Below are 56346 nucleotides of genomic sequence, written 5' to 3' on the forward strand. Positions count from 1 at the left end.
ACTCCTCGATCGCGTCGAGGAAGCGGTCGTCCATCACCGTCGGCATGGTGCGCGAGAGGTTCACGCACTCGACCATGCACGGACCTCTTGCGTTGGCCGCGGCGACGATCGCCAGCAGCGCCGCCTCGAAGCGGTCGAGCACGGCTTTGTCGGCATCGCGGAATTGCAGGATCATCTCGGCCTTGCCGGGAATGATCGCGGGCGCCCCGGGTTCGACCGACATCTTGCCGACGGTCCAGACGCTGCGCGGCCCGCTGAGCTTCGGGAAGGTCTCCATCACCTCGTTGTAGAGCCGCATCATGGCGACGCCGGCATCCTTGCGGATCGGCATCGGCGTGGTGCCGGCATGGTTCTGGATGCCGCTGAAGCTGAGGCGATAGGCGTAGATACCGACGATGGCGGTGACGATGCCGATGCGACGGTCGGTCTGCTCCAGCACGCCGCCCTGCTCGATATGCGCCTCGAGATAGCCGCGATAGCGGCCCTCCTCCAGATGCTCGCGCGGCGTGCTCTCCAGCCCGGCGGCCTTCAGTGCATCGCGCATCTTCGTGCCTTCGTCGCGATGACGCGCCTTGTCGATGTCCTCCTCGGAGAACATGCCGACGAACGATCGGCTGCCGGTCATCTGGCCCCAATGGCCCTCCTCGTCGGCCCACGACGCGACGTCGACGGCGAGATGCGCGGTCTCGGGATCCTCGGAAAGGGCGCGCGCCACCTCCAGCCCGTAGATCACGCCCATCACGCCGTCGAGCCAGCCACCGCGCGGCTGGGTGTCGGAATGCGAGCCGATCAGGATGCGCGGGCCCGTCTTGGCGCTCTTGCCCAGCACGGTGCCGATGCCGTCGATCACCGGCTCCAGCCCCGCCTCCTTCATGCGGGCCGCCAGCCAATGGCGGCTCTCGACGTCCTGCGGCGACAGGTGCGGGCGATGCACGCCGGTTTCGTAGCGGCCGAAATCGGCGATGCGCCGCAGGTCCGCAAGGAGTCGTTCACCGTTGATCTTAGGCATGGCAGAGCACCCAGTGGGCCGTGGAGAGCAGCTTGTCATCGGCATGGCGCAAGCCGACCAGCTGAACCCCGAGCGGCAGGCCCATATCGCCCGTGCCGATCGGCAGCGTGACGCACGGCGTGCCCGCCAGGGTCCAGATCGAGTTGAAGCGCGGATCGCCGGTGAACTCCCGCCCCTTCGGCGCCTCGCCCGGCGCGCTGGGGCAGATCAGCACGTCGAAGTCGTCGAACAGCGAATCGATGAAGGCCTTGAACGCCACCGTCCTGCGCTGCGCGGCGACATAACGGTCGAGCGTGATGCCGTCGCTCTTCTTCATGATCGCCATCAGCTCGGCGCTGACCTTGCCGGGATTGCGCAACCGCTCGTCGGCATAGTTGCGCATGCTCTCCCAGCCGGTGATCGCGCCGTGGTCGTCGAGGATGTCCTCGAACGCCGGCGCGAAAGCCACGTCCTTCGCGCCGAGCTTGCGCGCCGTCTTCTCCAGCAGGTCCTTGGTGTCGGCTTCCGACTCGTCCCAGATCGGCGTGCGGCAGAAGCCGATGCGCGGCGCGCTCACGTCGCGCTCGACCGGCGCCGGCGGCAGCGCGAGCACGGCGCCGCGGAACAGCGCGATGTCGTCGAGCGTGCGCGCCATCAGGCCGAGCGTGTCGACCGAATGGCACTGCATCTTGATGCCGACCCGCGAGAAGTCGCCGAAGGTCGGCTTGTAGCCGATCACGCCGCAATAGGCCGCCGGCCGGATCACCGAACCGCCGGTCTGCGTCCCGAAAGCGAGCGGCACGTGCCCGTCGGCGACCGCGGCCGCCGATCCGGAGGACGAGCCGCCAGGCGTGTGGGCGGCATTGTGCGGATTGGTGGTCGGGCCGGGATGGCGATTGGCGAACTCGGTCGTCACCGTCTTGCCCAGGATCACGCCGTTGGCGGCCCGGCTCAGCGCGACGCAGGCCGCGTCGCCGAACGGCTGCGTGCCCGCGAAGATCGGCGAGTTGTGGCCGGTCGGCATGTCGTAGGTGTCGATGATGTCCTTCACCCCGATCGGCACGCCGCGCAGCAGCCCGCCCTCGGCCTGGTCCGCCGCGCGCGCTTGGACGAGCGCCAGCGTCGGGTCGAGATGGACCCACGCCTTCACGACCGGATCGCGCTCGGCGATGCGGTCGAGGCAGGCTTGTACGAGCGTCTCCGAGGTGAGCGTGCCCGCTTCGATCGCCTTGACGGCTTCGGTGGCGCTGAGCGGTTTCATCGCAGCGCTCCCTGCACCCAACCGGCAATGTCGAGCAATCGCGCATCCTCGTGCTGTTGGCCGACGAGTTGGATACCGACCGGCAGACCCTGGGGCCCGCGGCCATATGGCAGGGTCACGCACGGCATCCAGAGATAGGTCCACAACAGGTTGAAGGTGGCGTTGCCGGTCCGCTCCAGACCGAGCGGCGCCTCGCCCGGCGCCGGGGCGGTCAGGATGGCGTCGATGTCGGTGAACGTCGCATCGACCGCGGCGCGGCCACGCTCGCCGAGCTTGCGGGCCTCGACCCAGGCCGCGTAGTCGAGCTTCCGCCCGGCGGCGATCTTGTCTTCCTGGAAGCTCTTCGACAGCAGGTCGAAGAAGCGATGCGCCTCGTCGGCCGCGGCGCGCGGTCCCTCGAAGGCGGAGAGCAGGCGCTGGCCGTCGCGCATCTCGAACATCTCGCGCGGCATCTCGAACTCGGTGACCTTGGCGCCCGCCTTGGCGAGCTTCGTTGCCGCCTCCTCGATCGCGGCGATGCCTTCGGGCTGCATCTCGTCCTTGTGCGGCGTGAAGCAGACGGCGATGCGCGGCAAATCGACCTTCTCGATCGGCCGATGCGGGATCGCCATCAGGGCGGCGCGGAACAGCGCGAGATCCTCGAGGCTGCGGGCATAGGCACCGATCGTGTCCAGCCATTCGGTGTTGGCCTTCATGCCGGCGACCGGGAAATGGCCGAAGCTCGGCTTGTAGCCGTAGACGCCGCAGAACGCCGCCGGCCGGATCACCGAGCCGCCGGTCTGCGTGCCGGTCGCCAGCACGACCTGCCAGTCGGCCACCGCCGCGGCCGAGCCGGACGACGAGCCGCCCGGCGTGTGCGCCGGATTGTGCGGATTGCGCGTCTTGCCGGGATGGCGGTTGGCGAACTCGGTGGTCACCGTCTTGCCGAGCAGGATGGCGCCGGCATGCTTGGCGAGCGCGACGGTCGCAGCATCGGCCAGCGGCTGGTGCGTCCCGTAGATCGGCGAGCCGTAGCCGGTCGGCTGGTCGTAGCTGTCGATGATGTCCTTCACGCCCATCGGCACGCCGTGCAGCAAACCCTGGCGCGGCCCGCGATCGAGCACTCTGGCGCGTTCGAGGGCAGCGTCGCGGGCAAGATGGGTCCAGGCGAGCACGTCTGAATCTCGCTTGTCGATGCGTTCGAGATGGGCGCGTACGACGGCTTCGGCCGTGAGCTTTCCGGAATCGATCCGCCGCGCGATTTCCGTCGCGGTCAACGTGTTGGGCGCAGACATGATCGTGGATATGAGCAGCAAAAGCTGTGCCGCGCCAATGAGCTTTCCTCCCCTTCGCGGATTCCGCGAAGGGGAGGAAGCGGATACGTGGCGCACTTCCTGCTTCGCAATCCGGAACCCCGGAGGCCCCGAATGCTCACCCGTCGTGCCGCAATAGCCGCCAGCGCCGCATTGCCGTTCGTGCGTTCAGCGCACGCCCAGCAGCCCTCGACCTTGCGCATCGCCATGACGCTCGCCGACATCCCGGTCACCGACGGCGCGCCCGACCAGGGCACCGAGGGCATCCGCTTCATGGGCTACACGATGTACGACCCGCTGGTGATGTGGGACCTCTCCTCGGCGAGCGAGCCCGCGAAGCTCGTGCCCGGCCTGGCGACCAAGTGGTATCAGGACCCGTCCGACCCGACGAAATGGATCTTCGAGCTGCGCCAGGGCGTGAAGTTCCATCACGGCGCGCCCTTCACCGCCGACGACGTGATCTTCTCGATCGAGCGCACGCTCAACGACAAGTCGCCGGCCTTCGACCGGCTCGGCCGCTCGGTGCTGATCGCCGCCCTGTGGCCGCTGGTCGCCTGGCGCAAGATCGACGACCATAAGGTCGAGCTGCAGACCAACGGCGTCGACACGGTCATGCCCTCGCTGCTCAACCGCTTCCCCATCGCCAGCGCCGACAACTTCGAGAAGGTCGGCAAGGACTGGCAGGGCTACCGCAAATCGCCGTCCGGCACCGGCCCGTGGAAGATGAAGAGCTGGACGCCGCGCGAGCGCGCCGAGCTCGAGCGCAACACCGACTACTGGAACAAGGACCGCATCCCCAGGAGCGAGCGCATGGTGCTGCTGCCGATCCCCGACGTCTCGACGCGCACCGCGGCGCTGCTGTCGGGCCGCGTCGACTGGATCGAGGCGCCGGCGCCGGACTCGCTGGAAAAACTGAAGGCGAGCGGCGTGAAGATCGAGACCAACGCCATCCCGCACATGTGGCCGTACACGCTGTCGATGCTGCCCGGAGCGCCGACCGCCGACATTCGCGTGCGCAAGGCGATGAATCTGGCGATCGACCGCGACGCGATCGTGAAGGTGCTGAACGGACTCGCCGTGCCCGCCGTCGGCTGCGTGCCGCCCGACCATCCGTGGTTCGGCACGCCCTCCTTCAAGATCAAGTATGACCCCGCAGAAGCCAAGCGGCTGCTCGCCGAGGCAGGCTACGGCCCGGCCAAGAAGCTCAAGACCAAGATCGCGATCTCGACCTCGGGCTCGGGCCAGATGTACCCGCTGATCATGAACGAGGCGGTGCAGCAGCAATGGGCCGAGGTCGGCATCGATGTCGAGTTCCAGGTGATGGACTGGAACGCGCTGCTGAACTTCATGCGCCAGGGCGCGAAAGCGCCGGAGGCGGCGGCGTTCGGCGCGATCAACGTGTCGTGGAACACCATGGACCCGCACAACGCCTTCATGCGCTTCGTCGACAGCCAGCAGGTGCCGCCCAAGGGCTCGAACTGGGGCTATATCAACGATCCCGGGTTCGACGCGCTGGCCAAGGAAGCGCGCAGCACGTCGGACCCGAAGGAACTCGACAAGGTGCTGGCGAAGATCAACACCAAGATGGTCGACGATTCGGTGTTCGTCTGGGTCGTCCACGACGTCTGGCCGAATGCCATCTCGTCCAAGGTCAAGGGCTACGTCCATCCCAAGAGCTGGTACGTCGACTTCTCGCCGGTGACGGTGGGCTAGCGGAATCGGTCTCAGATCTGGCACACGAATCGCCTACTGCCCATCGCGCTGGGAGCGCGGCACTCCAGTGCCGCTCGTCGTCTCGATCGAACGCGGCAAATGCCGAAGAATAGACCTTTTGCTCACGATCGATTTTCGGAAGGCACAAAAGAAAAATGAGCAGCACTGGAGTGCCGCGCTCCCAGCGCCAGGGCGTGTGTGGTAACTCCGTTCTCGTCCGCCACGAAACCCAAGAGCGAAGCAAATGCCTCGTGCCCGCCTGCGCGATCTCGGCCTCAAGGTCGGAACTCTGCCGCCCGGACCCTTCAACGCCATTACCGACGTGGCGGGCGTCAAAGTGGGCTACTCGACCGTCATCCAGGACCGGCCGCGGATTGCCCGGACGGGGATCACCGCCATCTGGCCGCGCGGACCGGAAATCTGGACCGACTACGTCTTCGCGGGAACGTTCTCCTTCAACGGCAACGGAGAGATGACCGGCCTTCCGTGGCTCGCCGAACAGGGTCTGCTCGGCGCGCCGATCGGGATCACCAACACCTATCAGGTTGGAATCGTCCGTGACGCCATCACGGCCATTGCGGTTCGCGACGGCGCTTCCCAGGCCTTCCATCTGCCGGTCGTCGCCGAGACCTACGATGGCTGGCTGAGCGACATCCAGGCTTTCACGCTGACGCAGGAGCACGCGTTCGCCGCGTTCGACAGCGCAGTCGGCGGCTGCGCCATTGCCGAAGGCAATGTCGGCGGCGGCACCGGCATGATCTGCCACGAGTTCAAGGGCGGGACCGGCACGGCATCGCGCCTGGTCGAGAATGGCGAGCGTTATACCGTCGGTGTGCTGGTGCAGGCGAACTATGGCGCGCGCGATCTGTTGCGCATCGATGGCGTGCCTGTCGGCCGCGAGATCGGACCGGACGTGGTGCCGGCCCATCGCTCGGGCAAACGCGCAGTCCCACCCCGGACGACGACGGAAGGGTCCATCATCGTCGTCCTCGCGACCGACGCGCCGCTCCTTCCGATCCAATGCCAGCGGCTGGCCCGCCGGGCCACGACCGGGCTGTCCTGGGTCGGCGGCATCGGCGCAAACGGAAGTGGCGATATCTTCATCGCGTTCTCGACGGGCAATCACATCGGCCAGAACGACAGGATCAGCAGCGTGAACATGATCGCGCCTGACGCGATGACGAGCCTCTTCCAGGCCGCGGCCGAGGCCACCGAAGAAGCGATCCTCAACGCGATGTGCATGGCCGAGACCATGTCGGGCCGCGACGGTCGCATCGTCCACGCGCTGCCGCTCGACCTCCTGCAGGAGGTGATGCGGAAGTATCGGCCCGGGTAACGGGCGCGGGCCCCTAGTCTAGCTCAGCTCGCTCACGGCCTTGGCCAGCACCGCGGCCAGCTCGCGCTGCAGCGCGGGCGAGAGACGCGCGATGCCTTTCATGTATTCGGTGGCGCGGGCGCGGACGAGCCGGTCGAGCAGCCGCTCGGCCGACGGGGTGACGGCGAGCCGCTTGCGCCGGCGATCGCCCTCGTCCTCGGCGCGGGTCAGCAGGCCCTGCTTGAACAGGCGATCGACCATCTGGCTGGTCGCCGGCAGCGACATGTTGAAGCGCTCGGCCAGCTCCGAGGCCGTGCTGCCGCCGGCCTGGCGCAGGCGCGTGAGGAACAGCACTTGCGGCAAAGTCAGCCCCGCCTCGCTCATCAGCGACAGCGTCTCGCCACCGCGATGCGAGACGCGGTCGACCAGGGCCAGCAGGAGCGCGCCGACGTCTTCCTTCGCGCTCATCGCGTCCAGGCGAGGCGGGTCGACACTGGCGGGCGCTCCTCGACGGCGCCGGCATAGCCGAAGCAGGTGATCTCCAGCCGGTTGCCGAACGGATCGTTGAAATAGATCGATGCCTGGCCCGGCGGGCCGAGCCGCAGCGGCCCCTCGATCGGCACGCCCTCGTCGGCAAGGCGGCGCTGCCACTTCGCCAGCTCGCGCGGAGGCACGGCGAAGGCGTAGTGCGGATGGCCGAGGTCTGGCGCCGGCTGGCCGGCGTGCTGCAGGAAGAGATCGACCCGCGTCGCGCCGCCGAGATAGACCGAGAGATGGTGCGTGCCCTCGCCGTTGTCGGGCGCCGGCAGGCGGCCGAAGCGCGCCAGCATCGCATCGTCGACCGTCATCATCAGGGCGCCGCCTAGCACGTCGCAATAGAAGCGCCGCGCCTCGGCGAGGTCGATCACGGCGATGGTGAGATGCTCCAGGCCGCGCAGCCGCGGCCGGCCGAGCGCCGACAGCACGCGGCGCAGCCGGACCGACCAAATCCAGGCCTTGAACCCCAGGCCGATCAGGCTCAAGCGAAGGCGGCGCAACATGGCAGGCCTCTACTTAGATAACGTTAATTATTAACGTTACTTAAGTAATTACCGGCACCCTGTCAACCCGCGTGAGGCGTTTCGTCAGACCGTGCGCGTCTCGCACATCAGCAGTTGCGCGCCGGCCTGGGCGAAGTTCTTGAGATCGCCGGCGGTCGCCTGGCCTTCCGCCGAGGCGAAGGCGGCGCCGATCGCCGCCATCGAATCGAAGGTCAAGAGCGCGACCAGATGAAAGGGCGACGGTCCTTCGGGCGTCGCGACAGGCCCCTGGCTGACCTCGTATTTGCGCAGACCCGGGATTTTCTTCGCCAGCGGCACATGCTTGTTGAAGTAGTGCGCATCGAACGCGGCCGGGTCCGAGGGCTTGTTGTAGAGGACCATCAAGGTTGCCATGGCTGTCACCCTCCCTGTTGTCGATGCGCATGCTCCTAACGCAAGAAGCGGCGATCCATCAACCCCGCCGCCCTTGGCCCGGCCCGTACCCGGCGTAGTGAACGCTATTGGGCCGATGAAAAGGCAGACATAGTTGCCGCATCGGAGGCAATTCATGCCGGAGCAAAATCTGGGCTGCCTGAGGCGTGGAACGCAGCGCGCGATCGGCTCTGTCGCCGCGCTCCTGGCACTCGCGGCAGCGCCGGCGCTCGCCCAGCCGTCGATGGTTCCGGCGACGGTCGATGGCGCCACGGTCAAGCTGGCGACGATCACTCACAAGCCCGCGGGTGCCGGCCCCTTTCCCATCCTGATCTTCCACCACGGCTCGACCGGACGCGGCACGGATCCCGGCATCTTCGCGCGGCCCTACGAGCCGATCTTCCTGGCCGACTGGTTCGTCGCGCGCGGTTGGGCCGTCGTGCTCCCGTCGCGCCGCGGCCGCGGCGGCTCGGAAGGCCTGTACGACGAAGGATTCGACATCGATCGGACCCGCGGCTACGCCTGCGACGACAACCTGTCGATCAAGGGCTTCGATCGCGCCCTGCGCGACGCCGACGCGATCACCGCCGCGATCCTCGCCCTGCCGTTCGCCGATCGCGCCCGCTTCGTGGTCGGCGGCCAGTCGCGCGGCGGTATCCTGTCGATCGGCTGGAGCGGGCAGCGACCGGAGCTGCCGAAGGGGGTCCTGAACTTCGTCGGCGGCTGGCTGGGGTCGGGCTGCGGCTACTCCGCCAAGGTGAACGCCGAGCTGTTCAAGCGCGGCGCGGCCTTCAAGTCGCCCACGCTCTGGCTGTACGGGGACAAGGATCCGTTCTACCCGCTCAGCCACTCACGGGGCAGCTTCGAGACCTTCAGGAATGCCGGCGGCAACGGCAGCTTCAACGAGTACACGCTGCCCGACGGCGTGAGCGGCCATTCCGTCGTTTCCTACCCGCAGCTCTGGGAAGCGACCATGGAGCGATATCTCGCCGAGCGCGGCCTGCCGGCGAAGCACACCTACCGCCCGCTGACCGACGACGAGATCAAGGCGCGGTTCGTCGGCAAGACGGTCGACTGGCGCGGCGGCCTCAGGGCGGACTACCGGACGGACGGCAGCTACGAGGTGGTCGTCGAGAGCAGGCCTTCCTCCAAGGGCAAGTACGCCATCGCCAACGGGCAGATTTGCGTCACGTTCGACGACGGCCGCTCGCGCTGCGACAAGATCAACGTCGACAGCCGCGGCCTGTTCATGATCACGGCCACCGGCGCCAAGTTCTACGGCGTGCCGCGTTAGGCGCTGCGTCGCAGCGCTTTCCAGATCTTCTCCGGCGTCGCCGGCATGTCGAGGTGCTTCACGCCCGCCGGCTCGAGCGCGTCGAGCAGCGCCGCCATCACGGTCTGCGGTGCGGCGATGCAGCCGGCCTGGCCCGAGCCCTTGACGCCGAGCGGATTGGCGTCGGTCGGCCGCTCGACCAGCGCAATGTCGAAGGCCGGCAGGTCATCGGCGCGCGGCAAGGCGTAGTCGGTGAGCGAGCCGCTCAGGAGCTGGCCCGACTCCGGGTCGTAGACGGTGTGCTCCAGCAGCGCCTGGCCGATGCCCTGCGCCACGCCGCCCTGCACCTGGCCTTCGGTCAGCATCGGGTTGATCAGCCGCCCGTAGTCGTCGATCGCGGTATAGCGCACCAGGGTCGCCGCGCCGGTCTCGGGATCGACCTCGATCTCGGCGACATGGCAGCCGCTGGGGAAGGTGAAGACGTCGGTCATGTTCATCACGTGCTCGCCCAGCGCCGCACCGCTTTCGCGCGCGATGCTGAGCAGCTCGATACGCCGCTCGCTGCCGCGCACGCTGAAGGCGCCGGCGTCGAGCACCAGCTCGGCTTCGCTCGCCTGCAGGAGACGGGCCGCGGTCGTGCGCGCCCGGGCGAGCGTGGCGTCCATCGCCTTGACCACGGCCGCGCCGCCCATGTGCATCGAGCGCGCACCGCCATGGCCCGCACCGCTCTTCACCTTCAGCGTGTCGGCCTGCACGTAGCGGATCGTCTCGATCGGCAGGCCGAGCCGCTCGGCGGCGATCTGGGCGAAGGCGGTCTCGTGGCCCTGCCCGTTCGATTCGGTGCCGACCGCGACGGTCACGCGGCCGTCGGTCTCGAAGCGCACCTCGGCGCCCTCGTTGGGCGCGCCGCGCGAGGTCTCGAGGAAGCAGGCGATGCCGAGCCCCAGCAGTTTGCCGCGCGCCTTGGCCTCGGTACGGCGGGCGACGAAGCCCGCGACGTCGGCCTGCGCGACGGCCCGGTCGAGATTGTCGACGAAGCCGCCCGAATCGATCGTCAGGCCCATCGCCGTCTTGTGCGGGAACGACGCGATCAGGTTCTTGCGCCGCAGCTCTGCCGGATCGAAGCCCAGCGTGCGCGCGGCGGCCTCGATGCAGCGCTCGGTAATGTAGTTGGCCTCGGGCTTGCCGGCGCCGCGATAGGCGTCGACCGGCACGGTATTGGTGAAGGCGCCGCGCACGTCGACCGCGATCGCCGGGATGTCGTAGACGCCGCCATGCGCCGTCGAGGCCGCGACCGCCGCCGCCCCCGGCCCGTTGCCCGAGAGATAGGCGCCGTGATTGGCCACCATCTCGATGTCGAGCGCGAGGAAGCGGCCGTCCGCGGCGAGGCCGAGCCGCGCTGTGGCGAAGATGTCCCGGCCCTGCGCGCTGGCGACGAAGTCCTCGGTGCGGTCGGCCTCCCAGCGCACCGGCTGGCCGAGCCGGCGAGCCGCCCACAGCAGCAGGATCCATTCGGGATAGAGGAAGTTCTTGGTGCCGAAGCCGCCGCCGACATCGGGCGCATGCAGGTGGAAGCGGTCGGGCGGCAGCTTGAACACGAACTCGGCGAGCTGGCGGCGGATGCCGTGCAGGCCCTGCCCCGTCAGCTCGAGGTCGAAGCTGTCGGTCGCGGAGTCATAGCGCGCAATGCCGGCGCGCGTCTCGACCGGCGCCACGACGACGCGATTGTTCATCACCTCGATCTCGACGATGTGCGCGGCCTGCTTCATCGCTGCCGCAGCGGCGGCGGCATCGCCCTTCTGGATGTGAAAGGCGGTGTTGTGCGGCGCCTGCGGCCAGAGTTGCGGGGCGCCATCGACCAGCGCGGCGCGGCCATCGACGACGGCCGGCAGCGCCTCGTACTCGACCTCGACTAGCTCGGCGGCCTCGCGCGCGATCTCGGTCGAGTCAGCGACGACGAAGGCCACCGGATCGCCGACATGGCGCACGCGCTCGACCGCCAGGGCAAAGCGCGGCGGCACGATCAGCGGCGACACCGCGGCCATGCAGGGCATCGGACCGAGGCCTGCGAGATCGGCCGACGTGAACACGCCGCGCACGCCGTCGAGGCCTGTCGCCGCGGTCGTGTCGAGCCGCTTGATCAGCGCATGGGCGTGCGGCGAGCGCAGGACGTGGCCCCACAGCGCCCCGAGACAGGCGATGTCGGCGAGGTAGCGGCCGCGGCCGGTCAGGAAGCGGAAGTCCTCGAGGCGCCGGACGGATCGGCCGATATACGGGCTCATGCGCCGTATCTTGCGCACCCGCGCAGCCGTGTCACGCTCCCAGCCTAGGGAATCTCGTAGACCGCGACGTCGCCCGCCACGCCGCGCACCGCGCGTTGCTCGGCCGTCGGGTTCAGGCCGCCGGCACGCAGGATCGCAGCGGCCTCGGGATGCTTCACGACCGGCGCCGTCGTCAGGATCGAGCGCGCGTCGGCCAGGCCCTGGACGCGCGATGCGATGTTCACGGTCTGGCCGAAATAGTCCTGGCGCTCGTTCAGGTTCACGGCGAGGCACGGGCCTTCATGGAGGCCGATCTTGAGCAGCAGGTCGCCGGTGTTGGCGCGGCGGTTGAGGTCGTCCATCGCCTCGCGCATCTTGAGCGCCGCGGAGAGGCCGCGGTCGGGCGTGGGGAACGTCGCCATGACCGCATCGCCGATGGTCTTGACCACCGCGCCGCCTTCGTCGGCCACGATCTCGTTCAGCACCTTGAAATGCGTCTGCACCAGGTCGAACGCCACGAGGTCGCCGACCCGTTCGTAGAGGTCGGTCGAGCCCTTGAGGTCGGTGAACAGGAAGGTGAGGCTGGTGATCTTGAGCCGCTGGTCGATCTCGAGCGTGTCGGTGCGGTAGAGGTCGCGGAACGTCTGGTTGGTGAGCAGGCGCTTGGCGGTCAGGAACGGCCGGCGCCGCCCCATCAGGTCGTGCATCTCGTGTCCGGAGATCCAGAGGCCGGGCAGCACGCGCTCGCGCGAGCGGTTGTCGAGGGTGATGCGCAGGGGGCCGGGCGGCAGCTCGGTCGTCTCGGTCGGCGCCTTGACCTTGCTGTAGGCGATCGAGGTCGTACGGCGCTCGGCCGTCGGCTCGCCCTTCACCTGGAAGAAATGCGCGGCATGCGTCATCGGATCGAACAGGACGATCTCGCCGGGGGGAAGCTGCAGCGACACCTGCGCCTTCTCGCCCGCCGGCAGCTCGATGGCGTCGAGCATGATCCTGTCCATGCGCTGCAGGTAATCGTCCGGCAGGTCGACGCCGGAGCCGAAGAAGAGCTGGCGGAGATACTCGTGGAACGACAGCTCATCGGGTGAATGCGCCGCGATGTGCCGCACGCGCGGCGAGACGGTGAAGGTGACCTCGACGGTCTCGTCCAGCGTGGGCTCGTAGCCGGCGTTGCAGAAGGCGCAGTACTCCTGGTTGCGCACGCTCTTCAGCGACGCGCCGGCATCGAGCACGCCGCTGCAGCTCGGACAAAGAACGTTCCATGACAGCTCGAACAGGCCGAGCCGCGCGGCATGGAGGAAGGCGCTGATGACCCTTTGCTCACTGAGGCCATGGCGGGCCGCGAAGGCCAGGACGTTGATGCGGCAGAGGTCGCGGTCCGGGGCCTCGCGCACCAGGCGCTCGATGGCGGCGACCGTATCGGCGTCGGCCGATTGCCGCAGGGTTGCGAACAGGGGGTCGGCTTCGCTCATGGTGTGAAGGTAGTGCGCGCGGGGCCGTTCGCCCATCACGATTTATTGCGATAGGCCGGCTTATTGCGAGGGGAAGGCAGAGGCCGATAAGCTGACAACAACTGACGGAGGAATGCCATGATCGATCTGCATTACTGGCCGACGCCCAACGGCAAGAAGGTCACCATCCTGCTGGAAGAGCTCGGCATGCCCTACAAGATCATGCCGGTGAACATCGGCATGGGCGACCAGTTCACCGCCGAGTTCCTGGAGATGAATCCCAATCACCGCATGCCGGTGATGGTCGACCACGCGCCCAAGGACGGCGGCAAGCCGCTGGTCGTGTTCGAATCGGGCGCGATCATGATGTATCTCGCCGAGAAGGCCGGGAAGTTCTATCCGCAGGACCTGCGGGCCAGGCACGAGGTCAACGAGTGGCTGATCTGGCAGATGGCCAATCAGGGGCCGAAGAGCGGCGAGTGCGGCCACTTCCGCCGCGTCGACACCAAGGAGCACGGCGAGCAGGACTATGCGGTGCGCCGCTTCACCGACGAGGTGAACCGCCTGTACGGCGTGCTCAACAACCGGCTCTACAAGCACGAGTATCTGGCGGGCGACCAGTACACGATCGCCGACATGATCTGCTACCCGTGGACCCTCAACTGGAAATTCCAGGGCCAGGACATCGAGGAGTTCAAGTACTTCAAGCGCTGGTTCGAGATGATGGGCGCGCGTCCGGCGGTGCAGAAAGGCATGGCGGCCGGCGCCGATCTCTCGGTCGACCGCGAGAAGCTGCCGCCCGAGGAGCAGGCCCGCATTCGCAAGATGCTCTACAACCAGCGCGCCCGTCCCGTGCCGGTCTAGACTGGGCCGTAAGCCCCCGGAAAATTCTCTATGTTGAGCGTCTCGACACCCGGCACACGCACCAGCTCGCTCCGGTGCGTGCCGTCGGGGCGCAGCGTGTGCTCGACGTAGCCGACTTCCTTGAGGCCGTAGCGCGGCTGGCGGCGGTCGGGAATCACGTAGCCGGTCGAGGTGCCCCAGACGTGGCGCGTCGACCCCGACCAGCTCTCGCGATACTGATGCACGTGGCCGCACACCACGAGCGCCGGCACGACCGCGCCGAACGCCGCGAGCAGCCGCTGACGCGGCTCGGGATGGACGAAGCGGCCGCCGATCTCCGTCTCATCAGGACTCTTGTCGAACATCGGCCGGTGCAGGAACAGCGCCAGGCTGCGCAGCCCGAGCCCCTCCATCGCGTGCGCAACCGCGCTCTCCTGTTCCGCCGCTTCGGGCAGATCGCTCCCCAGAAGCTGGGCGTTGATGCCCAGAATCCGCCAGCCCGGAATGTCGAACGACCACCAGTCGGGACCGAAATGCTTGAGGTAGCGCGCCCGCCGCACGGCATCGATCGTGTGCTCGCCCGGCGATGGACCGTAGGGGCTGTCGCCGAGATCGTGGTTGCCCGGGATGAAGCGCACCGGCAGGCCAAGCGCATCGTGCAGCAGGCGCGCCGCCGCGAGGTCGCTCTCCTGCGAGGCGCCGTCGAGGGTGATGTCGCCGGTGTTCAGCACCAGGTCCGGCTTGGCGCTGCGCAGCGCCTCGCCGATGCGCACGAAATTGTCGACGAAGAAGGGCTTGGATTCGCTGAGGTGGGTGTCGGAAATCTGGGCGATCCGGAAGGTCATGGGCCGAGCGTAGGGTTGCTGTGTTGCAGAACCCTAACGGAGCGATGACAGCGGCGGTGCGACATCTTCGAGCGATTTGCACTCCGCGGCGACGCCCAGCCGCAGCTCGACCAGCGCCGCGACCACCATCAGTGCGGCCCCGAGGAAGTAGCCATACACGATGTCGTGGCGGCCGCCGCCCTCGATCAGCACACCGAACAGCCAAGGTCCGCCGACGCCGCCCAGCAGGGTGCCGAAGGCATAGAACAGCGCGATGGTCAGCGCGCGAATCTCCAACGGGAAGCATTCGCCGACCGTGAGGTAGGCGGCACTCGCCGCCGCCGAGGCGAAGAAGAAGACGACGGTCCACAGAGCCGTCTGCGTCGTGGCCGTCAACAGCTCCATCTGGAAGAGCTGGCCGGTGACGGCGAGCATCGCACCCGCCAAGCTGTAGGTGATGGCGATCATCGGCTTGCGGCCCAAGCTGTCGAACAGCGGGCCGAGCAGCACTGGCCCGAGGAAGTTGCCCAAAGCGAAGGGCAGGATGTAGAGGCCGACCTTGTCGGCTTCGATGCCGTAGAAGATGGTCAGCACCAGCGCGTAGGTGAAGAAGATCGCGTTGTAGATGAACGCCTGCGAGGCCATCAGCACCAGGCCGAGCGCGGTGCGGTCGGGATAGTGCTTCAAGAGCGTGCGCGCGACCGAGGCCATTGTCAGCCGATGCGGCTCGCCGAGCGACAGCTTGGGCTCGTAGGCCGGCAGCTCCTTGTGGCCGTCCTTCATGACGCGCGCCTCGATCTCCTCGACCACGCGGCGCGCCTCGCCTTCCTGGCCGTGGATCATCAGCCAGCGCGGGCTCTCCGGCAGGAAGCGGCGCAGGTAGAGGATGAACAGGCCGAGGATGGCGCCGCTGCCGAAGGCAATGCGCCAGCCCCAGTCGGGTCCGAACAGGTTGGGATCGAGCAATGGCACCGAGACCAGCGCGCCGACCGCGGCGCCGACCCAGAAGCTGCCGTTGATCGCGAGGTCGGTGCGGCCGCGCAGCCGCGCCGGGATCAGCTCCTGGATCGCCGAGTTGATCGCCGAATATTCGCCGCCGATGCCCGCGCCGGTGAGGAAGCGGAAGAACAGGAAGCTCTCGAAGTCCCACGACAGCGCCGTCGCCGCGGTGGCGATCAGGTAGACGCCGAGCGTGACGTTGAACAGCTTCTTGCGGCCCAGCCGATCGGTGAGGTGGCCGAAGAACAGCGCGCCCAGAACCGCACCGATCAGATAGGCGCTGCCGGTCAGGCCGACCTGCTCGGCGGTGAGATGGAGCCGTGGGCTGGTCTGCAGAGCCGCTGCGACGGAGCCCGCGAGGGTGACCTCGAGCCCGTCGAGGATCCAGGTGATGCCGAGCGCCGCCACGACCAGCCGGTGGAATCCGCTCCACGGCAGCCGGTCGAGCCGGGCCGGGACGTCTGTCAGGGTGCTGCCGGGGGCCATCGGGTCGGGAAACAACGCCACACGGTGTGAGGCGTTGCCGCTGCACGGCAGGTTTGCGCACGGATGGTGGTCGCTGGCGGCCCTGCCCCTTATAAGTGGGGCGCCATGACCGATAACACGATGGCGGACCCTGCCGCTCCCAGGGCCGCTCCAATGGCCGCGTCAGCGTCCGCTCCGTCTACCGCTTCCGCCAACAGCACGACCTTCGCGATCATCCTGTCGCTCAGCTTCTGCCACCTGCTGAACGACATGATGCAGTCGCTGGTGCCGGCGCTGTATCCGATCCTCAAGGAGAACTACGCGCTCTCCTTCAGCCAGATCGGCCTGATCACCTTGGCCTTCCAGTTCACCGCGTCGATGCTGCAGCCGGTCGTCGGCATGTACACCGACAGGAAGCCCCAGCCCTATTCGCTGATGGTCGGCATGGGCTTCACGCTCGTCGGCCTGCTGATGATGTCGCACGCCCACAGCTATCCGGTGATCCTGATCTCCGCGGCGCTGATCGGCATGGGCTCCTCGGTCTTCCATCCTGAAGCCTCGCGCGTGGCGCGCATGGCGGCGGGCGGCCGCTATGGCCTGGCACAATCGCTGTTCCAGGTCGGCGGCAATCTCGGCTCGGCCGCGGGTCCGCTGCTGGCAGCGTTCATCGTCGTGCCGCGCGGCCAGGAGAGCCTGCTCTATTTCTCCGGCGCGGCGCTGATCGCCATGATCGTGCTGTTCCAGGTCGGCAACTGGTACCGGGCGCGGCGCACCGCGACCCGGCCGGTAGCGAAGAAGGGAACGGCCGCTGCCGGCGGCCACGGCCTGTCGAAGCCCCGCGTGCTGTTCGCCGTCGCGATCCTGATCCTGCTGCTGTTCTCCAAGAACGTCTATCAGGCGAGCCTCGGCTCCTACTACACCTTCTACCTGATCGAGAAGTTCGGCCTGTCGGTGCAAGTCGCGCAGTTCTACCTGTTCGCCTTCCTGATCGGCATCGTGGTCGGCACGCTGCTCGGCGGCTGGGTCGGCGACCGGGTGGGCCGCATCCCGGTGATGTGGTTCTCGATCCTGGGCGCCCTGCCGTTCGCGCTGATGCTGCCGCACGCCAACCTGTTCTGGACCGCCGTCCTGGCAGTGACGGTGGCGATGATCATGGCCTCGGCCTTCCCGGCGATCCTGGTCTATGCCCAAGAGCTGCTGCCCGGCCGGGTCGGGCTGGTGGCCGGCATGTTCTTCGGCTTCTCCTTCGGCCTGGGCGGCCTCGGCGCCGCGGCGCTGGGCAAGCTCGCCGACTGGACCAGCATCGAGACGGTCTATCAGGTGACGCCGTTCCTGCTATGCTTGGGCCTGCTCACCGCCTTCCTGCCGAAGCATCCCGGGAGGCCGATGCACCTGCTCTAACGGAGGCCGTCATGGACTCTCGCATCGACAAGGTCCGCCTGCTCGACACCAAGCCGGTCTCGCCCGGCCTGTTCGCGCACTTCGTCCTGCGCACCGCCAACCGCGAGCCGCTGAAGCAGTGGTACATGACGGTGCTGAACGCGCGGTGTGTATTCGAGAACGAGTACATCGCCTTCATCACCTACGACGACGAGCATCACCGCGTCGCCTTCGTGCAGATCCCGGGCCTGAAGAAGGCGCCGGACGACAGCTGGGGCCTCGCCCATGTCGCCTACACTCTGGCCGATCTCGGCCAGTTGCTGTCGACCTATCGCCGCCTCAAGGCCGAGGGGATCGTGCCGGTGCGCACCATCAACCACGGCCCGACCGTGTCGATGTACTACAAGGATCCCGACGGCAATCAGGTCGAGCTGCAGGTCGACGCCTTCGACAAGGCAGGTGCGGCCTCCTATTTCGACACCGAGCCGTTCCGGAAGAACCCGATCGGCGTGCTGTTCGACCCCGACAAGATGGCGGCCGACTACGAAGCCGGGGTGCCCGAGGCCAACCTGCTGCGCCGCCCGGCAGAGTGACCCTCACCCTCTATCTCAGCCCCGGCTCGAGCTCGATGGCTGTGCACATCGCGCTGCACGAGGTCGGTGCGCCGTTCGAGATCAAGTCGCTCTCCTTCCACGAGAAGGAGCATCGGCAGCCGCCCTTCCTGGCGATCAACCCGGCCGGCAAGGTGCCGACCCTGCTGGTCGGCGGCACGCCGGTCACCGAGGTGGCCGGCTGCCTGCTCTATCTCGCCAAGCGCTTTCCCGAGGCCGGGCTGCTGCCGTCCGATCCGTTGGCCGAGGCACAGGCGGTGTCGTGGATGTCCTTCATCGCCTCGACCCTCCACCCGGCGCGCCGGCTGGGCGAGGACCACGTCACCGAGGTCTGGACCTTGGCCGAGCGAAAACTCGGCGCGGGCGACTGGGCGCTCGGCCGCTACTCGATCGCCGATATTCATCTGTTTCGTTTGTATTGGCGCATGGTCAATGCATCCCGGCCACGACCGCAGGGCCTGAAAAGGCTCGATTCCCTTTATGAGCGGATGATGGCGCGGCCCGCGGTGCAGCGCACAATCGAAATCGAAAGCGGCCTCGGCTACGAATTGCCGCCCTGAACGCCGCGCAACCAGAAGCCAGGCCGTGGCATTTCTGTGTTTGATGGGGTCATGACTTGTCGCCGGGAAATCCGCGGGCAAACATCGGCCACGGGGACGATACCCCGGGGGCCAGTCGCGGCCTGCGGCGTGTTGGCCAGCGGCCATCACATCTCGCAACCGCGATACGGGCATATCGTTCACTTGGCTGGATTCTCTCCGGGGATGGCGATGCTGAAAAAGAGTCTGTACCGTCAGACCCTGGTCTTGGGCCTTTTCCTCCTTTCAGGATGCGAGCTGACGCAAGGTGCGCAGCGCGACTTCAACCGTCTGGTCCACGGCAGTCCCTTCCAGACCGCTTCGTCCGGCCGCTCTACCCACACCCAACAGGCCTCTTCTTCATCGTCGCGGCAAACCCCAGCCGCTGCTGCAGCAGCGAAGACCACCGACAGCAAACCCGACCTCAAGGCCGACCCGCAGCAAGAGCAAGCGGCGGCCAGCATCCCGGCACCGTCCGTCCCCGCGGCGCCGGTCACACTCGTGGGCAAGAGCGAGGGCCAGGTACGCGCCATGCTCGGTCCACCAACAAGCGTGGAGGAACGCGCCCCAGGAAAGACCTGGCACTACCGGGATGGTCGATGCAGCGTCGACGTCCAGCTGTATCCAGACGTCCAGACGCGGCAGTTCGGAACCCTTGCGTACGAGGTAAAGAGCGATGACAACTCCGATGAAGGAAAGCGCGACTGCCTGGCCCGCCTCCGCTCCCGCGCCCAGTGATCGGATTGAACGCGATCGCGTCGACCAGGGCCGGGTTGAACGTGACCGGGTCGAAGCCAATCGCGTCGAGGGCGATCCCATGGACGGCGTCGATGATCGCATCCGCCTCATCCTCGTCGACGACGACGACGACTTCCGCGAGGCTGCGTCGGCCGAGCTTAACGATCTTGGCTTCGCGGTCGAGAGCTTCGCCGACGGCCAGAGCATGCTTTCCTCCGTCGCCAACGGCACCACCGCCGACGTGATCGTGCTCGACTGGGGCCTGCCCTCGATCTCCGGCATCGACCTGCTGCCCCGGCTGCGCCGCGAGGGCATCCAGCTGCCCGTGGTGTTCCTTACCGGCCGCAGCTCGCAGCATCACGAGCACCTCGCCTTCGACCGCGGCGCGCTCGACTTCGTCGACAAGGCGCGCGGCGTGCCGATCCTCGCCAAGCGCATCCGCGTCATCGTCGATACGACCAAGCGGCCCAAGGCGCTCGAGGTCGACGAGATCCTGCATTGCGGCCGGCTGATGCTGAAGCCGCGCGTCAGCCGCGCCTACTGGGACGAGGCCGACGTCAACCTGACGCTCACCGAGTTCAACATCGTGCGGTTACTCGCGTCGAATGTCGGCAACCACGTGACCTATCGCGCGGTGTACGACTGCATGCACCACGTGGGCTTCATCGCCGGGAGCGGAGAGAATGGCTACCGAACAAACGTCCGTTCGTCGATCAAGCGCATTCGAAACAAGTTCCGACTCGTCGACCGAGAGTTCTCCGAGATCGAGAATTATCCCTCATTCGGTTACCGCTGGGGAAAGCCCAAGGACGCCGCAGCGTAGCTGGCTCGATTCGGCGAGGCGCCTCGGCGCCTCGCTCACCCTCAAGCTGGTCGGCCTGGTCGGCATTTTCATCGCGCTGCCGATCGTCCTCTACAGCCAGTTCGAGAGCGCCGACAGGCAGATGCGCGATCTCGTCACCCGTGCCATCCAGGACCGCAGCAAGCTGATCGGCCACGCGCTCGCCCCGGTGCTGCGCACCGTCGAGCCGGGCAACGACGCCACGCTCAATGCCGAGCTCGCCAAGTTCGCGAGCGACGGCACGGTGCTCAAGCTGATGCTGCAGCCGTCCTCGCCGACGGGCGAGGCGCAGCAGGACGCCGGCTTCTTCTTCGTCGCCTCGGCGCCGTCGATCCGCGCCGACGAGGTGGCGCCGGAGCTCGACGAGCTGTCACGCCGCGGCATCCTGAAGCGCCTCAGCGACGCCTGCATGGGCGATGCCTCAGAGGAGCTGCGCTACCGCCAGCCCAACGGCACCGTCGAACTCCTGACCTCGATCATCCCGATCAAGACGGTGCGCGGCTGCTGGGTGCTGACCTCGACGCACACCACCAGCGAGTTCCTCAACACCTCGATCGGCCGGCCCTACTGGGAGACCCGCGCCGTGAGGGTCGCCGCGGGCATCTACCTGGTGCTCGCCATCCTCGCCGTGCTGGCCGCGGTCAGCATCTTCCTCAGCCTGCGCCGCTTCCGCGAGGTCGCCGACGAGATCGGCCAGGGCCGCATCGGCGACTACGCTTTCTCGCAACGCAACATCGTCCCCGAGCTGTCGAGCGTCGCGCGCGACTTCGACAAGCTGGTGCTCGACCTCAAGCATTTGTCGCAGGAGATCCGGCAATCGGCCGAGGACAACGCCCATTCCTTCAAGACGCCGCTCGCCGCCATCCAGTCATCGCTGTCACCGGTACGCAGGTCGGTACCGTTGGAGGACCAGCGCGCGCGGCGGGCGCTCGAGATCATCGATTCGTCGCTGGCCCGCCTGCTCGCCCTGGTCAACGCCGCCCAGCGCTTCGACAACAGCACGGTCGACCTGATCGAGGCGCCGCGCGTTCCGACCAACCTGACGCAACTGGTGGGTGAGGCGACGCTCGCCGTGCGCGAGATCATGGCCGGCCGCGACATCCGCCTGATCCGCCGGCTCGACGACGCCGTGATCGTACGCTCGGCCAAGGGCATGTTCGAGACGGTGCTGCAGAACGTCCTCGAGAACGCCATCAGCTTCTCTCCGCGCGGCGCCACCATCATCATCACCCTGACCCAGGACCACGAGACGGTCGAGCTGCAGGTCGACGACGAGGGCCCCGGCATCCCCACCGACAAGATCGAGCGCATCTTCGAGCGCTACTTCTCGTCGCGCCCCAACCAGCCGACCGAGGCCGGCAAGCCGCCACATTCCGGCCTTGGACTCTGGATCGTCCGGCGCAATGTCGAGGCGCTGGGCGGCGAAGTGCGCGCCTCCAACCGCATCGGCGGCGGGCTGTCGATCGCGATCGTCCTGCCACGCAACGGCGATTGATGGCGGCTGCATTTGCACAACCTCTCGACCGCGTGAAAGTGCGCGAAAGATCGGCAAAACGGTCACTAAACCGCCACTTGCCGCTGCACCTGCGAAACACACTTTGATCACTGGCCGCTACAAGGGTGCATCCATAGCTTCGCCGCCATGGACGCACTCACCGACACCGACCTTGCGAAGTTCCAGCAACAGGGTTCGGCGCAGATCCATCCTGTCATCCTGTCTGGAGGTGCGGGCACGCGCCTCTGGCCGTTGTCGCGTGCGGCCTATCCCAAGCAGCTCCTGCCGCTGGTCTCCGAACGCACGCTCCTGCAGGAGACGGCCGCGCGCAACCTGAGCGACGTCGGCTTCGCGGCGCCGCTGCTGGTCTGCAACGAAGAGCATCGCTTCCTGGTCGACGAGCAGCTGCGCCAGGTCGGCATCGAGCCGCAGGCGATCCTGCTCGAACCGCTGGCGCGCAACACCGGCCCGGCGATCGGCGCCGCCGCGCTGTGGCTGCTGGCGCGCGATCCCGACGCGCTGATGCTAGTGCAGCCCAGCGACCATGTCGTCGCCAACACCGAAGCCTTCCATCGCGCCGTCATGCAGGGCCTTGCCGCCGCGCATGCCGGCCGCCTCGTCACCTTCGGCATCAAGCCGACGCGGCCCGACACCGGCTATGGCTACATCCAGAGCGGCGCGGCGCTGGCCGCCGCCGACGGCGTGCTGTCGGTCGATCGCTTCGTCGAGAAGCCCGACCGCGCCACCGCCGAGCGCTTCCTCGCCGACGGCAACTTCGTGTGGAACAGCGGCATCTTCCTCCTCTCGGCGCGCGCCTTCCTCGACGAGCTGGCGCGCATCAACCCGGCGATGCTGGCGGCCTGCGAGCGCGCCGTGCAGGCCGGCGAGGAGGATCTCGCCTTCTTCCGGCTCGATCGCGCTGCCTTCGCCGAGGCGCCGTCCCTGTCGATCGACCATGCGGTGATGGAGCATACCAACCGCGCCGCCGTGGTACCGGTCGACATGGCGTGGAGCGACGTCGGCTCCTGGCACGCGCTGCGCGAGATCGGCAACGCCGACGAAGCCGGCAACGTGCTGCAGGGCGACGTGCTCGCCGAGAAGGTCAGCAACTCCTACATCCGCAGCAGCGAGGGCCGGCTGGTCGCCGCGGTCGGCCTCGACAACGTGGTGATCGTCGCCACCGACGATGCCGTGCTGGTCGCCAACGCCGACGACGCGGCGCAGGTCTCGGGCCTGGTCCAGACGCTGAGGAAGCGCAACCGCTCGGAACCCGACCAGCACACCACGGGTTATCGGCCATGGGGCAACTACCGCACCGTCGATGCCGGCGACCGCTTCCAGGTCAAGCGCATCACCGTCAAGCCGGGCGGCAAGCTCAGCCTGCAGAAGCACTATCACCGCGCCGAGCACTGGGTCGTGGTCCACGGCACGGCGATCGTGCAGCGTGGCGAGGAACGCATGATCGTGCGCGAGAACGAGTCGGTCTACATCCCGATCGGCACGGAGCATCGCCTGGAGAACCCGGGCAAGCTGCCGTTGCAACTGATCGAGGTGCAGTCGGGCCCGTATCTGGGGGAGGACGACATCGTACGCGTGGCCGACAGCTACGGCCGCGCGTGAAACCAGCAAGGAGGCCCAGGAGGAATCACCATGTCGGCTAACCTCACTTTCGTTGCCAAGTTCCTGCGCGGCGGCATTGTCGCCGCATTGCTCGCTCTCGGCGCCTGCGGCGACGGCGACCGCACGCCGATCGTCTCCGACGCGTCGGGCGGCCAGGCCCTCAGCCTGACGGCGACCGGCGGCCGCGGCACGTCGTCCGACTATCGGCTCGGCCCGAACGACCGCACCCGCATCATCGTGTTCGGCCAGCCGACGCTGACCGGCGAGTTCCAGCTCGACGGCAACGGCGTGCTCGCCTATCCGCTGATCGGCAACGTCGATGCCCGCGGCATGACGCCTTCGGAGCTGCAGCAGACCATCGCGCAGCGCCTCGACAAGGACTGGGTGCACAATCCCAGCGTCAGCGTCGAAGTCTCGACCCGCCGTCCATTCTACGTCATCGGCGAGGTGCAGAAGCCCGGCAGCTATCCTTATGTCACCGACATGAGCGTGCTGAACGCGATCGCCACGGCCGGCGGCCAGACCTATCGCGCCAACATGGCCGACTTCTACATCAAGCGGAAGCAGGACGGCCGCGTCGTCCGCGTCCAGGCGACACAGGAAAGTCTCCTGCAGCCCGGCGACACCGTCGTCGTCAAGGAACGTTACTTCTGAGCATTCGACCGACGCCCCTCTGACCTCGATGGTCCACATGCCCGACGATTATCCCCGTCTGCCGCAGCGCCGCCCGGCGCTGCGGTCCGTGCCCTCCACCGAGCGCTACCTGCCCGCTGCTCCGGCACCGGTCGCGGCACGCCCGATCGCGCAGCCGGACGAGAGCCTGGCCGAGACCCTGCGCAAGCTGTGGCGGCGGCGGAAGATGATCGCGGCCATGACCATCCTGCTGGGCGGCACCGCGGCGGCCATCGCCTGGTCGATGCCGTCCTACTACTCCGCCGAGGCGCGCGTGCTGGTCGGCGTGCAGTCGCCTCGGGTGATGAACACCGAGGCGATCATCACCGACACCAGCCCCGACGCCGAGCGGGTGCAGAACGAGGGCTTCGTGCTGCAGTCGCGCACGCTGGCCAAGATGGTGATCGACAAGCTCAATCTCGCCGAGAACGCTTCGTTCAATCCCGAGCTGCGCAAGCCGAGCCTCTGGTCGCGCATCTTCGACGTCGAGAAGATCCTGCCGTCCGAGATCAACGACTGGCTGAAGAAGCTGAAGACGAGCAAGCCGGCCGAGGGCAAGGTCCGGCCGATCGCCGACAACAGCCTCAGCCCGAAAGAAAACCAGCTGATCGACTTCTTCCTGTCCAAGGTCGACGTCTCGACGCTCGGGCGCAGCCATGTGCTGAGCGTCAAGGCCGACGCCCTCGATGCCGTCACCGCGGCCACGATGGCCAACACGCTCGCCGACACCTATCTCGACTACCAGCGCAAGGACAAGGTCGCGCAGATGGACCGGGTCGACAAGTTCCTGATGGGACGCGTCGCCGAACTGCGCGAGCAGGTCAAGAAGTCCGACCAGGCGGTCGAGGACTATCGCCGCCAGCACGGCCTCTACAAGGGCTCGGGCACCAACGGCAGCGTGACTGCCCAGCAACTGACCGAGCTCAACACCCAGCTGATCGCGGCGCAGACCTCCAAGGCCGAGGCCGAGTCGCGGCTCAACGAGGCGCAGCACATGAAGCAGTCGGCGGTCGGCAGCAGGGACACCGTGCCTGAGGTGCTGCGCTCGCCGCTGATCTCGCAGCTCAAGGCGCAGCAGGCCGATGCCGAGCGCAAGGCGGCCGAGATGGCGTCGATGTACGGCGACAAGCACCCGCTGCTGCGCGCCGCCCGTGCCGAGGCGGGCAGCGCCGCCTCCCGCGTCGGCACCGAGGTCGCCCGGACCGTCGAAGGCCTGCAGCGCGACGCCCGCGCCGCCGACGCCCGCTACCAGGCGCTGAAGGACAACTTCGAGAAGCTGAAGCAGCAGATGGGCGTGGTGAACGACGATTCGATCGGCCTCGAGGCGCTCGAGCGCGACACCACGGTCAACCGCAACCTGCTCGAGGCGATGCTCAACCGCGCCAAGCAGGCGACCGGCGCCGAGGAGATCCTGCAGGCCAACGCCAAGCTGGTCTCGCCGGCGGCGCCGCCGCAGGCCCCCGCCTATCCGCCCAAGCCGCTGATCGCCTTCCTGGGCGGCGTCGGCGGCCTGCTGCTGGGCTGCGCCATCGCCCTGATGAAGGAAAGCGGCGACGCCTCGTTTCGCCGCGCCGACCAGGTCGAGACCGTGACCGGCCTGCCCGTGCTCGCCATGGTGCCGCAGGTCAAGGGCCGCACGCCGCCCGCCATGCAGGTGCTGCGCGAGCCGACCTCGACCTACAGCGAGTCGCTGCGCCGCATCCAGATCGGCGTCGAGCTCTCCGAATCGCAGGAATCGCCCAAGACCATCCTGTTCAGCTCGGCGACGCCGTCGGAGGGCAAGTCGGTGATGGTGGCCTCGCTCGCCCGCCTGATGGGCAGCAACGGCCGGCGCGTGCTGGTGATCGACTGCGACTGGCGCAGCCCGCGCCAGCACCAGATCTTCCGGTGCCCGATCGGCGACGGCCTGGCCGGCCTGCTCGGCGACAAGGCGGTGGTGCTCGACGACATCCTGCATCACGACGCGATCTCCGGCGTCGACGTGCTGACCGCCGGCAACTGGAGCCCGCGCCAGGCGTATCTGCTCTCCTCGCCGCGCATGCGTCAGATGCTGGAGGCGCTGGCGCCGCACTACGACCACATCCTGCTCGACACCGCGCCGGCGCTGGTCACGGCCGACGTGCTCGCCCTGTCGCGGCTGGTCGACAAGGTGGTGTTCGTGGTGCGCTGGGCGCAGACCCGCCAGGACGCCGCGATCGAGGCGCTGAAGCAGATCATCGACGCCCAGGGCGACGTGGCCGGCGTGGTGCTGTCGCGGGTCGTGCCGCGGCAATACAAGCAGTACGGCCATCGCGACCCGTTCTACGAATACTCGCGGCCGATCAAGGCGAGCTTCGGCTGATGTCGGAGCCCTCGCCGATACTCTTCGTCACCCGCTACTTCTGGCCCGAGCTGATCGGCTCCGCCCCCTTCACCAGCGATATCGCCGAGTGGCTGGCAAAGGAGGGCCGCCGGATGACCGTGCTGAGCGGACTGCCGCACTATCCGGGCACCACGGTGTTCCCGGCTTACCAAGGTCGGCGTGTCCCCTACGAGACGATGGGCGGCGTGACGATCGAGCGCGTGCGCTCCGGGCCGCCGCGGAGCACCTCGGCGGTGGGCCGCATCCTGAACGAGGCGGACTTCATGCTGCGCGGGCTGTGGGCGCTGCTGAGCGGCCGCATCAAGCGCCATCCGATGGTGCTGGCGCTCTGCCCGTCGATCCTGTGCGTGGCGTTGGCGCTGATGGCGCGGCGGCGCGACGGCTCGGTGATCGCCATCGTCCACGACATCCAGTCGGGCCTGGCCCAGCAGCTGGGCATGAACGGCGGCCGCATGGCCACTCTGATGCGCTGGGTCGAGCGCACGGTGCTGAACCGCGTCGACCTGGTGGTCGTGCTGTCGCAGGAGATGAAGGACCAGCTGCGCGGCATCGGCGTCACCGTGCCGATCGACGTCGTGCCGCTGTGGGTCGACACCGATCAGATCCAGCCGGCGGAGCCCGCGGCGCGGCCCGCGGTCAAGGTCCTCTACAGCGGCAATCTCGGCCGCAAGCAGGGGCTCGGCCAGGTCGTCGCCATGGCCGAGGCGCTGGCCGTCCGGCGGCCGGAGATCGAGATCGTGCTGCGCGGCAACGGCAACCAGGCGCAGGAGCTGATCGCCGAGATCGAGAAGCGGCACCTCGACAACGTACGGCTGGCCGAGCTGCAGCCCAACGAGGCGCTAGGGACCGCGCTCGCCGCCGGCGACATCCATCTCGTGCCGCAGAATCCGCAGGCCGCTTCCTTCGCCGTGCCGTCCAAGGTCTACAACATCATGGCCGTCGGCCGGCCGTTCGTGGCGACGGCGCTGCCCGACAGCACGCTGTGGCTCCTGCAGAAGCAGAGCGGCGCCTTCCTCTGCGTGCCGCCGAACGAGCCCTCGAGCTTCGCCGAGGCGGTGCTGAAGCTCGCCGACGACCCGCATCTGCGGGCCGAGCTCGGCCGGCGCGGCCGCGAGTTCGTCGAGCAGCACTACGCCAAGCCGCTGATCCTCAGCGCCTTCTCGAGTCGGCTGGATGCCCTGGTCGCCCAGCGATAATTCCGCCGGACCGCGCAAGGTCCTGGTCTTCGAGCCCGACGCCGAAGGTCATTCCCAGGAGTGGCTGGAGCACCTGATCGTCTTCGCCGCCGAGCGCGCCGACCTGTCGCTCGCCGTGCTGGTGCCGCAGCCGTTGTTCGAGCCGTTGAAGCGTGCAGTACCACTCGGTGCGCTCGGCCGCATCCGCATCCTCGCCCTCACCCCGCGCGAGCGGGCGCGCTGCGTCATGAAGCCGTTCACCATGGCGGCGTTGGCGCGCTGGTGGACGATGCGCCGCTACCTGGAGCAGACCGGCGCCGACCAGGGCTTCTTCCTCGGCCTCGATTTCCTCGCCCTGCCGCTCGCCTTCGGGCTCGGCGCCGGCGGCAAGGGCCTGTCGGGCATCCTGTTCCGGCCGTCGGTGCACTACGGCGACATCGGCCCCTATGCGCCGAGCCGCGGCGAGCGCCTGCGCGACCTGCGCAAGACGATCCTCTACCGCGCCATGCTGCGCAATCCGGCGCTCGAGCGCGTGCTGTCGCTCGATCCGTTCTTCCCCGTCCACGCGCGGGCCCACTATCGCGGCGGCGAGAAGGTCGCGGCCCTGCCCGATCCCACTCATCCGCGCATCGAGCAGCGCACCAACCACGTCCCGGCCGCCTTCCCCGCCGGCCGCACCGGCTTCCTGCTGTTCGGCTACCTCGCCGAGCGCAAGGGACCGCTGGTCGTGCTCGACGCCCTGCGCCAGCTTGCGCCCGAGATCGCGGCACGCACCGCCGTGCTGTTCGCGGGCCGCGTCGATCCCGCGCTGGGATCGGCGATCGAGGAGCGGCGCGCGGCGCTCGAGCGCGAGCAGCCCGGCCTGTGGCTGCGCATCGACGATCGGCGGCTGGACAGTGGCGAGCTTGCGGCCCTGGTGCGGCAAAGCGATGTCGTGCTGGCGCCCTACCAGCGTTTCGTCGGCTCGAGCGGCGTGCTGCTGTGGGCCGCGCTCAACGGCCGGCCGGTCCTTGCACAAAACTATGGCCTGGTCGGGCGACTGACTCGCGAGCATCGACTCGGCCTCTCGGTCGATGCCTGCGCGCCGGCTGAAGTCGCGCGCGAGATGACGCGCATGGTGAGCGACGGACCGGCGCGCTTCTTCGATCCCGAATCAGCCGAACGCTTTGCTTCGGCACAGACTCCGCAGCGCTTCGCCTCGCTTGTGCTTTCGGTGTGACCAAGCGCCAAGTCTTTGTTTGATCACACCACTTTGGGTTCGGACGGCCGATAGTTGGCGGCAAAAGGAGCGTTTTCCCCTCATGCGCCAACGTCGTCTCAGAACGATCTCCGAATCGATCGTCAAGCATCTCATCGCCGGCATCGATGCCGCGGCGCTGCTCGGCGCCGGCGTCGCCGCGATGCACTGGGATGCCGGCGGCGTCGACTGGCATCTCGCCGGCCTAGTCGTGCTGCTCGGCACGGTGCTGGCGCTGAACTTCCTCCATCTCTTCGGCGCCTATCGCTTCGACAGCTTCGCGCGCATCGAGGTCGCGGTCGGCCGCGTGCTGCTCGGCTGGCTGTGCGCCTTCGGCGTGTTGTTCCTGGCGACGCGCCTGTTCGAGCCGGTCAACGCCGCCGATGGGCCGTGGGCCGCCGCCTGGTTTTCCGCCGCCTTCGCCGCGATGGGCACCACGCGCTTCGCGTTGTGGCATCGCATGCGCGCCTGGAGCCGTGCCGGACGGCTCGGCGAGCGCGTGGCGATCGTCGGTGCGGGCCCCGTCGCGCAGCGCCTGCTGCGCAGCCTCGCGGCGCGGCCGTCGGACCTGCGTGTCGTCGGCGTCTACGACGACGAGGCCGAGAACCTGCCGCGCGCCTGCATGGGCTATCCGATCCGCGGCACCGTCGACGATCTCGTCACCGAAGCGCGCGAGCAGCACATCGACACCGTGATCGTGGCGCTGCCGCTCGCCGAGGACCGCGAGCTGGTCGAGACGCTGAACCGCCTCTGCATGGTGCCGGTGCATGTCCGGCTGTGTCCCGACGCCTTCGGGCTGCGGCTCGGCCAGGTCCAGGCGAGCTGCCTTGCCGGCCACACTTTCCTCAACGTCGTCGACCGGCCCCTGTGCGGCTGGCAGGCGATCGCCAAGGAGCTCGAGGACCGCGTGCTGGGCGCGCTGATCCTGAGCCTGATCGCGCCGTTGATGCTGGCGATCGCGCTGATGATCAAGCTCGACAGCCCGGGGCCGGTGCTGTTCCGCCAGAAGCGCTACGGCTTCAACAACCAGCTGATCGAGGTCTTCAAGTTCCGCAGCATGTACACCCACATGACGGACGCCGACGCCCAGCAGCTGACGCAGCGCAACGATCCGCGCATCACCCGGCTGGGGGCGTTCCTGCGCCGCACCAGCCTCGACGAACTTCCGCAGTTCCTGAACGTTGTACGGGGCGAGATGTCGATCGTGGGGCCGAGGCCGCATGCGATGGCCGCCAAGGCGGGTTCGCTGCTCTATCAGGAAGCCGTGAAGTACTACGACGCCCGCCACCGGGTGAAACCCGGCATCACCGGCTGGGCCCAGGTCAACGGCTGGAGAGGCGAGACCGACACCGTCGAGCAAATCAGGAAGCGCGTCGAGCATGACCTTTACTACATCGAGCATTGGTCGATCCTCCTCGACCTCAAGATCATCGTCCGCACGGTCTGCGGCGGCTTCGCCGGCCAGCACGCGTTCTGAGCCCGGCCGGCCGCCGATGCGCTGCCTGTGGCTCACGCTCGCGGACCCCGAGCCGCGCCACAACGGCCAGTACGTCTATTCGGGCGGGTTGATCGATTCGGTGGCGGCGACCGGCAGCGAGATCGCCGTGCTCGGCCTGCGCCGCCCCGACTCGCCGCCGCGCCACAACGGCAACGGCTGCGACGCGCATGTCGAATGGCGCCTGCCCGGCGAGCCGCTCGACCCGCTGCAGTCGCGCTGGGGCAGCCTCGCCTCGATCCTGCCGCACACCGCCTATCGCTGTCGCACCGCGGCGATGCGCCACGGCCTGCACGAGCTGCTCGAGCAGGGCGGCTGGGACGGCATCGTGTTCGACGGCATCTCGGTCGGCTGGGCGCTGGCGCCGGTCCAGGAGTTCTATGCCGGCCGCGGCGAGCGGCCGCGGCTGGTCTACGTGTCGCACAATCACGAGGAGAGCCTGCGCCAGCAGGTCGCCGACAGCCAGCGCGAGTTCTTCCGCCGTCAGGCGGTGCGGCTCGACGCCGCCAAGGTGTCGCGGCTCGAGCGCGACCTCGTCGACCAGGTCGACTTCGTCACCGCGATCACGCCCGAGGATCTCGAGCTCTACCAGCACCGCCGCGGCAACAAGCCGATGGGCGTGCTGACGCCGGGCTATCGCGGCCGCAAGCTCGGCGAGCGCCGGCTCGGCGCCGAGCTGCCGCGCCGTGCCGCGATCGTCGGCAGCTTCGACTGGATCGCCAAGCGCATGAACCTCGAGGAGTTCGTCGAGGTTGCCGATCCGCTGTTCGCCGCCGCCGGTGCCGAGCTGATGGCGGTCGGCATGGCCGAGGAGAAGTTCCTCGAGCGACTGCGTCATCGCACCCGCGCCAGCGCCTTCACCGGCACCGTGCCCGACGTCACGCACTACATGGACCAGGCGCGCATCGCCATCGTGCCCGAGCGCAACGGCGGCGGCTTCAAGCTCAAGGTGCTGGAGTACGTCTTCAACCGCCTGCCGGTGTTCGCGCTGCGCGGCTCGTTCGCCGGCGTGCCGCTGGTCCACGGCGAGAGCGTGATGCTCTACGACGACCACGAGGCGCTGGCCCGCGGCGTGCTCGACACGATCGACGACCTCGACCGGCTGAACGCCCTGCAGGAGCGCGCCTTCGCCGCCTGCCGCGACCGCTTCGACTGGGCGAGCCGCGGTCATCAGATCCTGTCGGTGATCACCTCATGAGCGACACCTACGCCCCCTCCTACACGGCATCGACCTTCCGGCCGCAGCGGCTCGACGCGATCGACTGCGCGCTGGTCATCCTGTTCCTGCTCGGCCTCTATCTCGGCCTGGCGCTGCAGGTCACCGAGAAGGTGCCGCTGACCTGCGCGCCGTCGGGCTTCGCCGGCCTGTGGATGCTGTGGCGGCGGCGCGATGATATCCGCCAGAGCCATCTCGCCGGGCTGATGCTGGTGCTGCTGGTCTATATCGGCTCGATCATGTCGGCCCAGGCCATCAACTACCTGGGCAAGCGCACCACCGGCCTGCTGCAGCTCACCTACTCGCTGATGATCGCCTACGGCATGTTCCTCACCCTGGTGCGCGCCGACCGCCGCCAGGTCGCGGCCATCCTGCTCTCCTTCTGCCTCGCCATCATCACCGGCTGCATGCTCGAGACCTGGGCCGGCCTGCGCCCGGTCAGCGATTTCGTGCGCGCCAAGCTCTACAACACCGACTACGTCTACGACGCCGACATCCGCGACGAGATCCTGTACGGCAAGGTGCGGCCCAAGCTGTTCACGTCGGAGCCGTCGGCGGTGACCTTCGCCTACACCCACTATTGCGCGGTGTGGCTGGCGGTGAGCCCGTGGCGCTACAAGTACCTGGTCTATGCCGGCCTGCTCGGGCTGGCGATCATCGTGCTGCCCGGCCCGACCCTGATGCTGATGCTGCTGCTCGCCGTCCCTTACTGCCTGTTCCTGGCGGGCGGCGCGCGACGCACCTCGCCCTCCCGCATGGTCGGCGCCCTCGTGATCTCGGCCGTCATCGTCATCGTCGCCTATGCCGGCGGCAAGATGCTGTTCGCCGAGCGCCTGAACGAGCTGCAGGCCGGCAAGGACGCCAGCTTCTTCTACCGTTTCACCGGGCCGATGCTGGTCGCCTTCGACATGTTCAGGCATCACCCGTGGGCCGGCTCCGGCCTGACCGGCGAGCCGTTCATCGCCGACCGCGTGCTCGAGGTCTTCATGAACTCGGCGTCGTTCTCGTCGGCCTGGCGCATTCCCAAGGTCGCCGACGTGCTGACCAACTTCTTCTGGCTGCACTGGATCTATCTCGGCGCGGTGTGGGGCGTGATCGTGATCGTGACGCTGAGCCTGTGGCTCAGGATGCTGGGTGCGGCGAGCATCCTCTACTGCTGGGCGATCTGGTCGGTGCTCGGCCAGGCCTCGGGCTCCTATGTCGGCCCGAAGACCTGGGCGGTGCTCCTGATCGGCGCCGCGACCGGCATCCTGGTCATCCGGCCCAGCGAGCGGGCGGCGCCGGTCGAGACGGCGCCCGCCGGGCCGCTGCTGCGGCCGATGCGACCACGCCTGCGGCTGGTGGAGGGCCGATCATGACGACCGACAACGCTCGCCGCCTGATGCTCGGGCTGGGCGCCGGCGCGCTGGCGCTTTCTGCCCTGCCAACCCGCGAACCGGCGGCACAGCAGGCGCGGCCGCCGGAGCGCCGGATGCTGTCGGCCGCCGCCTACGGCAGCAAGGGCGACGGCACCAGCGACGACACCGCGGCGCTGCAATCGGCGCTCGACGCCGCCTTCGCGCCGAACGGCCCCGGCTTCCTCGAGATCCCGCCCGGCACCTATCGCATCAGCCGCACGCTGCGCATCGGCGCGGCCAAGGGCGAGACCCGCGACATCACCCGCCATCACGGCATCCTGGCGCACGGCGCGCGGATCCAATCGGCGATCCAGGACGGCTCCAACGTGCTGCAGCTGGTCTGCCGCTCGACCATGCGCTTCCTGACCATCGAGGGCCTCGACATCCTGGGCGGCGGCCGCGAGGGCCACGGCCTCTACATCGAGTGCGAGGAGCAGGAGCACTATCTCTACAATTTCTGCCTGCGCGACCTCGTCGTGCAGGGCGTCGGCGGCGACGGCCTGCGCCTGATCGGCAACGTGTTCGAGGGCCAGCTGATCAACGTCTACCTGCGCGACAACAAGAAGAACGGCGCGAGCTTCGCTCATGGCTCCAAGGCCGGCATCCTGTCGGCCATCCACGTCTTCGGCTCGGTGTTCGGCCAGAACGGCCAGTACGGCGCGGCGATGGTGCACGGCTGCTACGACGTCTCCTTCCACGGCTGCTACTTCCTGCTCAACGGCAAGGAGGGGCTGGTGGCGGAGAACGGCTGCACGCTGCTCTCCAACTGCGGCTTCGAGAACAACCACGAGAGCGCGCCCGACTTCGCCAAGGGCGGCTCGGGCATCTTCCTGCAGAACTTCGGCACGCTGATCGGCTGCACCGCCTACTCGATGTTCAAGCAGAACCGGCTGATCCAGGCCTATGTGGTGAGCCAGCTCGCCATGATCGGCTGCACCGGCTCGGGCGACGGCGGCGCTAGGGCTGCGGGCCTCGCCCGCATCGGCGGCGAGAAGAAGGCGCGCGCGGTGGTGATGTCCTGCCAGGGCGCGGTCGAGTACATGAACGGCTTCGAGGCGCTCGAGATCGGAGCCAGCGGCCAGGGCGGCGTGCGCCTCGCCTCGAGCTGGCAGAGCCCCAACCTGCTGCAGCTCGGCGACTACCGGCTGTGGGTCGACAAGTCGGGTAAGCTCCGGCTCAAGAATGGCGTGCCCCGCTCCGACGACGACGGCTCGTCGACCTAGCGGACATTCCGGTTGTCCGGCATCAGCGGACGGAATCCGGCCAACGCCGGACACCTCCGATGCCGATTCCATAAGAGTCTTCTCGAGAATCCGGGAATCCGGCCCCACCCCCCAGGCCGGACGCCGGCGGACGCGGCGGACTCGAGACTGCAATTGGTTCTCTCTGCACGGAACGCTGAGATAGACGAAAGTTTCTTTCTGTCAGCCCGTACGATCGCCTTCGAGCTCGCGCGGCCGCAGGAGCGAGAACGCAATCAGCGCCAACGCCATCAGCGCGGCGATCACCAGGAACGACAGGCCCCATCCGATCGGCGACATGCCGCCCGAGAGGTCGAGCGTCCAGCCGATCGCCAGCGGACCGACGAAGCCGCCGGCGTAGCCCAGCATCGAATGCACCGCGAGCGTGGCGCCGCGGCGCGCCGGATCGGCCGAGCCGGCGGCGCCCGCCGTGAGCGACGAGGAATCGAGCCAGATGATCATGCCGTAGAGCACGATCAGCCCGACCGCGATCCAGTAGCTGCCGGCGCCGGCGAAGCCGATCATGGCGCCGACGACGATCGACAGCGCCATCGCCACCTGCACCAGCCGGCGGCGGCCGAAGCGGATCGAGGCCTCGTTGCCGGCCACGCTGGTCAGGGTGCCGAGCAGGCCGAGCACGGCGATCACGACCGCGGGCGACAGCAGGCCGCTCGCCAGCCCGCTGCCCGCCGCCACCCAGGTCAGGAAGGCGACGCCCCAGCCGCGCAGCGCGTTCATCTCCAGCGTGTGCACGCAATAGGCCAGCGAGTAGGCGAAGGCCGAGCGGTTGCGCAGCACCGGGCGAAAGTCGAACAGCTTGCCCGGCTGCGCGGACTTCGCCGGCGGCGGCCGGCCGGGCACCGCCAGCGCCACCGTGAGCCAGGCGATCGCCGCGGTGAGCCCGGCGCTGGCAAAAGCGAGCCGCCAGCCGAAGGCCTGCGCCAGCAGCTCGCCCAGCACGTAGGACGCGGCACCCGAGATGCCGATGCTGGCGGCGTGGCCGGTGACCGCGCGCGACATCATCTTGGCGTCGACCTGGTCGGCGAGCAGCTTCAGCCCGGTCATGTAGGTGCCCGCCCAGCCGATTCCGGCCAGCCCGCGCAGCAGCAGCGCCGACCAGAAGCCGTCCGCCCAGGCGCCGAAGGCGACGTGCGCCACCGCCGTGCAACCGACGCCGAACAGATAGACGCGCTTGGCGTCGATGCGGTCGGTCAGCGTCACCAGCAGCGGCACCGAGATCATGTAGGTGGCGTAGAAGGCCGAGGTGATCCAGCCCGCCTCGCTGTTGCTGAGCGACCAGCGGCCCATCAGCTCGGGCAGCAGCACCGGCCAGTAGCCGGCACCGAGCTGCACGAAGACCTGTGCGGCGCAGACGATGGCGACAAGGCGGGCGGCCATCCGGCGGTCAGTCGGCATGAGCCTCCGCATAGGTCGCGGGCTTCCGCACGAGGCAAAGCGCACAGAAGGCGGACAGGCAGAGTCCCGCCGACACGAGCAGCACGTTGCCGCCCAGCCAATCGATCAGGAACGAAAAGCCCAACGGAGCTGCCGCCGACAGGAAACGGGACGGCATTCCAAGGATGCCGAGCCGGTAACCGTAATTCTCCGGCCCGAAAATGGCCAACGGCACGGTTCCGCGCGCGATCGTCAGGATGCCATTGCCCGAGCCGTGAAGGACGGCGAAAGCGCTGGCCGCGACCCCACCGCCCGCCGCCAGGATGACGGCGGCTCCAATGGGATGCGTGAACGTCGCGAGCCGCGCCGAAACCACGGGATGGAAGCGGGCGAGAAAACTCGCCTCCAGAATTCGGGCGCCGACCTGGGCGGGACCGATCAACGCGCCCGCGGCAATGGCTTGAGCGTGCGAAGCGCCAGTCGCCTCCAGGATGCGCGGGAAGTGCGCCGCCATACCCGCGGTGACGATCCATGCGGCCGCGAACGCGAAGGCCAGGAGGATCATCGGCCGGTCTATCGGCACCGGCTTGTCCATCGCCTTCTTGTCCTCGGCCGTCACGGCCGGCCGCGGCAATGCCCAATAGTTGAGCGGCAAGGCGATGAAGAGATGCAGCGCCGCCCAGACAAGGCAGGTGTCGCGCCAGCCGATGGTGGCAGCACCCCACGATGTCAGCGGCCAGCCGACCGTGCTGGCGAAGCCCGCGAGCAGCGTGATGCCGGTGATCGCGCCGCGCGCGTTGGTGCCATAGATGCGCCCGAGCACTGCAAAGGCGGCATCGTAGAGGCCGAAGCCCATGGCCACGCCGAGCACCAGCCAGGCCGCAATCAGCATCGGCAAGGAATGCGCGAACGCCAGCAACCCCAGGCCGGCCGCAAACAGGACATTGGACCCGGCGAGCATGCGGTTGCCGCCGCCGGCATCGCTCATGCGGCCCATGCGCGGCCCGAGCAGCGCCGAGATGATCAGCGAGACGGAGAAGATGCCGAACAGCCAGTTGGTCGACACACCGGTGTCGTGGGCGATCGCGTCAGCGAGGACCGCCGGCAGGTAGTAGCTCGACGCCCAGGCGAGGGTTTGCGTCGAGCCCAGGACGATTATGGTGAACAGACGACCTTTGTTCATCAACAGACCGACGCCACTATTGCACGCTCATGCATTGCGAGTATGGTCAGCTGGTCGGCTTCCATCCTTCGATAGCTGCCGAGGCGACGTACTTCTCGACGCCGCGACCGGGAGCCCAGGTCGCGATGAGGTCCCGGCTCTCAGGATGCACAGTTACGCGGATGGCGGTGAAGCCAGCGTCCGCAAGCCAGGTTTCGATCTGATGTGGAGGTGCCGCACCCACGACGCACCCGCAAATCAAAGTCGAATCGCAGGCGAGCTCGGGTGCCAGCGGCGCGGTGTTCACCACGTCAGATATTGCCAGGCGACCGCCCGGCTTGAGCACGCGGAAAGCCTCACGGAAGACCTGCGCCTTGTCCGGCACGAGATTGATGACACAATTCGACAGGATGACATCCGCCGTGTTGTCAGCGATGGGCAGGTGCTCGATTTCACCGAGACGAAACTCGACGTTGCCAGCCCCCACTTTCACTGCGTTCGCGCGCGCCTTGGCCAGCATTTCGTGTGTCATGTCCACGCCAATGACATGCCCCTGCGGGCCGACCTGCTTAGCCGCCAGAAAGCAATCGATGCCCGCGCCACTACCCAGATCGACGACGACTTCGCCGGGCTTCATTTCTGCAATGGCCTGCGGATTGCCGCAGCCCAGTCCAAGATTTGCGTCGTCAGGCACGCCAGCAAGCTCCTCATTCGAGTAGCCCATTTGCTGTGACTTTTCACCGAGCGTCTTCGAGCTCGATCCGTCGCAACAGGACGGCGCGCAAGTGCCTGAAGAGGTACCCGCGGCGATATTGCCGTATCTCGCTCGAATCAGCGCTTTGACCTGGGTGGCATCCATGGATCTGTCCTCTCTTCGCCTCTGATAGGTTGCCGGGACTGGTCTCGGGACGGCAAGACGCACGTTACGAGTTGCAGCCGCAGCCCACCTTGCCTTCTTCCTTGGCTTTGACGTCGGCGACGCAGCATCCGCTCACGGTGGCCGGTTCGGTCGGTTTCGGCGCCGGTCCACCGCAGCAGCCGGCGGCCGCTTCGGCCTCGGTCGGGGCAACGGTCGGTCCCGGACCCGAGCAGACACCGGTTTCCGGCAGCACCAGCTCGACCTTGGCAGCAGCCTCATGGTCGCCGGCGATCTCGGCTACGATCGAGCGCACCTGCTCGTAGCCGGTCATCATCAAGAACGTCGGCGCCCGCCCGTAGCTCTTCATGCCGGCGAGATAGAAGCCGGGCTCGGGCTGGGCGAGCTCGCGCGCACCGTGCGGCCGCACCGTGCCGCAGCTATGGATGTTGGGATCGATCAGCGGCGCCAGCGCAGCCGGACTCTCGACTGCGGGATCGAGCGACAGCCTGATCTCGCGCAGGAAGTCGAGTTGCGGTCGGAAGCCGGTGGCGACCACCAGCTCATCGACGGTGACCGAGCGACAGCACTGCGCCTTGCCGGTGGCAACGCGCAGCCGAGCACCGTCGCCCGCGATGTACGAGACCTTGAACCCCGCCTCGACGCGGATCTTGCCGCCGACGACGAGCGCCGCGAACGCCGCGCCCAGCGCGCCGCGTGCCGAGAGCTTGTCGTTGGCGCCACCGCCGAACGCCTTCTCCGGCTTGTCGCCGCGCGGCAGCCAGATGACCTCGGTCGCCGGCGCCTCTTCCTTCAGCCGCACCAGCTCGATCAGTGTGCCGATCGCCGAATGGCCGGCACCGAGCACCGCCACCGTCTTGCCCGCGTAGCGCGTGCGCTCGCGGCCGAACACGTCAGGCATGCCGTAGGCGATCTGCGGGTGATCGGCGTCCTCGCCGATCGCCGGCAGGCCATCGACACCGGCAGGATTGGGCGAGAACCAGGTCCCGGTCGCATCGATCACGGCGTCGGCCTCGAGCTGCTCCGGGCCCTTGCCGTTCTGGTAGCGGACGGTGAAGGGCTCGAAGGCGCGGCCATTGCTTTTCATCTTGTCAAAGCCGGCGCGGCCGACCGCGGTGATGCGGCTCGAGGTCTTGATGCGGTCCTTCAGCACCGTGCGCGTGGCCAGCGGTTCGAGGTAGCGGTCGACCAGCTCCTCGCCGGCCGGATACTCGCAGCCGACCGGGGCGTTCCAGCCGGTCGCCCTGAGCAACCGCTCCGCCGCCTTGTCGATGTTGTATTCCCACGGCGAGAACATGCGGACATGCCCCCACTGACGCACCGCGTGAGCGGCGTGCGGTCCCGCCTCCAGCACGACCGGTTCCAGCCCGCGTTCCAGGGCATGGGCGGCGGCGGCGAGACCGACGGGACCGGCGCCGAGGATGGCGACCGTCTTCTTGGGGCTGAGTGCGTCCGGCATGGCTTTCTCCTATCCTACTAGAATCATCGAAATATCAAGGCAAAAAAACTCAGGCAGCCTTGAACAATTTCGCCAAGCCGCCCGGCGCGCAGGTCCCTTCGACACAGCATTCTTCCAGCATGTACTCGATCAGGCCGCGCATCATCGGGTAGTTGGTGTGGCAGATCAGCGTCGTGCCCTCGCGGGTCTGGGTCACCAGACCGACGCCGACCAGCGTCTTGAGATGATGCGACAGGGTCGAGGCGGCGATGTCGAGGCGTTCCTGAAGCTTGCCGACTGCCATCCCCTCCTCGCCGGCACGCACCAGCGTGCGGTAGATGCGGAGCCGGGTCGGGTTGCCCAGGGCTTCCAGGCGGACAGCGGCGTCATCGAGCTTCATGCACTTCAAGATAGTCGCGCGCGCGCCGTTGTCAACGGTATTTCTAGAATGTTCGAAATAGTTCAGGCCCGGCGCACCACCGCGTCGCCGTCCTCGTACCAGCGCTTGCTGGCGTTTGCGATGCGGACCACCGTCAGCATGACCGGCACCTCGATCAGCACGCCCACGACCGTGGCGAGAGTCGCGCCCGACGAGAAGCCGAAGATGCTGATGGCGGCGGCCACGGCCAGCTCGAAGAAATTGCTGGCGCCGATCAAGGCCGAGGGGGCGGCGACGCAATGCGCCTCGCCCGACAGCCGGTTGAGCACATAAGCGAGGCCCGCGTTGAAATAGACCTGAATCAGGATCGGCACGGCGAGCAGCGCGATCGTGAGCGGCTGGCCGAGAATCTGATCGCCCTGGAAACCGAACAGCAGGACCAACGTAGCGAGCAGCGCTACCAAAGAGATCGGTTGCAAGCGCTTCAGCAGCTTCGCGAGCCCTTGCGTGCCCCCGCCTTTCAGCACGGCAGCCCGCACGACCTGCGCCAGGACCACCGGCACGACGATATAGAGGCCGACCGACAGCAGCAGCGTCTCCCAGGGCACGGTGATCGCCGAGAGGCCGAGCAGCAGGGCAACGATCGGCGCGAAGGCGAACACCATGATGGTGTCGTTGAGCGCCACCTGCGTCAGCGTGAAGTCCGGCTCGCCGTCCGTCAGGTTGCTCCACACGAACACCATCGCCGTGCAGGGTGCCGCGGCCAGCAGGATGAGCCCCGCGATGTAGCTGTCGATCTGGCCGGGCGGCAGCCAGGGGCGGAACAGATGGCCGATGAAGAACCAGCCGAGCAGCGCCATCGAGAACGGCTTGACCGCCCAGTTGATGAACAGGGTGACGCCGATGCCGCGCCAGTGCCGTCCGACCTGACCGATCGCGGCGAAGTCGACCTTGAGAAGCATCGGGATGATCATCAGCCAGATCAGCACGGCGACCGGCAGGTTGACGTGTGCGAGCTCGGCGCTGCCGACGGCATGGAAGAGACCGGGGAACAGGTGACCGAGGGCGACGCCGGCGACGATGCAGAGAGCGACCCAGAGCGTGAGATAGCGTTCGAAGAGCGACATTTTCACCGCAGAGCAGGCTGATGGTTCGACGGCGCGACCGATGCGTCGCGAAGCGGCAGCAGGAACGTGATGCCCCAGCACAGCAGAAGCATGGCCGCCGCTCCCACAAGGCAGGCGACGATGCCGCCGGTCTGATAGAGCGCGCCCGACAGCAGGATGCCGATCAACCGGCCGGCCGCGTTGGCGGCATAGTAGAAGCCGACATCCTCCGCCGCCTTTTCAGAGCCCGCGTAGGCGAGAATCAGGTAGGAGTGCAGCGAGGAATTGACGGCAAACGGCACGCCGAAGATTGCCAGGCCGGTCACCAAGACGATGTCGGGCCGCCACAGAAGCGGCTCGCGCAGCATCAGCGCCAGGAAGACCGGCACCGCAAACAGCAAACCGGCCCACACCCGGGCGTAGGGGATTTCCCTGCTGAGCCCGTCGGCACTACGAGCGACCAGCGACGGCGCCACAGCCTGGATCAGGCCGTAGCCGATCGTCCAGGCGGCGAGGAAGCCACCGACCTCGATGAACTTCCAGCCCGCGGCATAGAGGAAGACCGGCAGGCCGACCATGAACCAGACCTCGCGCGCGCCGAACATGAAGATGCGCGCGGCCGCCAGCAGATTGACGCCGCGCGACTTGGCGAAGAACTCGCGCATGGTCTTGGACGACTTGGCCTTGCCGAGCTGCCGCGGCAGCGAGGCCATCCCGGCAAGGAAGATCACGCCAATGAGGCCGGCCATCAGCCACAACGCGCCCCTGAAGCCCAGCGCTTCGAGCAGCAGGCCGCCGAAGAAGAAGCCGACGCCCTTCATCGCGTTCTTGGAGCCGGTGAAATAGGCGACCCACCTGAAGAGCTGGCCCGAGCCTTCTGCCGACGTCGCTTTGATCGCCGACTTGGACGCGGTCTTGGTGAAGTCCTTGGCGAGGCCCGCAATGCCCTGCGCCGCCACCACCCAGGCGACGGACATCGCCATCGTCCAGCCGGGATCGAGCACGGACAGCATGACCAGGCCCGTCACCTGCAGCCCCTGCCCGATCGCCAGCATGCGCGGGATGCCGTAGCGGGTGGCGAGCCAGCCACCGCTCAGATTGGCGACGATGCCGGCGAACTCGTAGAGCAGGAACAGGAACGCCAGCGTGAACGGCGAGTAGCCGAGCTGGAAGAAATGAAACAGCACCAGCATGCGCAACGCGCCGTCGACCAGGGTGAAGCCCCAGTAGGACGCGGTGACGATCAGGTAGTGCCGGGTGCCCGCGGTCATGACACGCCCGCATCGATCACGATGTTGGCCAGGTCGACCATGCGGCAGACATAGCCGATCTCGTTGTCGTACCACGCATAGACCTTGAGCAGCGTGCCGTCGGTCACCATGGTGCTCGGACCGTCCACGATCGAGCTGCGACTGTCGTTGCAATAGTCCGCCGACACCAGCGGCCGGCTCTCGAAGCCGAGGATGCCCGCGAGTCCGTCGCGGGCAGCGGACGCGAACAGCTCGTTGACCTCGGCCTCGCTGGTCGGACGCTTCAGCTCGAACACGCAGTCGGTCAGGCTGGCGTTGAGAACTGGCGCGCGCACGGCATGCCCGTTCAGCTTGCCCTTCAGTTCCGGATAGATCAGCGCAATCGCGGTCGCACTGCCGGTCGTCGTCGGCGACAGCGACGTCATCGCCGAACGGGCGCGCCGCAGGTCCTTGTGCGGCGCATCGACCACGACGTTGGTGTTGGTAGGGTCGTGGATCGTCGTGATCTGCCCGTGCCTGATGCCGATCGCTTCGTGCACGACCTTGACCACCGGCGCCAGGCAGTTGGTCGTGCACGAGGCCGCCGTCAGGAGCCTGTGCCGGCCGGGATCGTACAAGCCGTCGTTGACACCGACGACGACATTGAGCGCGCTATCGTCCTTCACCGGAGCGGCGACGATCACCCGCTTCACGCCACGGTCGAAATACGGCTGCAGCTCCACAGGCTTCAGGAACTTGCCGGTGCATTCGAGAACGATGTCGCAGCCGAGATCGCCCCACGGCACGCTGCCGGGCAGCGCATGCGCGCTGAAGCCCATTGACTTGTTTTCGATCCAGATCGTCCGATCGTCCTCGACGCCGAACGAGCCGTGCCAACGGCCGTGCGTGCTGTCGAACTCAAGCAGATGCGCCGTCGCCGCCGCCCCGCCCTTGATCTCGTTCAGGTGCACGACGTCGAGTCGATTGTCGGCCTGCGGATCGCCCGCCACACGAGACACCGCGCCCATCGCCGCGCGCAGAGCCAGCCGCCCCATGCGGCCCATGCCGTTGATACCGACGCGCATCGCCCCCTCCTATGCCGGCGCCCTGACGCTGTCGCCGAGCTCGTCGAGCCGCTTCTTGAGCGCCATGCGATCGAGCGACGCGTACGGCAGGTTGATGAAGATCTCGAGCCGGCGGCGGATCATGCCGTAGAGGGCGTTGATCATCGTCTCGCGCTCGGTCGCCGAGCCGCGGAACTTCGCCGGGTCGGGCAGCGGCCATGCCGCCGTCACCGGCTTGTCGCCGACATCGGGGCAGTCCTGGCCCTCCAGGGTGTCGCAGAGCGTGATGACGAAATCCATGCGCGGCGCATCCGGACCGGTGAACTCGTTCCATGACTTGCAGCGCAGGCCCGAGACGTCGTGTCCCAGCGCCTCGAGCTTCTCGATGACGTCGGGCATCGGCGCTCTCCCCGGGTCGGACCCCGCCGAGTAGGCGTTGAAGCGACCCTTGCCGATCTGGGCGAGGATGGCCTGCGCCATCAGGGAGCGCGCCGAATTGTGCGTGCACAGGAACAGCACGTTGAACGCCGATGACATGGGTTCTTCCTTCGCTGGGGGATCGGGCAGAAGCCGCATGAGGTCGCCGCACAGCTCCGGCTGACCCGAGCAGCAGGTTTCGGTCAGCACGGTGAACAGGGCGCGCAGGCCGGCGAAGCGCACGATGTAGACCACGTAGCGGCCCTGGCGCGTCGACTGGATCAGCCCGGCCTGCTCCAGAGCAGAAAGGTGAAAGGACAATGTCGACGGAACCTGCCCCAGCTCGGCCGCGAGCTCGCCGGCCGACATGCCGGCCGGCGTGCACGACGCGAGCACGCGCATCAGCTTGAGCCGCGTTTCCTGCGCCAAGGCCGCAAAGCCGAGGATGGCGTCCTTCATTTCCATAATTCTCGAATAGTCGAAAACTGTTACGAAGTCATGACGTTTGAGGGAGACTTTCTGACTGCGGACTGCGGCAGATCGCGCCGCCGGCACGCGGCAGGGTCAGCGGGCGGCGACCAAGGCGGGACGCGGCGCACGCCCGGTCGCGCCATCGGCGCCGCCCGGGAACGGATAGCTGCGCGCGAGCCGTGCGCGGGTGACGGTCGGCCGCAGCGCTCGCCGGGAAGACGCGCGCCCGGTTCTTCTGGCCGTTGAAGTAGTAGAGCCTGAGGACGAGGCGCGGGCAGAGCTCGGTCGCCCGCACCGGATCGATGGGCGCGATCAGGACGGCGAGAAGCTGAGCCGGCCGCGTGCCAGGACCTGCCGCACCTCGCGGCGCGTTTCCGGCCAGGCGAGCAGGCCGATCAGGGCGATCACCAGCGCCGTCGCCGCCACCAGCGCCATCGCCGCCGGCGTGGCATCGGGCGTGATGACGCGCAGGCCGCCGACGATCACGGCGATCGCCAGCGCGATCGAGGCCGGCGGCGCAATCGCGCGCCACACCGCGCCGACCCCGACCGGCCCGCGCCGCGCCGCCAGCCAGAAGGCGAGCGGCGTGCGGATCAGCACGCCGACCAGCGCGATCGAGGCTGCGACGCCGATCACGCCCCACGGCAGCCCGGCCACGATCGCGGCGACGGAGACCACGGCGTCGAGCCCGGTCGCGCGCAGCATGTCGGCCGTGCGGGCCTGGGTGAGGAAGAGCAGGCCCGCCGCCATCAGCACCGGCAGGAAGGTCGCCGAGACGCTGAACAGCGCGACCAGCGGGATCGCCCGATGCCACGCCGGCCCGAACAGGATGTCGACCACCCAGTCGGCGGTGACGGCGGCCAGGGCGAACACCGGCATGGTGAGCAGGCCGAGTTTCTGCATGGCCTGGCAGAATATCGAGCGGTAGCGTGCCGGCTCGTCGAGCAGGCGGCTCAGCGCCGGCATCGCGGCGGCATAGACCGGCGCGTTGATGGTGTTGATCGGCACCAGCAGGAGCCGCGTCGTGCGCTCGTAGAGGCCGAGCACGGCCGGTCCCCACAGCCAGCCGATCAGGATCTGGTCGACGCTGCGGGCAAGGGCGGCCGAGATCTGGCTGCCGGTGACGCTGGCGCCGAAGCCCAGCAGCGCCCGCACGCCCGGAGCGCTCGCCGGCCGCGCCGGACGCCAGCGGCAGATCAGCCAGCTCGCGAGCAGCAGCAGGATCGGTGGGATCAGCCGCTGCACCACCAGCGCCCAGTAGCCGGCGCCGTGCACGGCGAGCGCGATCGCCGTCCCGAAACTCACCAGGTCCGCCGTCGTCTCCATGCCGGCGATGGCCTTGAAGCGCATCTGCCGGCGCAGCAGCGCCCAGTGCTGCACGGTGAGGCCGCTCGCCACGAAGCCCAGCGCCAGCCAGCGCGCGATGCCCTCGAGCTCGGGCTGGCCGTAGAATTCGGCGATCAGGGGCGCGGTGACGAACAGCAGCGCCGCCAGCGCCGCGCCGACGCCGGCATTGACCCAGAACAGCGCCGAGACCTGGGCGTGGGTGATGTCGCTCTTCTGGATGGTGGCGCTGGAGAGGCCGAACTCCTTGACCAGGTCGAGCACCAGGCCGATCGCCGCCACCATCGCCAGCAGGCCGAAGGCCTGCGGCGGCAGGAGGCGGGCCAGCACCACCAGGGTGGCCATCTGTCCCAGCACGCGCACCATCTGCGCGCCCAGCAGCACGGCGCCGCCGCGACGCGAGCGGCGCCCGATATCCGGCGTCAGATGGTCGGTCGCCAGCTCGTGCTCGGGCGACAAGCCGCCTTCAGGCGACGGCGCGCTGGGAGCCGACATTGTCGAGGTACCAGCGATAGGTCTGCGCGAGCCCCTGCTTCAGCGGCGTCTTGGCCCGCCAGCCGAGGGACTCGGCATACGAGGTGTCGACCATCTTGCGCGGCGTTCCGTCGGGCTTCGACGCGTCGAAGCGCAGGCTGCCCTTGAAGCCGACGACGTCGCAAACCAGCTGCACCAGCTCGCGGATCGGCACGTCGCCGCCCGGTCCGAGATTGACGATCTTCTCGTCCGAGTAGTTCTTCATGAAATAGACCATGCCGTCGGCGGCATCGTCGACATGGAGGAACTCGCGGCGCACCGTGCCGGTGCCCCAGACATCGATGTGCGGCGCGCCGGCGAGCTTGGCGTCGTGCGCCTTGACGATCAGCGCCGGCACGACGTGGCTCTGCATCAGGTCGAAGTTGTCGCCCGGCCCGTAGAGGTTGGACGGCATCACCGAGATGAAGTCGCAGCCATACTGGCGGCGATAGGCCTGGCCGGTCATCAGACCCGCGATCTTGGCGATCGCGTACCACTGGTTGGTCGGCTCGAGCGGCCCGGTGAGCAGCGCCGCCTCGGGGATCGGCTGCGGCGCCAGACGGGGATAGATGCAGGAGGACCCCATGAGGAGCATCTTCTCCACGTCATAGCGCCGCGCCGCCTCTACGACATTCGTCTGGATGGCGAGGTTGTCGTAGATGAACTCGGCCGGGCGCGTGTCGTTGGCGTAGATGCCGCCGACGCGCGCAGCCGCCAGGAACACCGCCTGCGGGCGCACTTCGCGCATCCAGCGCTCGAGCTGCTCGGGCCGGCGCAGGTCGACCGCTTCGCGCGGCGACGTCACGACCTCGCAGCCTTCGCGCTCGAGGCGGCGGACGATCGCGCTGCCGACCAGCCCGCGATGGCCCGCGACCCAGACCCGCTTATTGCGCAGCGTGTAGGACGGGTTCATGACGCGCTCCGGTTACCTTCAGGATGGTGCGGTCGTTCTCGACCATTTCAGCGACCAGCTGCTCGAAGCTGGTGTGGTGGCGCCAGCCGAGCTTGGCCAGCGCCTTGGCCGGATCGCCGAGCAGCAGGTCGACCTCGGTCGGCCGGCAATAGGCGGGATCGAGCGCCACCAGGATCTTGCCGCTGCGCTGGCAGATGCCGTGCTCGTCGAGGCCGCTGCCCTTCCATTCGATGCGGCGATCGATCTGGCGGAAGGCCAGCTCGACGAACTCGCGCACCGTGTGGGTCTCGCCGGTGGCGAGCACGTAGTCGTCGGGCAGCTCCTGCTGCAGGATGCGCCACATGCCCTCGACGTAATCGCGCGCATGGCCCCAGTCGCGCTTGGCGTCGAGGTTGCCGAGAAACAGCTTGTCCTGGATGCCGCGCTCGATCGCCGCGACGGCGCGGGTGATCTTGCGGGTGACGAAGGTCTCGCCGCGGATCGGCGATTCGTGGTTGAACAGGATGCCGTTGGAGGCGTGCATGCCGTAGGCCTCGCGGTAGTTCACCGTGATCCAGTAGGCATAGAGCTTGGCGACGGCGTACGGGCTGCGCGGATAGAACGGCGTCTGCTCGCGCTGCGGCGTCTCCTGAACCTTGCCGAACAGCTCCGAGGTCGAGGCCTGGTAGAAGCGGACGTCGTCCTCCATCTGCAGGATGCGGATCGCCTCGAGCATGCGCAGCGTGCCGAGCGCATCGGTGTTGGCGGTGTATTCCGGCGTCTCGAAGCTCACCTGCACGTGGCTCTGCGCCGCAAGATTGTAGATCTCGGTCGGCCTGATCTCGCCGACCAGCCGCAGCAGGTTGGTCGAATCGGTCATGTCACCGTAATGCAGGAACAGCCGCACGCCGGCGTCGTGACGGTCGCGATAGAGGTAGTCGATGCGGTCGGTGTTGAGCGACGACGAGCGGCGCTTGATGCCGTGCACCGTGTAGCCGCGTTGTAGCAGGAAGTCGGCGAGGTAGGCGCCGTCCTGTCCGGTGATACCGGAGATCAGGGCGACCTTTTTCTTGTCGGCAGGTGAGGACATATACGCGACCTTCCGTTCAGGAGAAGAGGATTCGCTCGCCCACGCGATCCCAGGAATGGGTCGCGAGGACATATTGTTGGGCCCGCTCGGCCATGCGCTCGAGACGATGGGGATCGCCGAGCGCGCTCACGATCGCCTCGGCCAGCGCCTCGGGATCGGCTCGATCGACCAGGAAGCCATGACGGCCGCCGTCGACCAGCTCGGGCAGGCCGTTGCGCGCCAGGCCCATCACCGGCGTGCGCGAGACCATCGCCTCGAGATAGACCTGGCCCCACGGGTCGTTGAGCATCGGCTGCACCAGCAGGGTCGCTTCACGGTAGAGGCGCTGCAGCTCCTCCCACGGCAGATGGGCGCGGAACTCGATGCCCTCCATGTCGGGCACGAAGGTGCGGCTGCGCGGATCGCCGACGATGGTCAGCGCCAGGTCGCCGCGACGCCGGCGTGCGATCCTGAACGCCTCGACCAGCAGCATGCCGCCCTTGGCCTGGAACAGGTGCTTGGCGACGAACAGCAGCCGCGGCCGCGCATAATCCTTGGCCTCGCGCCATGGCTGGATCGCCCCCATGCCCGAGCCGACCGCGGTCACCCTGTCGGGCGCGAGGCCGTAATGGGCGATCAGGTTGTCGCGCACGTAGGAACCGAAGGTGAAGACATGGGCGATGCCGTCGAGCGATTGCCGCTCTGCCTCCTCGAACGCTTGCAGCGCCCGTCCGGTGTACTGGCTCGCATGGACATGATGGCGCTGCGCCAGCGCCCAGGTGTGATCGCAGTAGAGGTAATGCCGGATGTCGCGGCTGCCGGCGGGCAGCAGATCGAGCGTGCCGGTGTGCAGCACGTCGCTCACGCCCATGCGCCCGGCCTGCTCGGCGACCTGCGCCGCGAAGCGCTGGCGCGTCGTCAGGCTGCGCAGCACCTGCTCCGTGCTCACCGGGCGGCCGTGGCCAGACAGCATGTCGCGCAGCGCGATGCCGAGCTTCGCACTCTTGCCGAGTCGCGGCTGGATCTCCTTCACCATCACGCCGAAGCGCTCCAGCGCCGAGGCGACGTTGGCGGGGGCGCCGGACCACGTCCGCAACTCGCGCGGGTTGCCGAACACCGACGTGATGGCGACCCGTTCGAAGCGCGGTGTGCGCAGGAAGCCGGGGGGAAGCGCGGTGTCCATGCAGCGCACAAAACCATCGCGCAGCCCCGGCCTGCCAGTGATCAACCTGTGGCGCCCGGAGGTGCCTAAGCCACGGCAAAAGCGACACAAATTGATCACGTTCACGCATCATCGCGAGCCCCGATACTCGGCGCCATGGACGCTTCGATCGATGAACGGGCGCACGTCGACTTGATGAGTGGATGGACTCGTTCGCCGGAGCGAACCACACGCGCGCTGGTGTACTTCGGCTCGGAAGTGCGCGACGCGAGCACGGTGAAGCGCGTCCAGCAATTCATCGATCACGGCTTCGCCGTCACCGTCTTCGGCTTCCATCGCACGCGCTACAACAACGACTACCAGCCGCCGTGGCCGCACGTGACGCTGGGCAAGACGATCGACGGCCGCTACGGCCATCGCCTGCGCGCGCTCGCCGGTGCTATTCCGACCTTGCTCGGCCATCGCCGGCGCTTCGCCGACGCGTCGATCTTCTACGCCCGCAACATCGACCAGTTGCTGCTCGCCTTCCTCGCCCGGCGGCTCGGCGGCAGCCGCGCGCCGATCGTCTACGAGGTCCTCGACATCCCGCCGATCCTGATGAGCCGCGGCCCCCGGGCGGCGCTGATCCGTTGGATCGAGCGGCGCTGCCTGAAGCTCGTCGACCTGCTCGCCCTCTCCTCGCCCGCCTTCCATCGCAACTACTACGCCGCCGTGCAGCGCCATCGCGGGCCGTGGTTCCTGGTCGAGAACAAGCTCCATCCCTCGATCGCGACCATCGCCCGGCCGCCGACGCGCCCGCCCGTCAAGGGTGGCCGGCCGTGGGTGGTCGGCTATTTCGGCCTGATCCGCGGTGAGGAGACCTTCGCGCTGATGGCGCGGCTGGCCGAACGGCTGCAGGGCACGGTCGAGTTCGTGTTCCGCGGCGCGCTCACCACCGTCGACCCGGCCAACTTCCAGCGCACGCTGGAGCGGCTGCCCAACATGACCTTCGGCGGTCCCTACCAGCCGCACACCGATCTCGAGACCCTTTATCGCGAAGTCGACTTCGCCTGGGCGCTCGACCTCGAGCATGCCGACCACAATTCGCGCTGGCTGATGCCCTGTCGCTTCTACGAGGCCGGCTACTTCGGGGTGCCGTGCCTGGCGGTGCGCGACTTCGAGGTCGGCTCGGTGGTGCAGCGCCACGGCATCGGCTTCACCTTCGAGCCGCCGCTCGAGGACCAGCTGGTGCGCTTCTTCGAGGCGCTGACGGTCGACGATTATGCGCGCATCGGCGGCGCGCTCGCGCGCATGCCCGACGACGTGTTCGTCGCCGGCGACGACGTGGCGCGGCTGTGCAAGCTGATGGACGGCCTCAGGCCGCCCCCTTAAGCCGCCATCGAACGGTTGATCATCACGCAGTCGAACTCGATCAGGCGCAGCGAGCGGTCGCGGCTCACCGGATAGAGGCCGGTGATGTCGAAGCCCTTGTCGCCGAGATAGCGGATCGTCTCGACGTAGCCCGGCATGCCCTTGTAGATGCCGATCACCGACGCCTCGCTCTGCAGCGCCGGGACGGCGCTGAGGCTCTGGAGCGAGCCCTCGAGCACCTCGATGTCGAAGCCCTGGGTGTCGAGCTTGAGATAGGGCCGCTTGAAGCCCAGCCGCGCGCGCAGCTCGGGCAGCATCGAGTCGATCGTCTTCACAGCGACTGTCTCGGTACGGGAAGGAACGTTGAGGCCGTCGAACTCGTGGACCCGGCTGTTGTCCGGCTCGAGGAAGGAGCTGAACTGATCGGAGACCATGACATTGATGTCGAGATTGCCTTCCTTGGCGCCGAGCGCATAGGGCTCGATATGCCAGTGCGGATCGTCCGCGGCGCGCTGCTTCAGCAGGGCGACGTGGCGGCCGACCGGCTCGAACGAGACGATCGGCCCCTCGAACAGCACCTTGTTGCGCAGGAAATCGTGGTACTGCCCGACATTGGCGCCGACATCGAGGACGCAGTCGATCTCGAGCTGCGTCAGCAGCTCACCCAGATGCAGGGCGAAATCGCGTTCTTTCACCTCGCGCAAGGGCACGATGTCATAGCCCAGGGAGCGGCTCACCCTCAGCACCGAGTCCTTGACGATTTTCAGCATGCTTCACAATCGTCGCGCCGCCGGCTCGATTGAAGTGACCTTTCCGTGGCGATTCGGGCGTGAAAAATGCTATGAGGCCAGACAGTTGCGTAAGGGGACGCGTTCGTTGGGGATGGGGAGACAATGCAGTTCGGCTGGCTGACCTTGGCGCTATCGCCGTCGCCGGAAGAGGATGCCGCGCGCATCGAGCAGCAGATCGAGCAGGTCTGCACCGCCGAGCGCCTGGGCTTCAGCGACGTCTGGCTGACCGAGCACTATTTCACCGGCGAGAGCGTGTACAACGACTCGCTGATGTTCGCGGCGGCGCTGGCGATGAAGACCAGCCGCATCCGCATCGGCTTCGCCGTGGTGCAGACGCCGTTCCATCATCCGGTGCGGCTCGCCGTGCAGCTCTCCTTGCTCGACAATCTCAGCCGCGGCCGCATCGATGTCGGCATCGGCAAGGGCACCGTCTACAACGAGTACGAGTTCGTCGGCCACGGCCTGCGCAGCCACGACAGCCGCGAGCGCATGGAGGAGGCGGTCGAGATCCTCAAGCGCGCCTGGCGCGAGGCGCCGTTCTCCTACGACGGCAAGTTCCACAAGGTCCATGTGCCGGAACTCAGGCCCAAGCCGGTGCAGCAACCCGGCCCGCCGCTGTGGCGCAGCGTGATCTCGCCCGGCTCCTTCACCGAATGCGGCAAGCTCGGCGTGCCGATCCTGACCGCGCGGCTGCCGGTCGCGCGCATCAAGGAGCGCTGGGCGCTCTACGAGCAGGGCCTGATCGCCGGCGGCCACGACGACGCCACGCGTGCCCGTCTGCTGGCCCAGAGCGCGCTGTGGCGCAACGTCTATGTCGCGGAGTCCGACGCGCAGGCCGAGGACGAGCTGGCGGCGCTGCTGACCGAGACGCGGCACCACATGATGCACGTCCGCGAGGCCTTCAACCCACCCGACTTCGAGCCCGGCCCCGAAACGCTGAACCCATGGACCGATCCCAAGGTCGGCGACGGCGAGGCCATCCCCTACGTGCTGTTGACCGGCTCGCTCTACGGATCCCCGAAGAAGGTGCGCGAGCAGGTGGCGGAACTGCGCGACGTCGGCGTGCAGCACCTGCTCTGCCAGACCGGCTTCGGCGCCATGAGCCACGAGCAGAACATCGCCTCGATGCGGCGCTTCGGCGAGCAGGTAATGCCCGCCTTCCGGAGCGTCGCATGATCCTCGGCATGTCCATCGCCACCTTCACCCTGGTGCACGTGCTGCTGAGCGTGATCGGCATCGCCGGCGGCCTGATCGTCATGGAGCGCTTTCTGCGCAACCGCGTGCTCGGCCTCAGCAACACGATCTTCCTGGTCGCCACCATCCTGACCTCGGCCACCGGCTTCCTGTTCCCGTCGAAGGACGTGCTCACACCGGCCCAGATGCTGGGCGTGACCTCGCTGGTGGTGCTGGCGATCGCGGCGATCGCGCTCTACTTCGGCAACCTGATCGGCGCCTGGCGCTGGATCTACGTCGTCACCGCGACGATGGCGCTCTACTTCAACGTCTTCGTCGCCGTCGTGCAGGCCTTCCAAAAGGTCGGCCGGCTGCGCATGCTGGCGCCGACCCAGACCGAGCCGCCCTTCATCATCAGCCAGGCGGCGGTACTGGCCTTCTTCCTGATCCTCGCGGTGATCGCGCTGCGGCGTTTCCGGCCGCCCACCGCCTGACCCCATTGAACCGCTTCTGGCACGGCGACTATTCGCTGGCCCTGTCGTTCTGGGTGATCACGCCGCTGGTCGTCGCACTCGCCTTCGCCCTGCCCGAGGGCGTCGGCTGGCTGGTGCGGACCCAGGACTTCAATCCGCTGCTGGTCTTCGCCGCCATCGTCGCGATCTGGGGAATCGTCATCGCGGCGCAGGTCTATGCCACGGTCGGCCTGTGGCGCTCGGCGGCCCGCCGCCACGGCACCTGGGCAGCCGCCGTCCAAGTCGTGCTGGTCCTGTCGGCGCTCAATACCGCGCGGTTGTTCGTGCAGGCCGCGTTGCCCGAGCTCTCCGAAGGCATCGGCATGGCCTTGTTCGACGATCCGTCGTTGCCGCCCTATGCGGTGCGGCTGATGCGCGACGGCACCGAGGCCGAGGTCGCCGGCGGCTTCAAGTACGGCCTGGCGCGCGACGCCGAGGCGCTGTTCGAGACCGCGCCCAACCTGCGCGTCGTGCATCTCAACAGCGCCGGCGGACGGCTGGGCGAAGCCGCCAAGCTCGCGCGCCTGATCAAGGCGCGCGGCCTTGCCACCTATTCGGCCGACGTCTGCGCCTCGGCCTGCACGGTCGCCTACGCCGCCGGCAGCGCGCGCTATCTGCGCGCCGGCGCGCGGCTCGGCTTCCATCGCGGCATCTTCGCCGGCAACGAGAACGCCGCGGCGACCGGCCAGCTGCTGCTCGAGGCCGGCATCGCCCCCGCCTTCGTCGAGCGCGCCATCGCGCAGCCCGCCGAATCGGTCTGGTACCCGACCGATCAGGAGCTGCTGGCCGCCCGGGCCGTGACCCTGCGTGTCGATGCCAACCGCTTCGCCGCCTCGGGCCTCGGCGCCAATACCTCGCTGATCGCCGTCGAGCAGGCGCTGCGCCGCACGCCGGCCTTCACGACCCTGGCCGCGGCCCAGCCGGACCTGTTCGAGGACATGGCCGAGCTCTATCTGCGCCGCTACGTCGAGGGCTGGTCGACCGGCCAGATCGAGGACGAGTTGCGCCACACCCGGGTGGCGCCGTTCCTTGCCCAGCGCCTGCCGCAGGCCGAAGACGAGATCCTGGTCGCCTATGCCTATCTCCTGGCCGACCAGTACTCAGCCCTCGGCCGCCGCGATCCCGGGGCCTGCTTCGGCTACGTCACCCGCGGCGGCGATGCCCAGGTGATGGCGCTGATCGGCCCCGACCTGCAGAAGCGCGAGTTGGCGCTCACCGAGCGCGTGATGCGCAGCCACTACCGCCGCTCGCCGCCAGCGGCCGAGGCGGTCCAGGCCGCCAACGCCGCGGTCAATCAGGCGCTGCTCGGGCAATTCGAGGCGGCGGCGATCAACCTCCTGGCCGAGCCGGCCAAGGTCCAGCCAGCACAGCACGAGCTCTTCTGCCGAGTCGCGGCTGCGCGGCTGCGCGCCATCGCCGACCTGCCGTCGCACCAGGCCGGCGACCTGATGAGCCGCCTGTTCACGCGGAAATAGTCAGAGGCTGAGCCGAAGCCGATCGTCGCCGCCTCCTCGGGCAGGAAGGCCTCCCGGTCGATCTTGCGCATCGCTCTAGTGCCAAGTCTGAAGTTCGCAAGACTCAAAGTCCGACTCAGACGCGTCGTCGCACCACGGGTCAGGGTCTGGGGCTGCGGGCGCGGATAGTGCTGGCTTGCGCCCAAGGCGCGGAGAACCAGCAAGTCGCGGCGGCCCTGAAGATCGACAAGGATACAGTCGGCAAGTGGCGCCGCCGGTTTGTCGAGCATCGGCTGGCCGGGCTGCGCGATGCGCCCCGATCTGGAGCGCCGCGGACGATCGACGATGCGCGCATCGAAGAGGTGATCGTCAAAACCCTGGAGAGCGTGCCCGAGGACGCGACCCACTGGAGTTCGCGCGGTATGGCCAAGGCCAGCAGGTTGTCGACGTCGAGCGTCCAGCCGACCGGCCAGCCTACCAGGGCGCCGCCGGTGGATCGCGGTCGGTCGGCACGCCGGCGAGATGGCGGCGCATCGCGTCGAGCCGATTGATGTAGGAGCTGCCGTAGCTGGCGACGAACGAACTCGAGGCCGCCCCGGCGCGGGTGATCTCGTAGAGGCTCCAGGCATCGGCGCCGTCCCGCTGCAGCACCGTCGCGACCTGCAACGCGCCCGGCTCGAAGATCGTCAGCAGCGCCACCCGGATCGGCGTCAGGTTTTCCGTCGCAACGACCAGCCGGTCCGGCGTGCGCTCGACCACGTGGAACCGCCAGATCGCGCGGCCGCCGACCTCCGCGTCCTCGGCATAGTAAAAGTCGCGACCGGTCATGAGCTCGGCCGCGCTGGGATCGGCGCGACGCACCATGGAGTCCGGGCGATCGAGCGCCCAGCTCTGCACCACCAGCGGCCGCCATGCGCGGCGGGTCACCGCCCAGAAGCGGATCTCGGGGTGATGCGAGACCGCCGCCAGGCGCTCCGCCATGGCATCGAGCGGCAGCGGCGAGTGAAAGCGCGCCGCGAGCGCGGCCACCACGCGGCTGTCGCCCTGCCAACCCAGGCAGGCCGGCGGCTGCCAGTGCTCGCGGCTGAGATCGGCATGACTCCAGAGAGCGACGGCTGGCAGCCCGTCGACCGGCCCATAGGCCGGATTCACCGGGCCCGCGCACGGCGGCTGCGGACCATCGGCCGCCCAAGCAAGGCCCGGCAGCAGGAGGAGAAAGAAGAGAAAGGAGAGCCGGCGCATGTCGACCGGCCGCGCCCTACTGGCGCTGCTCGGCCATCTGCCGATCGGCCTGCGGCACCAGCGCCTTCAGCCCGATGTCGAGCGCAGCACCGGCCGTCGTGATGGAGAAGCGGCTGCCGCCCGCGAAGGTCGGCCGGCCACCCTCGGCGGTGACATCCACCACCAGATAACGCTCACCGTGCCAGCTCACGGTCTGGCCGGCGGCGGGGCCGACGCCGCGCTGAAAGCCGAGGTCGGTGGAAGGCACATGATGATCGGCGACCAGCGGCACGCCGGGCGGCGGCGCGCCGACCCGCGGCGGCTCGCCCGGCAGCGGCGCCTCGCCGGCAAAGACCGGCAGGGCCATCAAACAGGCCCCGGCCATCGAAAGCGCCTGCCAGCGATTTATCATTCTCCCGAATTTGCCCTCATTTGACGTTAGGCTGCAAGATGCCGGTTCAAGGGAGGATTGCGGTGCAGATCGCAGCGATGACCGACCACACGGGCGCAGAAATCCGCGACCTGGACCTGTCGCGGCCCATCGGCGACGACGTCCGGCAGGCCCTGAGGGATGCCTTCGTCAGGCATCACGTTTTAGCGATCCGGGGGCAGGAGCTGGCGCCGGCAGCGCTGGTGCAGGCGGTGTCGCTGTTCGGCGAGATCTTTCCCCAGCACAACACCCGCTTCGCCCTGCCCGACTGTCCGCAGATCCACTACCTCTCGAACCAGGACAGTTTCCCGGACGGCCGCCGCTACATCCCGGGCGAGGGCTGGCACACCGACCATTCGAACGACAACCGGCCGCCGATGGCGACCGTGCTGCATGCCGTGAAGCTGCCGAGCCACGGCGGCGACACGCAGTTCGCCAACATGGCCGCGGCCTACGACGCCCTGCCCGAGCCGATGCGGCGGTGCATCGATCCCTTGCTGGCGATTCATGTCTATCAAAGCAGCCACAGCGCGCGGCAGCTCATGACGCTTTCCGAGACGAACAAGGAGCGCGTGCCCAACGCGGTGCTGCATCCGATCGCGCGAACCCATCCCGAGAGCGGAGCCAAGTCGATCTACATCAATCCGATCCGCATCGAGGGCATCCTCGGCCTCGACCACAAGGAGGCGCTGCCGCTGCTCGACGA

At 68.0% G+C, this 56346-nt stretch carries 51 protein-coding genes (2 of these 51 only partly in view); 25 read left to right on the top strand and 26 right to left on the bottom strand.

The features are described from left to right. The 3 genes in view from J0J01_RS15850 to J0J01_RS15860 are tightly spaced (each overlapping or abutting the next) and all read right to left on the bottom strand, a layout consistent with a single transcriptional unit that may run on beyond the window. On the bottom strand, window positions 1–1009 hold the 5' portion of the coding sequence (locus J0J01_RS15850) for a hydantoinase/carbamoylase family amidase (protein WP_296382205.1). Its footprint begins 218 nt before the window's first position; only the first 1009 of its 1227 coding nucleotides appear in the window; its start codon is at window positions 1007–1009; the stop codon falls past the left edge of the window. Beyond that, window positions 1002–2249 (bottom strand): amidase, encoded by a 1248-nt coding sequence (locus J0J01_RS15855; protein WP_296382207.1) that lies wholly within the window; start codon window positions 2247–2249, stop codon window positions 1002–1004. Before J0J01_RS15855 ends, J0J01_RS15850 begins: the two co-directional genes overlap by 8 nt. Continuing rightward, window positions 2246–3523 (bottom strand): amidase, encoded by a 1278-nt coding sequence (locus J0J01_RS15860; protein WP_296382208.1) that lies wholly within the window; start codon window positions 3521–3523, stop codon window positions 2246–2248. Before J0J01_RS15860 ends, J0J01_RS15855 begins: the two co-directional genes overlap by 4 nt. A 132-nt stretch (window positions 3524–3655) precedes the next feature. Between J0J01_RS15860 and J0J01_RS15865 the strand changes: the two genes are divergently transcribed. Both J0J01_RS15865 and J0J01_RS15870 read left to right on the top strand, forming a co-directional pair. After that, on the top strand, window positions 3656–5254 hold the full coding sequence (locus J0J01_RS15865; protein ID WP_296382210.1) for an ABC transporter substrate-binding protein: 1599 nt from the start codon (window positions 3656–3658) through the stop codon (window positions 5252–5254). 244 nt (window positions 5255–5498) lie between these two features. Continuing rightward, entirely contained in the window at window positions 5499–6590 is a 1092-nt protein-coding gene (locus J0J01_RS15870) for a P1 family peptidase (RefSeq protein ID WP_296382212.1), read from the top strand. Between the two features lie 18 nt (window positions 6591–6608). Here J0J01_RS15870 and J0J01_RS15875 read toward each other — a convergent pair whose 3' ends face one another. The 3 genes from J0J01_RS15875 to J0J01_RS15885 all read right to left on the bottom strand — a co-directional run bounded on the left by J0J01_RS15875 (window position 6609) and on the right by J0J01_RS15885 (window position 8002). After that, window positions 6609–7037: a MarR family transcriptional regulator gene (locus J0J01_RS15875; RefSeq protein ID WP_296382213.1), complete on the bottom strand. Its 429-nt coding sequence runs from the start codon at window positions 7035–7037 to the stop codon at window positions 6609–6611. After that, the gene (locus J0J01_RS15880; RefSeq protein WP_296382215.1) at window positions 7034–7609 is read right to left on the bottom strand and encodes a VOC family protein; all 576 of its coding nucleotides are present in this window, start codon (window positions 7607–7609) and stop codon (window positions 7034–7036) included. The genes J0J01_RS15875 and J0J01_RS15880 overlap by 4 nt, the downstream gene beginning before the upstream one ends. An 84-nt stretch (window positions 7610–7693) precedes the next feature. Beyond that, window positions 7694–8002 (bottom strand): EthD family reductase, encoded by a 309-nt coding sequence (locus tag J0J01_RS15885; protein ID WP_296382217.1) that lies wholly within the window; start codon window positions 8000–8002, stop codon window positions 7694–7696. 154 nt (window positions 8003–8156) lie between these two features. Between J0J01_RS15885 and J0J01_RS15890 the strand changes: the two genes are divergently transcribed. Then, window positions 8157–9314 carry a hypothetical protein gene (locus J0J01_RS15890; protein WP_296382219.1) on the top strand — a complete coding sequence of 386 codons (1158 nt, stop codon included), beginning with the start codon at window positions 8157–8159 and terminating at the stop codon, window positions 9312–9314. Here the strand turns inward: J0J01_RS15890 and J0J01_RS15895 are convergent. Both J0J01_RS15895 and J0J01_RS15900 read right to left on the bottom strand, forming a co-directional pair. After that, window positions 9311–11575, bottom strand: coding sequence for a xanthine dehydrogenase family protein molybdopterin-binding subunit (locus J0J01_RS15895; protein WP_296382221.1), 2265 nt, complete (start codon window positions 11573–11575; stop codon window positions 9311–9313). The two genes, J0J01_RS15890 and J0J01_RS15895, sit on opposite strands and share 4 nt — an antisense overlap. Before the next feature lie 44 nt (window positions 11576–11619). Then, on the bottom strand, window positions 11620–13023 hold the full coding sequence (locus J0J01_RS15900) for an adenylate/guanylate cyclase domain-containing protein (RefSeq protein ID WP_296382224.1): 1404 nt from the start codon (window positions 13021–13023) through the stop codon (window positions 11620–11622). A gap of 117 nt (window positions 13024–13140) precedes the next feature. Between J0J01_RS15900 and J0J01_RS15905 the strand changes: the two genes are divergently transcribed. Continuing rightward, window positions 13141–13866 (top strand): glutathione S-transferase N-terminal domain-containing protein, encoded by a 726-nt coding sequence (locus J0J01_RS15905; protein ID WP_296382225.1) that lies wholly within the window; start codon window positions 13141–13143, stop codon window positions 13864–13866. On the opposite strand, the gene J0J01_RS15910 is transcribed toward J0J01_RS15905, so the two are convergent. Continuing rightward, window positions 13863–14690 (bottom strand): metallophosphoesterase, encoded by an 828-nt coding sequence (locus tag J0J01_RS15910; protein WP_296382227.1) that lies wholly within the window; start codon window positions 14688–14690, stop codon window positions 13863–13865. The two genes, J0J01_RS15905 and J0J01_RS15910, sit on opposite strands and share 4 nt — an antisense overlap. A gap of 33 nt (window positions 14691–14723) precedes the next feature. Next, on the bottom strand, window positions 14724–16154 hold the full coding sequence (locus J0J01_RS15915) for an MFS transporter (RefSeq protein WP_296382228.1): 1431 nt from the start codon (window positions 16152–16154) through the stop codon (window positions 14724–14726). Window positions 16155–16307: 153 nt separating this feature from the next. On the opposite strand from J0J01_RS15915, the gene J0J01_RS15920 reads away from it, so the two are divergent. The 15 genes from J0J01_RS15920 to J0J01_RS15990 all read left to right on the top strand — a co-directional run bounded on the left by J0J01_RS15920 (window position 16308) and on the right by J0J01_RS15990 (window position 34173). Beyond that, complete coding sequence (locus J0J01_RS15920; protein WP_296382230.1) at window positions 16308–17534, top strand: MFS transporter; 1227 nt, start codon at window positions 16308–16310, stop codon at window positions 17532–17534. 11 nt (window positions 17535–17545) lie between these two features. After that, a complete protein-coding gene (locus tag J0J01_RS15925; protein WP_296382232.1) occupies window positions 17546–18106 on the top strand; it encodes a VOC family protein in 561 nt (186 codons plus the stop codon). Further along, on the top strand, window positions 18103–18684 hold the full coding sequence (locus tag J0J01_RS15930) for a glutathione S-transferase family protein (protein WP_296382234.1): 582 nt from the start codon (window positions 18103–18105) through the stop codon (window positions 18682–18684). Before J0J01_RS15925 ends, J0J01_RS15930 begins: the two co-directional genes overlap by 4 nt. Window positions 18685–18888: 204 nt before the next feature. Continuing rightward, window positions 18889–19440: a hypothetical protein gene (locus J0J01_RS15935; protein WP_296382236.1), complete on the top strand. Its 552-nt coding sequence runs from the start codon at window positions 18889–18891 to the stop codon at window positions 19438–19440. Window positions 19441–19519: 79 nt separating this feature from the next. After that, on the top strand, window positions 19520–20263 hold the full coding sequence (locus tag J0J01_RS15940) for a response regulator transcription factor (RefSeq protein ID WP_296382238.1): 744 nt from the start codon (window positions 19520–19522) through the stop codon (window positions 20261–20263). Between the two features lie 121 nt (window positions 20264–20384). Next, the gene (locus tag J0J01_RS15945; protein ID WP_296382240.1) at window positions 20385–21776 is read left to right on the top strand and encodes an ATP-binding protein; all 1392 of its coding nucleotides are present in this window, start codon (window positions 20385–20387) and stop codon (window positions 21774–21776) included. Window positions 21777–21923: 147 nt separating this feature from the next. Continuing rightward, window positions 21924–23396, top strand: a complete 1473-nt coding sequence (locus J0J01_RS15950) for a mannose-1-phosphate guanylyltransferase/mannose-6-phosphate isomerase (RefSeq protein WP_296382242.1) — start codon at window positions 21924–21926, stop codon at window positions 23394–23396. 30 nt (window positions 23397–23426) lie between these two features. Next, entirely contained in the window at window positions 23427–24050 is a 624-nt protein-coding gene (locus J0J01_RS15955; RefSeq protein ID WP_296382244.1) for a polysaccharide biosynthesis/export family protein, read from the top strand. Window positions 24051–24087: 37 nt separating this feature from the next. After that, window positions 24088–26409, top strand: a complete 2322-nt coding sequence (locus tag J0J01_RS15960; protein ID WP_296382246.1) for a polysaccharide biosynthesis tyrosine autokinase — start codon at window positions 24088–24090, stop codon at window positions 26407–26409. Next, window positions 26409–27626 carry a glycosyltransferase gene (locus tag J0J01_RS15965; protein WP_296382248.1) on the top strand — a complete coding sequence of 406 codons (1218 nt, stop codon included), beginning with the start codon at window positions 26409–26411 and terminating at the stop codon, window positions 27624–27626. Before J0J01_RS15960 ends, J0J01_RS15965 begins: the two co-directional genes overlap by 1 nt. Further along, complete coding sequence (locus J0J01_RS15970) at window positions 27604–28824, top strand: glycosyltransferase (RefSeq protein WP_296382250.1); 1221 nt, start codon at window positions 27604–27606, stop codon at window positions 28822–28824. Before J0J01_RS15965 ends, J0J01_RS15970 begins: the two co-directional genes overlap by 23 nt. Window positions 28825–28906: 82 nt before the next feature. After that, on the top strand, window positions 28907–30319 hold the full coding sequence (locus J0J01_RS15975; protein WP_296382251.1) for an undecaprenyl-phosphate glucose phosphotransferase: 1413 nt from the start codon (window positions 28907–28909) through the stop codon (window positions 30317–30319). 16 nt (window positions 30320–30335) lie between these two features. Continuing rightward, window positions 30336–31535: a glycosyltransferase gene (locus J0J01_RS15980; RefSeq protein WP_296382254.1), complete on the top strand. Its 1200-nt coding sequence runs from the start codon at window positions 30336–30338 to the stop codon at window positions 31533–31535. Next, a complete protein-coding gene (locus tag J0J01_RS15985; protein WP_296382256.1) occupies window positions 31532–32911 on the top strand; it encodes an O-antigen ligase family protein in 1380 nt (459 codons plus the stop codon). Before J0J01_RS15980 ends, J0J01_RS15985 begins: the two co-directional genes overlap by 4 nt. After that, window positions 32908–34173 carry a right-handed parallel beta-helix repeat-containing protein gene (locus J0J01_RS15990; RefSeq protein ID WP_296382258.1) on the top strand — a complete coding sequence of 422 codons (1266 nt, stop codon included), beginning with the start codon at window positions 32908–32910 and terminating at the stop codon, window positions 34171–34173. The genes J0J01_RS15985 and J0J01_RS15990 overlap by 4 nt, the downstream gene beginning before the upstream one ends. 201 nt (window positions 34174–34374) lie before the next feature. Here the strand turns inward: J0J01_RS15990 and J0J01_RS15995 are convergent, their stop codons facing one another. The 13 genes from J0J01_RS15995 to J0J01_RS16055 all read right to left on the bottom strand — a co-directional run bounded on the left by J0J01_RS15995 (window position 34375) and on the right by J0J01_RS16055 (window position 48730). Next, window positions 34375–35589: an MFS transporter gene (locus J0J01_RS15995; protein ID WP_296382260.1), complete on the bottom strand. Its 1215-nt coding sequence runs from the start codon at window positions 35587–35589 to the stop codon at window positions 34375–34377. A 7-nt stretch (window positions 35590–35596) separates the two neighbouring features. After that, window positions 35597–36769 (bottom strand): MFS transporter, encoded by a 1173-nt coding sequence (locus J0J01_RS16000; protein WP_296382263.1) that lies wholly within the window; start codon window positions 36767–36769, stop codon window positions 35597–35599. Window positions 36770–36815: 46 nt separating this feature from the next. Next, window positions 36816–37607, bottom strand: coding sequence for an arsenite methyltransferase (locus J0J01_RS16005; protein WP_296382265.1), 792 nt, complete (start codon window positions 37605–37607; stop codon window positions 36816–36818). Window positions 37608–37671: 64 nt separating this feature from the next. Next, complete coding sequence (locus J0J01_RS16010; protein WP_296382266.1) at window positions 37672–39084, bottom strand: NAD(P)-binding domain-containing protein; 1413 nt, start codon at window positions 39082–39084, stop codon at window positions 37672–37674. A 49-nt stretch (window positions 39085–39133) separates the two neighbouring features. Then, window positions 39134–39463 (bottom strand): metalloregulator ArsR/SmtB family transcription factor, encoded by a 330-nt coding sequence (locus J0J01_RS16015; protein ID WP_296382268.1) that lies wholly within the window; start codon window positions 39461–39463, stop codon window positions 39134–39136. 62 nt (window positions 39464–39525) lie between these two features. Next, window positions 39526–40569, bottom strand: coding sequence for an ACR3 family arsenite efflux transporter (gene arsB / locus J0J01_RS16020; protein ID WP_296382270.1), 1044 nt, complete (start codon window positions 40567–40569; stop codon window positions 39526–39528). A gap of 2 nt (window positions 40570–40571) precedes the next feature. Further along, window positions 40572–41819 (bottom strand): organoarsenical effux MFS transporter ArsJ, encoded by a 1248-nt coding sequence (gene arsJ / locus J0J01_RS16025; protein ID WP_296382273.1) that lies wholly within the window; start codon window positions 41817–41819, stop codon window positions 40572–40574. Then, window positions 41816–42862, bottom strand: a complete 1047-nt coding sequence (locus tag J0J01_RS16030; protein WP_296382275.1) for an ArsJ-associated glyceraldehyde-3-phosphate dehydrogenase — start codon at window positions 42860–42862, stop codon at window positions 41816–41818. Before J0J01_RS16030 ends, arsJ begins: the two co-directional genes overlap by 4 nt. A 9-nt stretch (window positions 42863–42871) precedes the next feature. Further along, complete coding sequence (locus J0J01_RS16035; protein ID WP_296382277.1) at window positions 42872–43717, bottom strand: metalloregulator ArsR/SmtB family transcription factor; 846 nt, start codon at window positions 43715–43717, stop codon at window positions 42872–42874. Window positions 43718–44041: 324 nt separating this feature from the next. Next, entirely contained in the window at window positions 44042–45568 is a 1527-nt protein-coding gene (locus J0J01_RS16040) for a lipopolysaccharide biosynthesis protein (RefSeq protein ID WP_296382279.1), read from the bottom strand. Further along, window positions 45540–46499, bottom strand: coding sequence for a GDP-L-fucose synthase (locus J0J01_RS16045; RefSeq protein WP_296382281.1), 960 nt, complete (start codon window positions 46497–46499; stop codon window positions 45540–45542). Before J0J01_RS16045 ends, J0J01_RS16040 begins: the two co-directional genes overlap by 29 nt. Beyond that, window positions 46471–47568 (bottom strand): GDP-mannose 4,6-dehydratase, encoded by a 1098-nt coding sequence (gmd, locus tag J0J01_RS16050; protein ID WP_296382283.1) that lies wholly within the window; start codon window positions 47566–47568, stop codon window positions 46471–46473. Before gmd ends, J0J01_RS16045 begins: the two co-directional genes overlap by 29 nt. 16 nt (window positions 47569–47584) lie before the next feature. Beyond that, window positions 47585–48730 (bottom strand): glycosyltransferase family 4 protein, encoded by a 1146-nt coding sequence (locus J0J01_RS16055; protein WP_296382285.1) that lies wholly within the window; start codon window positions 48728–48730, stop codon window positions 47585–47587. 135 nt (window positions 48731–48865) lie between these two features. Here J0J01_RS16055 and J0J01_RS16060 point away from each other — a divergent pair, with 135 nt between their 5' ends. Further along, entirely contained in the window at window positions 48866–50080 is a 1215-nt protein-coding gene (locus J0J01_RS16060; RefSeq protein ID WP_296382287.1) for a hypothetical protein, read from the top strand. Here the strand turns inward: J0J01_RS16060 and J0J01_RS16065 are convergent. Next, window positions 50077–50829, bottom strand: a complete 753-nt coding sequence (locus J0J01_RS16065; protein ID WP_296382288.1) for an FkbM family methyltransferase — start codon at window positions 50827–50829, stop codon at window positions 50077–50079. The two genes, J0J01_RS16060 and J0J01_RS16065, sit on opposite strands and share 4 nt — an antisense overlap. Before the next feature lie 123 nt (window positions 50830–50952). Between J0J01_RS16065 and J0J01_RS16070 the strand changes: the two genes are divergently transcribed. From J0J01_RS16070 to J0J01_RS16085, 4 genes are all read left to right on the top strand, one after another. Continuing rightward, complete coding sequence (locus J0J01_RS16070) at window positions 50953–52026, top strand: LLM class flavin-dependent oxidoreductase (protein ID WP_296382290.1); 1074 nt, start codon at window positions 50953–50955, stop codon at window positions 52024–52026. Window positions 52027–52034: 8 nt separating this feature from the next. Then, complete coding sequence (locus tag J0J01_RS16075) at window positions 52035–52517, top strand: hypothetical protein (RefSeq protein WP_296382292.1); 483 nt, start codon at window positions 52035–52037, stop codon at window positions 52515–52517. Window positions 52518–52522: 5 nt separating this feature from the next. Further along, a complete protein-coding gene (locus tag J0J01_RS16080) occupies window positions 52523–54010 on the top strand; it encodes a hypothetical protein (RefSeq protein ID WP_296382294.1) in 1488 nt (495 codons plus the stop codon). 164 nt (window positions 54011–54174) lie between these two features. After that, window positions 54175–54540 (top strand): helix-turn-helix domain-containing protein, encoded by a 366-nt coding sequence (locus J0J01_RS16085; protein WP_365737231.1) that lies wholly within the window; start codon window positions 54175–54177, stop codon window positions 54538–54540. On the opposite strand, the gene J0J01_RS16090 is transcribed toward J0J01_RS16085, so the two are convergent. Together J0J01_RS16090 and J0J01_RS16095 are read right to left on the bottom strand one after the other, a co-directional pair. Further along, the gene (locus J0J01_RS16090) at window positions 54464–55141 is read right to left on the bottom strand and encodes a DUF6675 family protein (RefSeq protein ID WP_296382299.1); all 678 of its coding nucleotides are present in this window, start codon (window positions 55139–55141) and stop codon (window positions 54464–54466) included. The two genes, J0J01_RS16085 and J0J01_RS16090, sit on opposite strands and share 77 nt — an antisense overlap. Before the next feature lie 106 nt (window positions 55142–55247). After that, window positions 55248–55595, bottom strand: a complete 348-nt coding sequence (locus J0J01_RS16095; RefSeq protein WP_296382300.1) for a hypothetical protein — start codon at window positions 55593–55595, stop codon at window positions 55248–55250. An 89-nt stretch (window positions 55596–55684) separates the two neighbouring features. On the opposite strand from J0J01_RS16095, the gene J0J01_RS16100 reads away from it, so the two are divergent. Beyond that, window positions 55685–56346: the 5' portion of a TauD/TfdA family dioxygenase gene (locus tag J0J01_RS16100; protein WP_296382302.1), read on the top strand. 172 nt of this gene lie beyond the right edge of the window; 662 of the gene's 834 nt are visible here — the first part of the coding sequence; the start codon lies at window positions 55685–55687; the stop codon falls past the right edge of the window.

The organism is Reyranella sp., from assembly GCF_017305915.1.
In the GTDB taxonomy this organism is placed as follows: Bacteria; Pseudomonadota; Alphaproteobacteria; order Reyranellales; family Reyranellaceae; genus Reyranella.

Coding starts and splice junctions, on each gene's coding strand:
- J0J01_RS15855 (WP_296382207.1), bottom strand. CDS start 2,249: ATGAAACCGCTCAGCGCCACCGAAGCCGTCAAGGCGATCGAAGCGGGC.
- J0J01_RS15860 (WP_296382208.1), bottom strand. CDS start 3,523: ATGTCTGCGCCCAACACGTTGACCGCGACGGAAATCGCGCGGCGGATC.
- J0J01_RS15865 (WP_296382210.1), top strand. CDS start 3,656: ATGCTCACCCGTCGTGCCGCAATAGCCGCCAGCGCCGCATTGCCGTTC.
- J0J01_RS15870 (WP_296382212.1), top strand. CDS start 5,499: ATGCCTCGTGCCCGCCTGCGCGATCTCGGCCTCAAGGTCGGAACTCTG.
- J0J01_RS15875 (WP_296382213.1), bottom strand. CDS start 7,037: ATGAGCGCGAAGGAAGACGTCGGCGCGCTCCTGCTGGCCCTGGTCGAC.
- J0J01_RS15880 (WP_296382215.1), bottom strand. CDS start 7,609: ATGTTGCGCCGCCTTCGCTTGAGCCTGATCGGCCTGGGGTTCAAGGCC.
- J0J01_RS15885 (WP_296382217.1), bottom strand. CDS start 8,002: ATGGCAACCTTGATGGTCCTCTACAACAAGCCCTCGGACCCGGCCGCG.
- J0J01_RS15890 (WP_296382219.1), top strand. CDS start 8,157: ATGCCGGAGCAAAATCTGGGCTGCCTGAGGCGTGGAACGCAGCGCGCG.
- J0J01_RS15895 (WP_296382221.1), bottom strand. CDS start 11,575: ATGAGCCCGTATATCGGCCGATCCGTCCGGCGCCTCGAGGACTTCCGC.
- J0J01_RS15900 (WP_296382224.1), bottom strand. CDS start 13,023: ATGAGCGAAGCCGACCCCCTGTTCGCAACCCTGCGGCAATCGGCCGAC.
- J0J01_RS15905 (WP_296382225.1), top strand. CDS start 13,141: ATGATCGATCTGCATTACTGGCCGACGCCCAACGGCAAGAAGGTCACC.
- J0J01_RS15910 (WP_296382227.1), bottom strand. CDS start 14,690: ATGACCTTCCGGATCGCCCAGATTTCCGACACCCACCTCAGCGAATCC.
- J0J01_RS15915 (WP_296382228.1), bottom strand. CDS start 16,154: ATGGCCCCCGGCAGCACCCTGACAGACGTCCCGGCCCGGCTCGACCGG.
- J0J01_RS15920 (WP_296382230.1), top strand. CDS start 16,308: ATGGCCGCGTCAGCGTCCGCTCCGTCTACCGCTTCCGCCAACAGCACG.
- J0J01_RS15925 (WP_296382232.1), top strand. CDS start 17,546: ATGGACTCTCGCATCGACAAGGTCCGCCTGCTCGACACCAAGCCGGTC.
- J0J01_RS15935 (WP_296382236.1), top strand. CDS start 18,889: ATGGCGATGCTGAAAAAGAGTCTGTACCGTCAGACCCTGGTCTTGGGC.
- J0J01_RS15940 (WP_296382238.1), top strand. CDS start 19,520: ATGGACGGCGTCGATGATCGCATCCGCCTCATCCTCGTCGACGACGAC.
- J0J01_RS15945 (WP_296382240.1), top strand. CDS start 20,385: ATGCGCGATCTCGTCACCCGTGCCATCCAGGACCGCAGCAAGCTGATC.
- J0J01_RS15950 (WP_296382242.1), top strand. CDS start 21,924: ATGGACGCACTCACCGACACCGACCTTGCGAAGTTCCAGCAACAGGGT.
- J0J01_RS15955 (WP_296382244.1), top strand. CDS start 23,427: ATGTCGGCTAACCTCACTTTCGTTGCCAAGTTCCTGCGCGGCGGCATT.
- J0J01_RS15960 (WP_296382246.1), top strand. CDS start 24,088: ATGCCCGACGATTATCCCCGTCTGCCGCAGCGCCGCCCGGCGCTGCGG.
- J0J01_RS15965 (WP_296382248.1), top strand. CDS start 26,409: ATGTCGGAGCCCTCGCCGATACTCTTCGTCACCCGCTACTTCTGGCCC.
- J0J01_RS15970 (WP_296382250.1), top strand. CDS start 27,604: ATGCCCTGGTCGCCCAGCGATAATTCCGCCGGACCGCGCAAGGTCCTG.
- J0J01_RS15975 (WP_296382251.1), top strand. CDS start 28,907: ATGCGCCAACGTCGTCTCAGAACGATCTCCGAATCGATCGTCAAGCAT.
- J0J01_RS15980 (WP_296382254.1), top strand. CDS start 30,336: ATGCGCTGCCTGTGGCTCACGCTCGCGGACCCCGAGCCGCGCCACAAC.
- J0J01_RS15985 (WP_296382256.1), top strand. CDS start 31,532: ATGAGCGACACCTACGCCCCCTCCTACACGGCATCGACCTTCCGGCCG.
- J0J01_RS15990 (WP_296382258.1), top strand. CDS start 32,908: ATGACGACCGACAACGCTCGCCGCCTGATGCTCGGGCTGGGCGCCGGC.
- J0J01_RS15995 (WP_296382260.1), bottom strand. CDS start 35,589: ATGGCCGCCCGCCTTGTCGCCATCGTCTGCGCCGCACAGGTCTTCGTG.
- J0J01_RS16000 (WP_296382263.1), bottom strand. CDS start 36,769: ATGAACAAAGGTCGTCTGTTCACCATAATCGTCCTGGGCTCGACGCAA.
- J0J01_RS16005 (WP_296382265.1), bottom strand. CDS start 37,607: ATGGATGCCACCCAGGTCAAAGCGCTGATTCGAGCGAGATACGGCAAT.
- J0J01_RS16010 (WP_296382266.1), bottom strand. CDS start 39,084: ATGCCGGACGCACTCAGCCCCAAGAAGACGGTCGCCATCCTCGGCGCC.
- J0J01_RS16015 (WP_296382268.1), bottom strand. CDS start 39,463: ATGAAGCTCGATGACGCCGCTGTCCGCCTGGAAGCCCTGGGCAACCCG.
- arsB (WP_296382270.1), bottom strand. CDS start 40,569: ATGTCGCTCTTCGAACGCTATCTCACGCTCTGGGTCGCTCTCTGCATC.
- arsJ (WP_296382273.1), bottom strand. CDS start 41,819: ATGACCGCGGGCACCCGGCACTACCTGATCGTCACCGCGTCCTACTGG.
- J0J01_RS16030 (WP_296382275.1), bottom strand. CDS start 42,862: ATGCGCGTCGGTATCAACGGCATGGGCCGCATGGGGCGGCTGGCTCTG.
- J0J01_RS16035 (WP_296382277.1), bottom strand. CDS start 43,717: ATGAAGGACGCCATCCTCGGCTTTGCGGCCTTGGCGCAGGAAACGCGG.
- J0J01_RS16040 (WP_296382279.1), bottom strand. CDS start 45,568: ATGTCGGCTCCCAGCGCGCCGTCGCCTGAAGGCGGCTTGTCGCCCGAG.
- J0J01_RS16045 (WP_296382281.1), bottom strand. CDS start 46,499: ATGAACCCGTCCTACACGCTGCGCAATAAGCGGGTCTGGGTCGCGGGC.
- gmd (WP_296382283.1), bottom strand. CDS start 47,568: ATGTCCTCACCTGCCGACAAGAAAAAGGTCGCCCTGATCTCCGGTATC.
- J0J01_RS16055 (WP_296382285.1), bottom strand. CDS start 48,730: ATGGACACCGCGCTTCCCCCCGGCTTCCTGCGCACACCGCGCTTCGAA.
- J0J01_RS16060 (WP_296382287.1), top strand. CDS start 48,866: ATGGACGCTTCGATCGATGAACGGGCGCACGTCGACTTGATGAGTGGA.
- J0J01_RS16065 (WP_296382288.1), bottom strand. CDS start 50,829: ATGCTGAAAATCGTCAAGGACTCGGTGCTGAGGGTGAGCCGCTCCCTG.
- J0J01_RS16070 (WP_296382290.1), top strand. CDS start 50,953: ATGCAGTTCGGCTGGCTGACCTTGGCGCTATCGCCGTCGCCGGAAGAG.
- J0J01_RS16075 (WP_296382292.1), top strand. CDS start 52,035: ATGTCCATCGCCACCTTCACCCTGGTGCACGTGCTGCTGAGCGTGATC.
- J0J01_RS16095 (WP_296382300.1), bottom strand. CDS start 55,595: ATGGCCGGGGCCTGTTTGATGGCCCTGCCGGTCTTTGCCGGCGAGGCG.